At 41.4% G+C, this 55,624-nt stretch carries 69 protein-coding genes and 2 tRNA genes (2 of these 71 running past the window's edge); 66 read left to right on the plus strand and 5 right to left on the minus strand.

Annotated elements, in window-relative coordinates; translation table 11 throughout:
• The 41 genes from EKM82_RS05655 to EKM82_RS05845 all read left to right on the plus strand — a co-directional run.
• Positions 1 to 554, plus strand: the 3' portion of a protein-coding gene (locus tag EKM82_RS05655; RefSeq protein WP_125767345.1) for a DnaA ATPase domain-containing protein. 367 nt of this gene lie to the left of the window's left edge; 554 of the gene's 921 nt are visible here — the last part of the coding sequence; its start codon lies off the left edge, out of view; its stop codon occupies positions 552 to 554.
• A 16-nt stretch (positions 555 to 570) separates the two neighbouring features.
• Positions 571 to 1,044, plus strand: coding sequence for a DUF1064 domain-containing protein (locus EKM82_RS05660; RefSeq protein ID WP_404802889.1), 474 nt, complete (start codon positions 571 to 573; stop codon positions 1,042 to 1,044).
• Positions 1,045 to 1,057: 13 nt separating this feature from the next.
• On the plus strand, positions 1,058 to 1,618 hold the full coding sequence (locus EKM82_RS05665) for a DNA primase (RefSeq protein WP_125767346.1): 561 nt from the start codon (positions 1,058 to 1,060) through the stop codon (positions 1,616 to 1,618).
• Positions 1,618 to 1,782 (plus strand): hypothetical protein, encoded by a 165-nt coding sequence (locus tag EKM82_RS11385; RefSeq protein ID WP_164508132.1) that lies wholly within the window; start codon positions 1,618 to 1,620, stop codon positions 1,780 to 1,782. Before EKM82_RS05665 ends, EKM82_RS11385 begins: the two co-directional genes overlap by 1 nt.
• Before the next feature lie 75 nt (positions 1,783 to 1,857).
• A complete protein-coding gene (locus EKM82_RS05670) occupies positions 1,858 to 2,298 on the plus strand; it encodes a sigma-70 RNA polymerase sigma factor region 4 domain-containing protein (RefSeq protein WP_125767347.1) in 441 nt (146 codons plus the stop codon).
• A gap of 101 nt (positions 2,299 to 2,399) precedes the next feature.
• On the plus strand, positions 2,400 to 2,759 hold the full coding sequence (locus EKM82_RS05675; RefSeq protein WP_125767445.1) for an HNH endonuclease: 360 nt from the start codon (positions 2,400 to 2,402) through the stop codon (positions 2,757 to 2,759).
• 161 nt (positions 2,760 to 2,920) lie between these two features.
• Positions 2,921 to 4,180 carry a phage portal protein gene (locus EKM82_RS05680; protein ID WP_404802891.1) on the plus strand — a complete coding sequence of 420 codons (1,260 nt, stop codon included), beginning with the start codon at positions 2,921 to 2,923 and terminating at the stop codon, positions 4,178 to 4,180.
• On the plus strand, positions 4,170 to 5,387 hold the full coding sequence (locus EKM82_RS11750; protein ID WP_191988106.1) for a hypothetical protein: 1,218 nt from the start codon (positions 4,170 to 4,172) through the stop codon (positions 5,385 to 5,387). Before EKM82_RS05680 ends, EKM82_RS11750 begins: the two co-directional genes overlap by 11 nt.
• Positions 5,384 to 5,614, plus strand: a complete 231-nt coding sequence (locus tag EKM82_RS05690) for a hypothetical protein (RefSeq protein ID WP_125767349.1) — start codon at positions 5,384 to 5,386, stop codon at positions 5,612 to 5,614. Before EKM82_RS11750 ends, EKM82_RS05690 begins: the two co-directional genes overlap by 4 nt.
• Positions 5,615 to 5,789: 175 nt before the next feature.
• Positions 5,790 to 7,187: a terminase large subunit gene (locus EKM82_RS05695; protein ID WP_125767350.1), complete on the plus strand. Its 1,398-nt coding sequence runs from the start codon at positions 5,790 to 5,792 to the stop codon at positions 7,185 to 7,187.
• Between the two features lie 80 nt (positions 7,188 to 7,267).
• Positions 7,268 to 7,720: a capsid assembly scaffolding protein Gp46 family protein gene (locus EKM82_RS05700; RefSeq protein ID WP_125767351.1), complete on the plus strand. Its 453-nt coding sequence runs from the start codon at positions 7,268 to 7,270 to the stop codon at positions 7,718 to 7,720.
• Between the two features lie 5 nt (positions 7,721 to 7,725).
• Entirely contained in the window at positions 7,726 to 8,625 is a 900-nt protein-coding gene (locus EKM82_RS05705; protein ID WP_125767352.1) for a phage major capsid family protein, read from the plus strand.
• 2 nt (positions 8,626 to 8,627) lie between these two features.
• On the plus strand, positions 8,628 to 8,954 hold the full coding sequence (locus tag EKM82_RS05710; RefSeq protein WP_125767353.1) for a hypothetical protein: 327 nt from the start codon (positions 8,628 to 8,630) through the stop codon (positions 8,952 to 8,954).
• 4 nt (positions 8,955 to 8,958) lie between these two features.
• Positions 8,959 to 9,354, plus strand: coding sequence for a phage Gp19/Gp15/Gp42 family protein (locus tag EKM82_RS05715; protein ID WP_125767354.1), 396 nt, complete (start codon positions 8,959 to 8,961; stop codon positions 9,352 to 9,354).
• Positions 9,341 to 9,679, plus strand: coding sequence for a hypothetical protein (locus tag EKM82_RS05720; protein ID WP_125767355.1), 339 nt, complete (start codon positions 9,341 to 9,343; stop codon positions 9,677 to 9,679). The genes EKM82_RS05715 and EKM82_RS05720 overlap by 14 nt, the downstream gene beginning before the upstream one ends.
• Positions 9,672 to 9,905, plus strand: coding sequence for a hypothetical protein (locus EKM82_RS05725; RefSeq protein WP_125767356.1), 234 nt, complete (start codon positions 9,672 to 9,674; stop codon positions 9,903 to 9,905). Before EKM82_RS05720 ends, EKM82_RS05725 begins: the two co-directional genes overlap by 8 nt.
• Positions 9,906 to 10,241, plus strand: coding sequence for a hypothetical protein (locus EKM82_RS05730; protein WP_125767357.1), 336 nt, complete (start codon positions 9,906 to 9,908; stop codon positions 10,239 to 10,241).
• A gap of 14 nt (positions 10,242 to 10,255) precedes the next feature.
• The gene (locus EKM82_RS05735) at positions 10,256 to 10,831 is read left to right on the plus strand and encodes a phage tail tube protein (RefSeq protein ID WP_125767358.1); all 576 of its coding nucleotides are present in this window, start codon (positions 10,256 to 10,258) and stop codon (positions 10,829 to 10,831) included.
• A gap of 3 nt (positions 10,832 to 10,834) precedes the next feature.
• Positions 10,835 to 11,098, plus strand: a complete 264-nt coding sequence (locus EKM82_RS05740) for a hypothetical protein (protein ID WP_125767359.1) — start codon at positions 10,835 to 10,837, stop codon at positions 11,096 to 11,098.
• Positions 11,099 to 11,109: 11 nt separating this feature from the next.
• The gene (locus tag EKM82_RS05745) at positions 11,110 to 11,478 is read left to right on the plus strand and encodes a DUF5361 domain-containing protein (protein WP_125767360.1); all 369 of its coding nucleotides are present in this window, start codon (positions 11,110 to 11,112) and stop codon (positions 11,476 to 11,478) included.
• On the plus strand, positions 11,478 to 13,550 hold the full coding sequence (locus tag EKM82_RS05750; RefSeq protein WP_125767361.1) for a phage tail protein: 2,073 nt from the start codon (positions 11,478 to 11,480) through the stop codon (positions 13,548 to 13,550). Before EKM82_RS05745 ends, EKM82_RS05750 begins: the two co-directional genes overlap by 1 nt.
• Complete coding sequence (locus tag EKM82_RS05755; RefSeq protein WP_164508133.1) at positions 13,534 to 14,274, plus strand: phage tail domain-containing protein; 741 nt, start codon at positions 13,534 to 13,536, stop codon at positions 14,272 to 14,274. The genes EKM82_RS05750 and EKM82_RS05755 overlap by 17 nt, the downstream gene beginning before the upstream one ends.
• Positions 14,274 to 16,214: a GH25 family lysozyme gene (locus EKM82_RS05760; RefSeq protein WP_164508134.1), complete on the plus strand. Its 1,941-nt coding sequence runs from the start codon at positions 14,274 to 14,276 to the stop codon at positions 16,212 to 16,214. Before EKM82_RS05755 ends, EKM82_RS05760 begins: the two co-directional genes overlap by 1 nt.
• A gap of 11 nt (positions 16,215 to 16,225) precedes the next feature.
• Entirely contained in the window at positions 16,226 to 17,002 is a 777-nt protein-coding gene (locus EKM82_RS05765) for a hypothetical protein (RefSeq protein WP_125767364.1), read from the plus strand.
• Between the two features lie 66 nt (positions 17,003 to 17,068).
• Positions 17,069 to 17,557 carry an Ig-like domain-containing protein gene (locus EKM82_RS05770; RefSeq protein WP_125767365.1) on the plus strand — a complete coding sequence of 163 codons (489 nt, stop codon included), beginning with the start codon at positions 17,069 to 17,071 and terminating at the stop codon, positions 17,555 to 17,557.
• Positions 17,558 to 17,574: 17 nt separating this feature from the next.
• On the plus strand, positions 17,575 to 18,024 hold the full coding sequence (locus EKM82_RS05775; RefSeq protein WP_164508135.1) for a fibronectin type III domain-containing protein: 450 nt from the start codon (positions 17,575 to 17,577) through the stop codon (positions 18,022 to 18,024).
• 10 nt (positions 18,025 to 18,034) lie between these two features.
• Positions 18,035 to 18,187 (plus strand): hypothetical protein, encoded by a 153-nt coding sequence (locus EKM82_RS11390; protein ID WP_164508136.1) that lies wholly within the window; start codon positions 18,035 to 18,037, stop codon positions 18,185 to 18,187.
• Positions 18,159 to 18,860, plus strand: coding sequence for a hypothetical protein (locus EKM82_RS05780; protein WP_125767366.1), 702 nt, complete (start codon positions 18,159 to 18,161; stop codon positions 18,858 to 18,860). The genes EKM82_RS11390 and EKM82_RS05780 overlap by 29 nt, the downstream gene beginning before the upstream one ends.
• 57 nt (positions 18,861 to 18,917) lie before the next feature.
• On the plus strand, positions 18,918 to 19,310 hold the full coding sequence (locus EKM82_RS05785; protein ID WP_125767367.1) for a hypothetical protein: 393 nt from the start codon (positions 18,918 to 18,920) through the stop codon (positions 19,308 to 19,310).
• Position 19,311: 1 nt separating this feature from the next.
• Complete coding sequence (locus EKM82_RS05790; protein ID WP_125767368.1) at positions 19,312 to 19,584, plus strand: hypothetical protein; 273 nt, start codon at positions 19,312 to 19,314, stop codon at positions 19,582 to 19,584.
• 167 nt (positions 19,585 to 19,751) lie between these two features.
• Positions 19,752 to 20,210, plus strand: coding sequence for a hypothetical protein (locus tag EKM82_RS05795; protein WP_125767369.1), 459 nt, complete (start codon positions 19,752 to 19,754; stop codon positions 20,208 to 20,210).
• Positions 20,211 to 20,223: 13 nt separating this feature from the next.
• Complete coding sequence (locus tag EKM82_RS05800) at positions 20,224 to 20,511, plus strand: hypothetical protein (protein WP_125767370.1); 288 nt, start codon at positions 20,224 to 20,226, stop codon at positions 20,509 to 20,511.
• A 1-nt stretch (position 20,512) separates the two neighbouring features.
• On the plus strand, positions 20,513 to 20,638 hold the full coding sequence (locus tag EKM82_RS05805; RefSeq protein ID WP_125767371.1) for an XkdX family protein: 126 nt from the start codon (positions 20,513 to 20,515) through the stop codon (positions 20,636 to 20,638).
• A gap of 34 nt (positions 20,639 to 20,672) precedes the next feature.
• Positions 20,673 to 21,050 (plus strand): hypothetical protein, encoded by a 378-nt coding sequence (locus EKM82_RS05810; protein ID WP_404802890.1) that lies wholly within the window; start codon positions 20,673 to 20,675, stop codon positions 21,048 to 21,050.
• On the plus strand, positions 21,043 to 21,234 hold the full coding sequence (locus EKM82_RS05815; protein WP_125767372.1) for a hypothetical protein: 192 nt from the start codon (positions 21,043 to 21,045) through the stop codon (positions 21,232 to 21,234). The genes EKM82_RS05810 and EKM82_RS05815 overlap by 8 nt, the downstream gene beginning before the upstream one ends.
• The gene (locus EKM82_RS05820) at positions 21,227 to 21,505 is read left to right on the plus strand and encodes a lysis protein (protein ID WP_125767373.1); all 279 of its coding nucleotides are present in this window, start codon (positions 21,227 to 21,229) and stop codon (positions 21,503 to 21,505) included. The genes EKM82_RS05815 and EKM82_RS05820 overlap by 8 nt, the downstream gene beginning before the upstream one ends.
• Positions 21,506 to 21,781, plus strand: a complete 276-nt coding sequence (locus EKM82_RS05825) for a DUF6275 family protein (protein ID WP_125767374.1) — start codon at positions 21,506 to 21,508, stop codon at positions 21,779 to 21,781.
• A 1-nt stretch (position 21,782) separates the two neighbouring features.
• The gene (locus tag EKM82_RS05830) at positions 21,783 to 22,637 is read left to right on the plus strand and encodes an N-acetylmuramoyl-L-alanine amidase (protein WP_125767375.1); all 855 of its coding nucleotides are present in this window, start codon (positions 21,783 to 21,785) and stop codon (positions 22,635 to 22,637) included.
• 583 nt (positions 22,638 to 23,220) lie between these two features.
• A complete protein-coding gene (locus EKM82_RS05835; protein WP_125767376.1) occupies positions 23,221 to 23,574 on the plus strand; it encodes a hypothetical protein in 354 nt (117 codons plus the stop codon).
• A gap of 118 nt (positions 23,575 to 23,692) precedes the next feature.
• Complete coding sequence (locus EKM82_RS05840) at positions 23,693 to 24,427, plus strand: response regulator transcription factor (protein ID WP_125767377.1); 735 nt, start codon at positions 23,693 to 23,695, stop codon at positions 24,425 to 24,427.
• Positions 24,427 to 25,953, plus strand: coding sequence for a sensor histidine kinase (locus EKM82_RS05845; RefSeq protein ID WP_125767378.1), 1,527 nt, complete (start codon positions 24,427 to 24,429; stop codon positions 25,951 to 25,953). The genes EKM82_RS05840 and EKM82_RS05845 overlap by 1 nt, the downstream gene beginning before the upstream one ends.
• 139 nt (positions 25,954 to 26,092) lie before the next feature.
• Here the strand turns inward: EKM82_RS05845 and EKM82_RS05850 are convergent, their stop codons facing one another.
• A complete protein-coding gene (locus EKM82_RS05850) occupies positions 26,093 to 28,345 on the minus strand; it encodes an LTA synthase family protein (protein ID WP_191988107.1) in 2,253 nt (750 codons plus the stop codon).
• Positions 28,346 to 28,598: 253 nt separating this feature from the next.
• On the opposite strand from EKM82_RS05850, the gene EKM82_RS05855 reads away from it, so the two are divergent.
• From EKM82_RS05855 to EKM82_RS05865, 4 genes are all read left to right on the plus strand, one after another.
• Entirely contained in the window at positions 28,599 to 29,219 is a 621-nt protein-coding gene (locus EKM82_RS05855; RefSeq protein WP_125767380.1) for a VanZ family protein, read from the plus strand.
• A 567-nt stretch (positions 29,220 to 29,786) separates the two neighbouring features.
• Complete coding sequence (locus tag EKM82_RS11395; protein WP_164508137.1) at positions 29,787 to 29,930, plus strand: hypothetical protein; 144 nt, start codon at positions 29,787 to 29,789, stop codon at positions 29,928 to 29,930.
• Positions 29,931 to 30,191: 261 nt separating this feature from the next.
• Positions 30,192 to 31,073 carry a class II fructose-bisphosphate aldolase gene (locus tag EKM82_RS05860; RefSeq protein ID WP_125767381.1) on the plus strand — a complete coding sequence of 294 codons (882 nt, stop codon included), beginning with the start codon at positions 30,192 to 30,194 and terminating at the stop codon, positions 31,071 to 31,073.
• A gap of 220 nt (positions 31,074 to 31,293) precedes the next feature.
• On the plus strand, positions 31,294 to 32,634 hold the full coding sequence (locus EKM82_RS05865; protein ID WP_125767382.1) for a glucose-6-phosphate isomerase: 1,341 nt from the start codon (positions 31,294 to 31,296) through the stop codon (positions 32,632 to 32,634).
• A 55-nt stretch (positions 32,635 to 32,689) separates the two neighbouring features.
• Here EKM82_RS05865 and EKM82_RS05870 read toward each other — a convergent pair whose 3' ends face one another.
• The 3 genes from EKM82_RS05870 to EKM82_RS05880 all read right to left on the minus strand — a co-directional run bounded on the left by EKM82_RS05870 (position 32,690) and on the right by EKM82_RS05880 (position 35,390).
• Positions 32,690 to 33,649 carry a DNA/RNA non-specific endonuclease gene (locus tag EKM82_RS05870; RefSeq protein WP_125767383.1) on the minus strand — a complete coding sequence of 320 codons (960 nt, stop codon included), beginning with the start codon at positions 33,647 to 33,649 and terminating at the stop codon, positions 32,690 to 32,692.
• A 4-nt stretch (positions 33,650 to 33,653) separates the two neighbouring features.
• Positions 33,654 to 34,406: a sunset domain-containing protein gene (locus EKM82_RS11755; protein WP_125767384.1), complete on the minus strand. Its 753-nt coding sequence runs from the start codon at positions 34,404 to 34,406 to the stop codon at positions 33,654 to 33,656.
• Between the two features lie 309 nt (positions 34,407 to 34,715).
• Positions 34,716 to 35,390: a histidine phosphatase family protein gene (locus EKM82_RS05880; protein WP_125767385.1), complete on the minus strand. Its 675-nt coding sequence runs from the start codon at positions 35,388 to 35,390 to the stop codon at positions 34,716 to 34,718.
• Between the two features lie 78 nt (positions 35,391 to 35,468).
• On the opposite strand from EKM82_RS05880, the gene EKM82_RS05885 reads away from it, so the two are divergent.
• From EKM82_RS05885 to EKM82_RS05925, 9 genes are all read left to right on the plus strand, one after another.
• A complete protein-coding gene (locus EKM82_RS05885; protein WP_125767386.1) occupies positions 35,469 to 35,795 on the plus strand; it encodes a hypothetical protein in 327 nt (108 codons plus the stop codon).
• Positions 35,788 to 35,982 (plus strand): hypothetical protein, encoded by a 195-nt coding sequence (locus EKM82_RS05890; RefSeq protein ID WP_125767387.1) that lies wholly within the window; start codon positions 35,788 to 35,790, stop codon positions 35,980 to 35,982. Before EKM82_RS05885 ends, EKM82_RS05890 begins: the two co-directional genes overlap by 8 nt.
• A gap of 84 nt (positions 35,983 to 36,066) precedes the next feature.
• Positions 36,067 to 36,138 (plus strand) — tRNA-Glu (locus EKM82_RS05895).
• A 5-nt stretch (positions 36,139 to 36,143) separates the two neighbouring features.
• Positions 36,144 to 36,216, plus strand: a tRNA-Gln gene (locus tag EKM82_RS05900).
• Positions 36,217 to 36,481: 265 nt separating this feature from the next.
• On the plus strand, positions 36,482 to 37,132 hold the full coding sequence (locus tag EKM82_RS05905) for a TetR family transcriptional regulator (protein WP_164508138.1): 651 nt from the start codon (positions 36,482 to 36,484) through the stop codon (positions 37,130 to 37,132).
• Positions 37,129 to 38,865, plus strand: a complete 1,737-nt coding sequence (locus EKM82_RS05910; RefSeq protein ID WP_125767389.1) for an ABC transporter ATP-binding protein — start codon at positions 37,129 to 37,131, stop codon at positions 38,863 to 38,865. Before EKM82_RS05905 ends, EKM82_RS05910 begins: the two co-directional genes overlap by 4 nt.
• Entirely contained in the window at positions 38,858 to 40,750 is a 1,893-nt protein-coding gene (locus EKM82_RS05915; protein WP_125767390.1) for an ABC transporter ATP-binding protein, read from the plus strand. Before EKM82_RS05910 ends, EKM82_RS05915 begins: the two co-directional genes overlap by 8 nt.
• A gap of 18 nt (positions 40,751 to 40,768) precedes the next feature.
• Positions 40,769 to 41,509, plus strand: a complete 741-nt coding sequence (locus EKM82_RS05920; RefSeq protein WP_125767391.1) for a hypothetical protein — start codon at positions 40,769 to 40,771, stop codon at positions 41,507 to 41,509.
• 758 nt (positions 41,510 to 42,267) lie between these two features.
• Positions 42,268 to 43,269: a serine hydrolase domain-containing protein gene (locus tag EKM82_RS05925; RefSeq protein WP_125767392.1), complete on the plus strand. Its 1,002-nt coding sequence runs from the start codon at positions 42,268 to 42,270 to the stop codon at positions 43,267 to 43,269.
• On the opposite strand, the gene EKM82_RS05930 is transcribed toward EKM82_RS05925, so the two are convergent.
• Complete coding sequence (locus EKM82_RS05930; protein WP_125767393.1) at positions 43,266 to 44,612, minus strand: Mur ligase family protein; 1,347 nt, start codon at positions 44,610 to 44,612, stop codon at positions 43,266 to 43,268. The two genes, EKM82_RS05925 and EKM82_RS05930, sit on opposite strands and share 4 nt — an antisense overlap.
• Before the next feature lie 1,063 nt (positions 44,613 to 45,675).
• On the opposite strand from EKM82_RS05930, the gene EKM82_RS05935 reads away from it, so the two are divergent.
• The 12 genes from EKM82_RS05935 to EKM82_RS05990 all read left to right on the plus strand — a co-directional run.
• On the plus strand, positions 45,676 to 46,278 hold the full coding sequence (locus EKM82_RS05935) for a thymidine kinase (protein ID WP_125767394.1): 603 nt from the start codon (positions 45,676 to 45,678) through the stop codon (positions 46,276 to 46,278).
• Positions 46,278 to 47,375 carry a peptide chain release factor 1 gene (gene prfA, locus EKM82_RS05940; protein ID WP_125767395.1) on the plus strand — a complete coding sequence of 366 codons (1,098 nt, stop codon included), beginning with the start codon at positions 46,278 to 46,280 and terminating at the stop codon, positions 47,373 to 47,375. Before EKM82_RS05935 ends, prfA begins: the two co-directional genes overlap by 1 nt.
• Entirely contained in the window at positions 47,353 to 48,201 is an 849-nt protein-coding gene (gene prmC / locus EKM82_RS05945; protein ID WP_125767396.1) for a peptide chain release factor N(5)-glutamine methyltransferase, read from the plus strand. Before prfA ends, prmC begins: the two co-directional genes overlap by 23 nt.
• Before the next feature lie 71 nt (positions 48,202 to 48,272).
• Positions 48,273 to 49,298: an L-threonylcarbamoyladenylate synthase gene (locus EKM82_RS05950; protein ID WP_125767397.1), complete on the plus strand. Its 1,026-nt coding sequence runs from the start codon at positions 48,273 to 48,275 to the stop codon at positions 49,296 to 49,298.
• Between the two features lie 123 nt (positions 49,299 to 49,421).
• Positions 49,422 to 50,660: a serine hydroxymethyltransferase gene (gene glyA, locus EKM82_RS05955; protein WP_125767398.1), complete on the plus strand. Its 1,239-nt coding sequence runs from the start codon at positions 49,422 to 49,424 to the stop codon at positions 50,658 to 50,660.
• A gap of 68 nt (positions 50,661 to 50,728) precedes the next feature.
• Entirely contained in the window at positions 50,729 to 51,358 is a 630-nt protein-coding gene (gene upp / locus EKM82_RS05960) for a uracil phosphoribosyltransferase (protein ID WP_125767399.1), read from the plus strand.
• Positions 51,359 to 51,532: 174 nt separating this feature from the next.
• The gene (gene atpB / locus EKM82_RS05965; RefSeq protein ID WP_125767400.1) at positions 51,533 to 52,243 is read left to right on the plus strand and encodes a F0F1 ATP synthase subunit A; all 711 of its coding nucleotides are present in this window, start codon (positions 51,533 to 51,535) and stop codon (positions 52,241 to 52,243) included.
• 31 nt (positions 52,244 to 52,274) lie between these two features.
• A complete protein-coding gene (gene atpE, locus EKM82_RS05970; protein ID WP_164508141.1) occupies positions 52,275 to 52,487 on the plus strand; it encodes a F0F1 ATP synthase subunit C in 213 nt (70 codons plus the stop codon).
• A 47-nt stretch (positions 52,488 to 52,534) separates the two neighbouring features.
• Entirely contained in the window at positions 52,535 to 53,053 is a 519-nt protein-coding gene (gene atpF, locus EKM82_RS05975; RefSeq protein ID WP_164508139.1) for a F0F1 ATP synthase subunit B, read from the plus strand.
• Positions 53,034 to 53,591, plus strand: a complete 558-nt coding sequence (atpH, locus tag EKM82_RS05980; RefSeq protein ID WP_125767403.1) for an ATP synthase F1 subunit delta — start codon at positions 53,034 to 53,036, stop codon at positions 53,589 to 53,591. The genes atpF and atpH overlap by 20 nt, the downstream gene beginning before the upstream one ends.
• A 29-nt stretch (positions 53,592 to 53,620) precedes the next feature.
• Positions 53,621 to 55,135 (plus strand): F0F1 ATP synthase subunit alpha, encoded by a 1,515-nt coding sequence (gene atpA / locus EKM82_RS05985; RefSeq protein WP_125767404.1) that lies wholly within the window; start codon positions 53,621 to 53,623, stop codon positions 55,133 to 55,135.
• A 50-nt stretch (positions 55,136 to 55,185) separates the two neighbouring features.
• Positions 55,186 to 55,624, plus strand: partial view of a F0F1 ATP synthase subunit gamma gene (locus EKM82_RS05990; protein WP_125767405.1) — the start only. It continues 494 nt past the right edge of the window; 439 of the gene's 933 nt are visible here — the first part of the coding sequence; it begins with the start codon at positions 55,186 to 55,188; the stop codon falls past the right edge of the window.

Consider the following 55,624-nt stretch of genomic DNA (forward strand, 5'->3'; position numbering starts at 1 on the left):
AAACTGCCCGATTTACAAATTTTATTGTTAAAACCGATCAACAGCGGCGAGCTTTTAATCAGGCGCAAGCTGTCGCCAATAAGTTGATTCACGGCGAATTAATTCACAGTTTTATCGTCGGGACTACTGGAGCTGGTAAAACTCACTTGGCCAGTGCAATTGCTTGGCAAACCTTAATGGCAAAGCAGTACCGCTACAAGATGATATTCATTGACTGGCCAGGATGGATTGGCAAGGTAAAAAAGGCAATGAACGACCCGAAAACGCAAGTAGAAGTCGATAAGACACTCAGTGAAATCAGCCTTGCTGACCTAGTGATTATTGATGATATCGGCGCCGAAAGAAAGACCGATTACACCGTGGAACAAATCGAAAAGATTAGTCGTAAACGGGAAGATAAAAGATTGCTTTTAACGACAAATCTTGCTGCCAAAGAACTGAAAGAAAAATATGGCCAGAGAATTTGGTCGAGATTTAGAGTTTTTCTTGGTGATAACACTATTCTGATGAACGATATTCCTGATTATCGAGTACACCAGACGAAAATTATGTAGATTTGGGGTTGAGCAGATGATGAAAAATAGTTCGCCGACGGCCTTAAATAAACGAGGAATCAAGGTCAGCTTTGACGGATACAAGTTTGATTCCCAAAAGGAATACTTGTTTTACTCGAAGTTCGTTAAAGATTCAGGTTATAAATTCGACGTTCATCCAGCCTATGAGTTGGTCGCGACGACACCGATTGAGCAGGCTAAAATTGGCTCAGCAAGATATACGCCTGATTTCGTGATCTATGATAATGAGGGCAAAATTAAGCACGTTTACGATGTCAAAAACAGTTTGACTGTTTATGGTATCGATGCATCTGCTAAGCTCAGATTCCGATTGTTTGCTGCTAAGTACGGTATTCCCGTTGAGGCAGTTGTGGTCAGGGCTAATGATTTTAAGACAATTGCACAATGTGTGACTAAACCGCTCAACGAGAAACAACCATTAATCAAAAAAGATTTTAACTATAACTGGCTTGAGGCCACTAATTATTAGGAGGGAATAAATTATGTCATTAAACTTTTATTCAGATATCGACGCACTATCAATCGACGGCAAGGACAATCTTGCTATCAAGCTCAAGACACCAAGTGTTCGGTTGCAAGACAAACTGGACGAGTTAAACGCCTTAAAATCAGGCGGTTCAGTAAATATCTTAATTGAATCAGCAGTTGTCACATTCGAAGAAGAAACACTCGCTGGCTCAGATGATAAACGGTTTGAATATTACCAAAATGACGATGGCTTATGGGTACGCAAAGAGAATGCCCAGACCGACTTAGAACTTGAAGGCGTCGACCAATATGATACTCACAAAGTTGAAATAACGGCTGATGTTATTGATCAATTTATCCTATCTCAGAAGGTCGAATATCTTGAAGACAAGAAGTTTAATCCTAAAGAAATTCTTGCCAAAATCTCAGAAGGCGAAGAGATTGATGAAATCTCTCAAAGTATGAAACTTGCAACCATTGACTTAGTTAAGAAACTCAATAAGGCCCGCAACTACTTTGCACCATTTGCCGCTCAATGGATGAGCGACAAGGAAAGCAAAGAGGATAACGGCTAATGACATGGAAAGCGGTAGTTTTAATTATCTTTGGATTCTGTATGTTGGTTGCAGTTATTGCAGCTATTGCTGGAGTGATCATGGCTCATAAAGTGTCGAAGCGAATCAATGATGAAGTTGACGAGTTTGACTGGTCAGATCGGCACAACCGACTAGAAAAATAGGCAACAAAAAAGCCCACCTCGCAAGGCAGGCATTGGTTTAATCGCGTTAAATCAATTATAACACGGGGTGGCGTAATGAAGTATAGCGTTAAAAGGTTTAGTTGGTTGGAAAGTTACCTCGAAAATGAGGAAGAGATCGCCAGTCTGCAGATCAGTTTGAATCGTAGTCGAATTGAGTTAACTCGTTGGGTTGAGGGTGACTTGGCCAAAGTACGACTTGAAAAAGGATCCCGGGCTTCAAGACTCGAAGAGATTATCAGTGAGAACGAACGACTGCTGAGGGAAGACATATCGCTCCGTGAGCAAACACTCGATCTGATCAATCACTTTGATGGTATTGAGAATGAGATTCTCAAACGCAAATACGTTAAGGGTATGTCATTGATTGAAATTGCTGACTGTGATGATATCGGATATTCTTATTCGACGGTCAAGAAGATTCACGCCGAACTCAAGCGAACACTGAGATTCTTGGACAAATGGGACCTGCCGGAAAAAAGTTCCAAAAAAGAGTAACCAAAAAGGTGCCGACAGATTGAAATAGGCGTGTTATGGTTATAGCATGATAAATTTAAGTGAGAGCAACTGTTTCCGATTTGGAAATGGTTGCTCTTCTTATGTTGTTAAGGGAGGTGATAGCCATTGCAGAACTAAGAGCTGACAGACAAGGACCACACCGTGTTGCTTTCAATAAGAACAAGAAGATTATACTCAAGACTCAATCAGTCTGTGGCATCTGTGGTAGGCCAGTTGATAAGACGTTGAAGGCGCCTGACCCAATGAGTCCAGTCATTGATCACATCATACCGATTAATAAGGGCGGACATCCAAGTGACATTAACAATCTGCAGCTGGCTCACTGGAGTTGCAACCGACAGAAGTCTGACAAGTTGTTCAACGTCGTCAAGGAAGAGCCGAAAGTTCTTGGCAATCGAAACCTTCCACAAAGCTGTGATTGGTCGTCTTACAAGGGATAAAGAATAGTTAATATTATTTATCCAATTGTTTTTAGAACGTTTCTGACGATAGATTAGAGGGGGGATACCTCCACCTCCTCAGCGACACGCGACCTTCACGCTGTCACTGTACATATTTTCTCTTGAGTGAGAAAGGAGTTGGTAAATTGAGTTATCGAGGTATGAATTATTTAAGAAATAAGCTTAATAGCAGGCGTTCGCGTGTTAATATGCGCTATCGCCAATATGCAATGAAATATCAGGATGCGGAGGTTGGTGTCACGATTCCGACACAACTTCGCGGTCGCTATCGCTCAGTTTTAGGTTGGTGTGCGAAGGGCGTCGATTCACTTGCTGATCGTTTGGTTTTTCGAGAGTTTGATCATGATGATTTCGAAGTAAACGAAATTTTTCAGCAAAATAATCCGGATGTTTTCTTTGACAGTGCGGTATTATCCGCTTTGATTGCCTCATGCGCCTTTATTTATCTGTCAAAAGATGAAAATAACCAGGTTCGGCTGCAGGTTATCGAAGCTAGTAATGCGACTGGCATTATTGATCCAATTACTGGACTGCTGACCGAGGGTTACGCCGTTTTGAGTCGTGACGATTATGGCAATCCTACTTTGGAAGCTTATTTTATTCCTGGCATTACATGGTTTTATCCAAAAGATGCGAGTCCGTTCTCAGTTACAAATAATGTTAGCTCGCCACTGCTTGTTCCAATTATCCATCGACCTGACGCCGTTCGCCCCTTTGGCCGTTCGCGCATTACGCGTTCGGGGATGTATTATCAACGATATGCGAAGCGAACACTTGAACGTGCTGATATCACGGCCGAGTTTTATAGTTTTCCGCAAAAATATGTTACTGGTATTAGCAATGAAGCAGAGCCACTTGATGGTTGGAAGGCGACTGTTTCTAGTATGCTTCAATTTACTAAAGACGGTGATGGCGATAGACCGACGCTGGGACAGTTCACGACGCCGGCGATGACGCCGTTTACCGAACAATTGAAAACTGCAGCAGCTGGTTTTGCTGGTGAAACTGGATTGACAATGGACGACTTAGGATTTGTGTCAGAAAATCCGTCAAGTGTTGAGGCAATTAAGGCAAGTCATGAGAACTTGCGATTGGCCGGCCGTAAAGCGCAGCGCTCATTTGGTTCCGGATTACTTAACGTAGCGTACTTGGCAGCTTGTTTGCGAGATGATTATCCATATTTGCGGAATCAGTTCGCATTAACTTTACCAACTTGGGAGCCATTATTTGAAGCTGATGCTAGTATGCTGAGTCTAATCGGCGATGGTGTTGTTAAGCTAAACCAAGCAATTCCAGGATTCATTGATAAGAACGTAATTCGAGATTTAACCGGCGTGAATGGTTCAGCAGCTGCTGGACAGCCAGCAGCTAATTTAGGAGCTGATGCGAATGGACAATGATATTGTTCCTGGGCTATTAGCAGATATTCAGAAGCAATTTTACCTCGAGACAACTCAGTCAAAAAAGTTGAAGGCTGCATTATTAAAACTAGAAAAAAATAAGGCTACTTATCAGGATGTCAATGAATTTGCTATTGAGGTTGGAGAAACTTTATCAAAAGTTCTAAGCGACAATATTTATAGTGAGATCCTACCTGATCAAAAAATGTATTATAATATCGCTCAAAGAATTTTAGAGCCAACCTTGAAGAATAATTATGATCTGATTTCTGGCTATGCTGCAGACGTACAAAAAAGTCTGAATCAAGCAGCAAATCTCAATTTAAAAGCCCAGGTGCCAGAATATAATCAAGATCGTACGAATGGCATTATCAACAGAGTTTCATCAGAAGAAAATTTTGACGATATTAAATGGATTCTTGATGATCCTATTGTCAATTTCTCTCAGAGTGTGGTTGATGATTCGATTAGGGAGAATAGTGAATTTCAGGCGAAAGCAGGGTTAAGACCAAAATTAATTCGTAGGGTATCAGGACATGGTTGCGCATGGTGTCGTAATTTATCGGGATCATATGATTATGGAGATGCCCCTGAAGATATTTATCGACGCCATGATAATTGCAGGTGCACAGTTGATTTTCAACCTAGTAGTGGCCGCCGACAAAATGTTTGGTCGAAGAAGTGGTATAAATCACAAAATGATGCTAAAATCGAAGTAAGAAAGAATATTGGCGTCTTAGTTGAAAGCGGCGCTAAAAATTATGCGCGGGACGAGAGTACAGATTTTCTTTTTTCAAAAGAACATGTTCGAAGGCAAAAGTATGCCTTTACTCAATACGACGAAATTAAAAATAGTGATCAGAATTTAGAAAAGAGAAAAATCTATTCAAACATTAGGAAGTATAAGTCCATGAGTGATTTCTCTAAGCGTGATGTGGATATTGCGTTTGATCATGTTTTTAATGACATTCATGATTTAGAAAATGGTAAGGGGCTTTTTACTCCGGACCCTGATATGGCATATTCTTGGACCCGCTTAATAAATGATGAGTCAATACGAGAGCACGATTTAATTCTGTTAAGACATGAGCGCTGTGAGAGAGATTACATGAAAAAAGGCATGGACTATCATAAGGCGCATGTTGAAACGGATAGTAAGTTTGATTATGCTGGAGCATTGAAAAAATATAAAGAAGGGAGAAAATGATGCTTACCTATAAATTGATTGATATTGTTGACGGCTTTTATCATTATGAGATTTATCCTGAAGGTAAAGTTGCCGACAAGGGAACGCTTATTTTTAATCCCCTCACTAAAGTTGTAAAAACACTAATTGAACCTAATAGCCCATTTGATTGTTTGGGTCATTTTGCACAAGATTTTGTTGGCAAAAATGGTGAGTTTAAGGAATCAGGAATGGTAGCGTGGTATTGAATATCTATTAAGTAATTCAACAATGGAACGTGTTAAAGACACGTTGAAAGATATTAAGGAAATGATTCTTGAATGTAGCACTCGACAAAATATTGAGTGCTATTTTTGTACCATAAATTTTTGACCCAAGCATGTCATTAAACTGCGGTGGAAACATGATTGAAGGGGGATTTGTATGACTACTAAAGCAAGACTTGGTAATCAGCATCCTACTCAATCGGTGATTTTACCATTTACTAATTCTTTATATGAAACTGCAATTGAGACTTACGAGAAATCGGGTCGCAAAGCCCAGGAGTGGCAGGTTGAATTAACCAAAGATATTTTTGCGGTGAATGATGAAAATTTGTGGACGCACACAAAATTTGGTTACAGCTTGCCGCGGCGAAATGGGAAAAATGAAGTTGTGGCAATCCGTGAAATGCAAGGCTTACAAAATGGCGAACAAATGCTTCATACGGCACACCGAACGACTACTAGTCATTCGGCTTGGGAACGTCTACTGAGGTTACTTGATAAGGCAGGCATTTATTATGAGTCGTTACGCGCAACTGGACGAGAAAAAATTGAAATACCTGATACTGGTGGTCGAGTTGAATTTCGAACGAGAACTTCAACTGGCGGTTTAGGTGAAGGTTTTGATTTATTGGTAATTGATGAAGCTCAGGAGTATACAGCTGATCAAGAATCATCGTTAAAATACGTTGTAACCGACTCAGATAATCCTCAAACGATTTTTTGCGGGACACCGCCAACGCCTTTATCTTCTGGAACTGTTTTTGTAAACTTTCGGAATGAAGTGTTAAGCGGAAAATTGCAAAATGCGGGTTGGGCTGAATGGGGCGTTTCAAAGCAATCTGATGTGAGAGACCGTGCACTTTGGTATGAATGTAATCCTTCTTTAGGAACGGTTTTTACAGAACGTTCGATTCAAGACGAAATCGGCTCTGATGTGATTGATTTTAATATCCAGCGGCTTGGTCTTTGGATTAAATACAATCAAAAGTCAGCAATTTCTGAAAATGAATGGGATGAATTGCAAGTGAAGTCATTACCAATATTAAGAGGACCGTTGTTTGTTGGTATCAAGTATGGCAATGACAATGCAAATGTGGCCATGAGCGTGGCCGTTAAAACTTTATCCGGAAGAATTTTTGTTGAGGTCATTGATTGTCAGTCGATTAGAAACGGTAATCAATGGATCATCAACTTTTTGAAGAAAGCTAACGTTGCTAAAGTTGTTGTTGATGGTGCCAGTGGCCAAAATATTTTATCAGGCGAAATGAAGGACTTTGGAATAAAAGAACCTTTATTACCGACTGTTAAAGAAGTGATTATGGCCAATTCGTTGTGGGAGCAAGGTATTTACGGAGAAAGTATTTGTCACGCTGATCAACCGTCGTTAAAAACCGTTGTTACTAATTGCGCCAAGCGAAATATTGGCAGTAACGGCGGTTTTGGGTATAAGTCGCAGTTTGATGATATGGATATTAGTTTAATGGATAGTGCGCTGTTAGCGCATTGGGCTTGTGTAACGCTCAAACCCAAGAAGAAACAACAAATCAGGTATTAAACGACTCTTTAATTGGAGTCGTTTTTTAATACCAAAATTACCGAGACAGCCGGGTAAGCTGGAGAAAGGATTGACAAATTATGGCAGATTTTAAAGCAATTGAATCACAGGAAGAATTAGACAAGATTGTACAGGAGCGTTTAGCACGTCAAAAAGAAAGTCTTGAGAAGAAGTTTGGTGATTACGACAAAATTAAGGCTGAAAATGCGACATTACACCAATCTTTAGAGGAATCTAAGGTAAAGACTGCTGGCTTTGAGAAGAATATTGGCGAATTGAATAGTAAAGTTGCTGGCTTCGAAACGGCCAATTTACGAACCAAAGTTGCCTTGGAACACGGCCTACCTTACGATCTCGCCAGCCGTTTAGTCGGGGATGACGAAGAAAGTATTTCTGCTGACGCTGAACGTTTATCTGGTTTAATTGGGAAACAGCAACCGGTACCACCACTTAGAGATTCAGAAGGTACTGGCGATGATAAAAATGGCGCCTACGAATCATTAATTCAAGGGCTTAAATCAGAAGGAGAGTAATAAAAATGACAGTTCAAAGTAAAGCAAACTTATTTGATCCAACATTAGTTACAGATTTAATTAATAAAGTAAAAGGGAAGAGCTCATTAGCAATTCTTTCTCAGCAAGTACCAATTCCTTTTAATGGCCAAAAAGAATTTACATTTACGATGGATTCCGACATTGATGTTGTCGCTGAAAATGGCAAGAAATCGCATGGTGGGATTAGCGTTGAACCAAAAACAATTGTGCCAATCAAGGTAGAATATGGTGCGCGTATCAGTGATGAGTTTCTAATTGCAACGGATGAAGAAAAAATCGATATTATCAAAGGATTTAATGAAGGCTATGCGAAAAAGCTTGCCCGCGGTCTTGATATCATGGCTTTTCACGGCCTAAATCCACGTTCAGCTACTGCATCAACAGTAATTGGCGATAATCATTTCGATAGTAAAGTTGATCAGACGGTTGAATTTTCAAAGGATGATCCAGACGCTAACATTGAGGCAGCCGTTGCCATGATTCAAGCTAATAGCGAAACGGTCTCTGGCTTAGCAATGAACACGGCCTTTTCAGCTGCTTTAGCTGGGATGCGCACTGGTGGTACGACTAACATTCGCCTATTCCCAGAACTTGCTTGGGGTGCTAATCCTGGTAGTATTAATGGCTTGCCTGCCGATATCAATACAACCGTGGGTGTCGGTCAAAAAGATGAGGCAATTATCGGTGATTTCGTCAATAACTTTAAGTGGGGCTACGCTAAAGAGATTCCGATGGAAATCATCAAATATGGTGATCCGGACAACTCTGGCCAAGATTTACGCGGGTATAATCAGGTTTATTTACGGTCAGAAACTTATCTTGGCTGGGGAATTATGGACCCTAAAGCATTTGCTCGTGTCATTCAACCCGCAGCTGAGGCCTAACTATGGAATATCGTAATAAGCACACTGGCATCACTATCAATACGAATTGCAAAATTGCGGGAAATGATTGGGAGTTGGTCGATAAGCAAAATTCGGCTAATCAGCAGGTGACTGTGAAGCAAGAAAATGTTACTAAACCAGCTGATCAGCCAGATCAAACTGAAACCGATGAGATCCGTGATGAAGAACTGGATGCGGCTAATGCAGCTGGTATTGAGGATGTAACAGTTAAAGAAATCAAGGCGGAACTTGATGCCCTTGGTGTTGAATATGACCCTAAGGCTAAAAAGCCGGCCCTATATGCTTTGATGATGAAACACGGGAAGTGATCTGATGACAAGTTTTGCCACAACTGATGATGTAACCAAACTTTGGCGGTCTCTGACAGCTGATGAAATGGTTCGGGCCAAATCATTGCTTGAAGTGATCTCTGATTCATTGCGTGAAGAGGCCAAAAAAGTTGGTAAAGACATCGATACAATGGTTAAGGATAGCCCATCGTATGCTAATGTTGCCAAATCCGTCACGGTTGATGTTGTGGCCCGAACTTTAATGACATCAACCGACCAGGAACCAATGACCCAGACGACTGAGAGCGCCCTGGGTTATTCTTTTTCTGGATCCTATTTGATTCCTGGTGGCGGCTTATTTATCAAAAATTCTGAGTTAGAGCGTCTAGGCTTACGTCGGCAAAGATATGGGGCGATTGATTTCTATGACACGAATTAAAGGAATCACGGTTACGTTAGTCGACAAAGTGAAAACGGGAACTGATCCATTTGGCGCTTCCACATATGATGATGTAGAAGTTTCAATTGATAATGTTCTTGTCAGCCCAACATCATCTGCTGATGTGACTAATCAATTGAGCCTCACAGGTCGTAAAGCAGTTTATGACTTGGCGATTCCAAAAGGCGATAAGCATACCTGGGAAGGACGTAAAGTAAAGTTCTTTGGCCAGACTTGGCGCGTGATTGGCATACCGCTTGAAGGAATCGAAGCGATGATTCCATTAGACTGGAATAAGAAAGTTCAGGTGGAGCGCTATGAGTAAAGTCTTTAAATTAAATCGTCAAGGTATCGCTGATCTAATGAAGTCGCCATCGATGCAGCAGGTTTTACGAAACAAAGCAACTGAAATTCGTGGCCGTTGTGGTGATGGCTACGAACAAGATATCTTTGTTGGGAAGAACCGCGCCAATGCGATGGTGTCGGCTACTAGCTTTAAAGCCAAAAGAGATAACTTAAAAAATAACACGTTATTAAAGGCGGTGCGTTAGTTGATTGAAATAATTGTTCAAGAATATTTGGCTGAACAGCTATCGGTTCCAGTGGTTTTATCACACGAAACTGGTTTGCCGGATAGTTATGTTATTCTTGAGAAAACTAGTAGTACTAAGGTCGATCAGGTCAAATCAGCAACCTTTGCCTTTCAGTCATATGCGCCATCTTTATATGAAGCGGTTAAATTAAATGAACTCGTTAAGTCAGCTGTTGAGTCGTTGATCGAATTGAATGAAATATCTGGCGTGCATTTCAACAGTGATTATAACTATACAGATACAGAAACCAAACAATACCGATATCAAGCTGTTTTTGATATCGGTTTTTTTTAGGAGGATGAACAACAATGGCAGATGCAAAAAATGTTTCCACTGCTAAACCACGAGTTGGCGGGGCTGCGTTTACAGCACCTTTGGGGACCAAATTACCAATTGATGCAGTTGATACCTTGGACCCAGCTTTTAAGGAGCTGGGCTATATTTCAGAGGACGGTCTAGTTAACACGAATACGCCATCCAGTGAAACTATCAAAGCCTGGGGTGGCGATGTGGTGGATTCCGTTGAAACAGAAAAGGAAGATACCTTTAAATATACATTAATTGAAGCATTGAATATTGCGGTATTAAAGGAAATTTACGGTGAAGACAATGTCACAGGTGACTTGAAAACCGTCGTTAAAATCAAGGCTAATGCAATTCCGTTACAAGCACATGTTTTAGTTTTTGATATGATTTTGAAAGACGGTATTGTGAAGCGGATTGTCGTGCCAATGGGCAAGGTCTCAGAAGTAGGCGACATTACTTATGCCGATGGGGATGCACTTGGTTATGAAACTACTTTAACCGCCATACCAGATGATACTAAAAACACTCATTATGAATATATCCAAAAGCCTCAAGCTGATGCGGGAACGGAGGAATAATTGATGTTAAAAGGAAAAACAAAATCCGGATTTGTATATCAAATTGCCGACGCTAGATTGCAAAATTATGAATTGGTTGAAAAAATCAGTGCTTATGAGGATAACCCTTTGGAACTGCCAAAAGTGGTTAACCTTCTATTAGGCGAAGAGCAAACTAAAAAGTTAAAAGACCATCTGCGGACTAAAGATGGGTTAGTACCAGTTGATGCAATTGGTAAAGAAATTGCAGAAATTTTCCAGGAGCAAGCTAAGTTAAAAAAATCTTAAGCCTTGTTGAGATGATCAAGACTGATGAGGATGCCTTAGTTTGCGACTTAGCAGAAACATATCATATTTTTGATTACCGACAGCTACCTTTAGTAAAGGTGGCTGTTTTTGCATATGGCCTGCCAGATAAATCGAGAATTAAACTAAAACTAAATAATTTGAAAGTTGATCTAGATACTTTGTTACTTGCAACCGCGGTTGATCGTCTGAGCCTTTTGGTCTGGAGCAAAACCGTTGACGGTCAAAAGGGTCGCCGGCAGCCTAAATCATTGGCACAATTATTGCAGACGACAGAAGTTGATCGGCAAAAATTATCATTTGCGAGTGGTCAAGAATATGAGGCCGTTAGGGCACGGCTAATTCAAGGAGGTGGTAAGTAATGGCAACAGAGTTAGGACAAGCCTATGTTCAAATTATGCCTTCTGCTAAGGGAATTTCTGGTGCAATTTCGCGGCAACTTAATCCAGAAGCATCAGCTGCTGGCCAAAGTGCCGGCGGTTTATTAGGTGGTAAGCTAGTGACTGTCTTGAAAGGCGCGGTTGCAACAGCTGCAATTGGTAAAGCCATCGCCACTTCGATTTCTGCTGGCGCTGATTTACAACAATCCCTTGGTGGTATTGAGACCTTATTTAAGGGTAGTGCTGACAAGGTTAAGAAATATGCCAACGAGGCCTATAAAACTTCTGGACTATCCGCTAATGATTATATGGAAAATGTCACTAGTTTTAGTGCGTCATTGTTACAGTCGTTGGGCGGTAATACTGCCAAAGCTGCTGATCAAGCTAATACCGCGATGGTCGATATGGCCGATAACTCAAATAAAATGGGCACGTCCTTGGACTTGATTCAAAACGCTTATCAAGGCTTTGCAAAGCAAAATTACACCATGTTAGATAACTTAAAACTAGGTTACGGTGGTACTAAGACCGAAATGGAACGTCTGTTAAAAGATGCGACGAAACTAACTGGTGTGAAGTACGACATTAACAATCTTAGTGATGTCTACAGTGCAATTCACGCAGTTCAAGGGCAATTGGGAATTACTGGTACGACAGCCAAAGAAGCGGCCTCGACCCTGAGCGGATCCTTAGCTTCAATGAAATCTGCTGCATCAAATGTACTTGCTGGTCTTTCTTTGGGCCAGGATATTACACCGGCCTTACAGTCCTTAATTTCAACAACATCGACATTTCTGTTTGATAATTTGATACCAATGATTGGTAATATTATTAAAGGTTTACCAACGGTTATTTCCACGTTCCTAACTGAGGGTGTTCCACAGTTGTTGGAATCGGTGATGAATTTGATTACACAGGTTGGTGCCGGAATTTCTGAGAGCATACCAACTTTTATCAGTAAGTTTAGTCAGCTGATTCCAGCAATCACAACTTGGCTATCAACTAATCTACCGACTTTCCTAAATACTGGCGTGCAAATACTGACCAATATTGGAAATGGTATCATTCAGGGATTACCACAATTAATTGGTGTTGCTAGTTCCTTAATTGATACCTTCGTCAGTTTTTTGTTCGAGAATTGGCCTAAAATTCTAAATTCAGGGGCGACGCTATTAGTCAATTTGATTAGTGGCATTGTCCAGAATTTACCAGCCATTGGTACCAGCGCTATCCAAGCGGCAGGTAAGTTCATTGATACGATTGTCCAAAAAGCACCAACTTACGTGCAAACTGGTTTTAATATTTTGGCAAAGTTAGTTTCTGGTATTTTGAACAACTTGCCGTCGCTCATTTCAACAGCATTTTCCCTGGTAACAAAATTTGCTGGGATGATTATCCAAAAACTACCGAGTATCATTGCTGCCGGTGTTGAAATCTTGCTAAGTCTGATTGGCGGAATTTTAAAATCTTTACCTAGTCTGTTAAAGGCGGTCGGCAGAATTGGTAGTACGATCATCGACAATGTGACAAAAATTGATTTACTAGGTGCTGGCAAAGCCATCATGGAGTCCTTACTTGAAGGTTTACAAAAAGCTTGGGGTAAAGTGAAAGAGTTTGTCGGCGGAATCGCTGACTGGATCAAGAAACATAAAGGCCCAATCAGTTATGACCGTAAATTATTGGTACCTGCTGGTAATGCTATTATGTCAGGACTTAATAGTGGCTTGATCGATGAATTTAAAAATGTTAAGCGGACAGTTGCCGGTATGGGATCACAGCTTGGTGTTGAACTACAACCACAAATCGCAACAACTGCCGGCCAATTAACCGCCCAGTTAAATGCTGATACAACCAGATTTAACAATTTAGGGAGAGATGATTTTTCTGATACCAATAGTACTAAGGCTTTAGAATTACTGCAGGCGATTGCTGATAAGCGCACAGTAATTGATGGCTCAAGCGTTAGCAGTGGTTTATCTCCATATATTAGCCAGAAATCCGTATCACGGACACAAACAGTAGAAAGAGGTGGCGCGGTTGAGGTCAGATTCTAGGCAATACGGAGTAACTTTTTGTGGCCAGCATACTTGGAATGATTTAGGTTTGGTGGTTCTGGACAAAAAGATTACTTTTCCTAAAAGAGACAAGGCTCAAATAGCGCTACCTTATTCAAGTAAGATTATTGATTTGAGCACACTTTATGGATTACAGCCTTATGTAGAACGAACCATTGAATTAACTTTTTTGATCATCGACCAGGAAACTTTATCGAAGGATGCTTTGTATAACCGCTGGACTAAAGTAATTAATTTATTTGAATCGCCTGAAGGCAAGTCACCACTGATTGATGATATTATGCCGGAGTATTACTATCTGGCCGAACTGGTAGATCCGCCGACGTGGGATGAATACCGATATCATGGCAAGTTCACGTTAAAGTTTGACGCGTATCCATTTCGAATTCATGTCAAGCCTGAGGGCGATGATATTTGGGACACATTTAATTTTGAGAGCGACGTGGCACAAATAACCAAGTATGAAGTTAATGGTTCTAAGGATATCGAACTAATCAATATCGGTACAAATGAGGTGCAACCAACAATTGTTGCTAATGCGAATTTTGTTTTGATTACTTCTACTAAGACAATCAATATTTCAGCTGGCACTACGAACCCTGATCTAGTCCCTTATCCCTTTGTTTTGCCAGTCGGTGAAAGCAAGATTCAGATTCAGGGCACTGGGACAATTGAATTTCAATGGCAGAAGGAGTTGATCTAATGTACGAGGTGACACTCAGAAATGGGTGGAATGGCGAAGAGATATTAATTCATTCTGGTCACAGTGGCCGACGACTCCTTAAAGGTCAAATTGTTAAAGCAGTTGGATCATATGATTCTTTCAGTGGAGCCGTCGATCCTACAAACATTGGATACAATCTACTTCGTCCAATGCAAACTTTTATTAAAGTGACTCGCACTGACAAAGAGCGAGTTTTGTTTGAGGGACGGTTGCTTGATACTCAGCCAGCGATGAGTTCTGAGGGGATAGTTAACCAAGACTTTTCTTGTGAGGGTTTAGAGAGCTTTTTACATGATTCCGTTCAACCCTGGGCGGAGTTCCATAACATTTCACCGAAAGATTTCCTTCAGTCACTGATTACTGAGCATAACAAGCAAGTTGAATCATATAAGCAGATTAAGCTTGGTAATGTTACTGTCACCAATTCAACTGATAACGTTTATCGTTTTAGTGATGATACCAAGGATACGTACGATAACATCAAGGAAAAGCTACTTGACAAACTTGGCGGGGAAATCCGTATTAGACACGAATTAGATGGCCTATATCTGGACTATGAACCGGTGATTGGAGAGCAATCTAACCAGGTCATCAGGCTTCAGTCTAATTTGATTTCCATTACACAAAAATTAGACCCAACGCCAGTTATTACAGTATTGAAACCATTAGGAAAGGCCGAAGAACGAACCACAACCGATACCGACACGACTCAGGCCGTCTCAACGCCCAGATTAACTATTGCGACGGCTAATAGTGGCAGTGAATTTTTACGAGATGAAAACCTCATTAGTCAGTTTGGTATTCTGATCAGGAGCAAGACCTGGGACGATGTGACCAATGCGACAATTCTCAAGACTAAGGGTCTAGCGTTTATGAACAGTCAGGAGCCTGTTAAACAGCAAGTCCAAATTAAGGCCGTTGATTTATCGTTAATTGACAAACGGATTGATGATTTTATTTGTGGAAATTACTATCACATCATCAACCCAATTATGGCGTTTGATCAGGTACTACGAATTGTCAGTCAGACGATTGATATTTGCGACGCTAATAACTCAGTCATTGGTGCCGGCGACGTTCTAATGAGTCAGGAATCTTATAATTTGCAATTAAAACAGAATGCAGAGAACGCTGCTAGAATTGCTGAAAACTTAAGGCTGACAAATTCGTTGCAGGCTTCTGAGTTAGCTAAACTACAGGCCACGGCGAAGACGCAATCCGAAAAGATTGATTCGCTTGATAAGGCCGTTAAAGAACTGCAAACACCGGTCGATAAAGGCTATTACGAAGGCTCGATTATCGATGTTAGTTATTACCAGGGATCAATTAATTGGACATCGGTTAAAAGCGCAGGCCTTGCCCTGGGAATCGTTAGGGTTCAGGACGGCACGACAACGATCGATGCCAACTATAAAACGTATCTTGCTGATATTACTAATCTTGGCCTTAATTACGCCGTTTATGCGTTCTTCCGTGGCCAGTCTGTTAGTGATTCTGAGCAAGAGGCGGTGAACTTTTACAATCGAACTCAATTGGCAGTCGCTGGAAAAACGCAGCCAAGATTTTACGCTATCGACGTCGAAACAATTGAAATGGGCGGCAGCGCAAGCTTGATGCGTTCTGGAGTTGAGGCATACATGAATAAGCTCAACGAGTTAGGTATCCCAGATAGCAAGATTGTCCTGTATATCGCAAACAACCTATACGCTAGCCTGAATCTTAATGTCAGCCGCGCCGGATCAGTTTGGTTGCCAACTTATGGAGCAAATGATGGGTCGATTCCGACTGATTACAAGCCAAGTTATCCCTATGACCTGTGGCAATACACGAGTAAGGGAACTATTGCTGGTATATCAGGAAATGTCGATATGAGCACGAATCCAAGCAGTCGATTTAAAGAAGCATATCTTAAAAAGTAAGGGGTGAGATGATGGCAGAAGGTAAAGGTGAAGCAGAATATCGCGACCCTGAACACGTTCCGGAAAAACAACAATATGATCCAGACAATGTTAAGCCGCTAGCCCAACAGTTAGCGGCTTTTCTGCGAACTAAAATGTATGGCAAAGATGTTCGGGAAACACTAGCGCGTTGGATAGAAATAAACTTGGCAGCACTTGAATTTTTGCGAGATGATCAGCAAACGTTTAAAGTTGATTTAACTGGCAAACAAACGGCCGTAACCAATCGTCAAACGGAAGTTGAGAAGCGACAAACTAATCTCGAAGGACGTTTTACTAATGTTATTGCTAATGCCACTAAAGACAGCGAAGTAATTGATGCTAGAAGTTCCGCTATTTATGGCTCATTTGGTGTGCTAGATCAGCGGCTAGAAAATATCGAACAGGCACTAGCATTATTAGCACCGACTGGTTACACAGTAACGATTAACCACGGCCTAGGTCGCAATCCGACAGTAACGGTTGTCTATTATGAGTATGCGCTGGGCACTGAGCCAAACGGCCTGGGAACTGGCCCTGAAGGCACGTTCGGCGGCACACCAAGTAAGACGCTTGAATCGACAGTCAGCTATCCGGACGCCAATACAGCCAAGATTGATTTGCCAGTTGGTTTTAAATTGACAGGTGATCCGGTATTTCAGCCGGCGGATAATCGCTGGTATATCATTGACGGCTATCGAACGTTAAGATTTGACCTGGGAGTTACTGCAGACGACACGCCAAACACTGGTGACCAAAGCCAACTGTGACGGCGCCTAGCAATCTAGTGGTAAGCCCGGATGAAGACAGTGTCAAACTAGAATGGGAGTGATGGAATGATTTATTATATTTATCAGAATAATGAAAAAGTGAAAGAAGTCGAAAATGCTAAGACAGTAACCATTACCGGATTGGCGCCGAATACCAAGTATACTTTTGCAGTCAGCGCATGGAATGGTATTCGCGAAAGTGCTAAGTCTAACGTTGTCACTATTACGACTGCAGCTATCCCTGTAACAGCCATTACGTTAACCATTGACAAGACAATGGAAGTTGGCCAAACAGTTAAGGCTGCTATCACATTGACACCAACTAACGCAACTGATAAGACGGTCACTTATAAGACGAGTGATACATTAATTGCGACAGTTGGGACTGACGGGTCGGTTAAGGCAATTAAACCGGGAACTGTAACGCTGACAGCCACAGCTTCGAGCGGCAAAACGGCCACGGCGTCGATTACGATTTACGAAGCCTTAGTGACAGTTACTAATTTGGCCAGTTCGGCCGTTACTTCCAGCGGCGTAACATTAACTTGGTCGTAAAGTGAGGTGAGAGCCTCATGCAATATAAGGTTTATCAGGGCACGGTGCTGAAAACTACCGTCACTAGCAAGACTGCTAATATCACAGGACTGGCGCCACTGACCAGTTACACATTTGGCGTTGTGGCTAATAATGGGTTGAGAGATAGCGCTAAGGCTAGTCTGACCGTTAAGACACGTGGTGTTAGGTTTGTTATTCCAACAACGTTAACAGTCGGTGCTACTATTACATTGCGCTATCAGGAGTATTCACTGGGACTAGTTCCGCTGGGTAACGAACCAGCGGGGATGTTTGGTGGTGGCAATAATGCCAATCTATTGGCTAAAGTTATTTCGACCGCCAGTGGATCAAGTACGGTCGAGTTAACAGTATCAAATGCAAGTTTTGCGGACGGCACTAAATTAAATAAGTTAGAAGACGGTAGCTTTGGGGCCTTTAACGGTGCTAAAGCTATTTATTTTGGATAGAGGTGATCTTATGGATACCAGTGATTTAAATGTTATTGCCAAAAATCAAACGAAGTTAGCAAAAGCTACTTTAACAGCCATGCTGATTTGCTTACAGCCAACTGATACAATGTCAGTGAGGAGCGTGAGAAGAAATGAAAGCAAAAAGCGAAAAGAAAATTAGTCTGTTTTTAAGGATAATTGGAACTTCTATTTTGGCAGTTTTACCATTAGTAGCATTTTTACTAACTAAGGAATCGGCAGTTTTATGGCCGGTTACAGTTTTATCTGTGATTGGGATCATTGGAATTGATATTAATTGGTACTCGTTATCATTGCGATATGGTGATGCTGGTGTGGTTATTGTCAAACAATTGGCTGAAGCACAGAAAACTGCAGATCAGATTAATGTTTCTCTGGATAAATTCAACAAAACGGTATCTTTATTCTTAGATACTAATATGGCCGAGATTGAGGCAACGAATAGATTTGCCACTGGACCAAGACCTGATTATCTGATGAAATTTATTAAATCCGCAGAAGAAATGATGGTGGACTTTGGTGGTGGCGATTCAGAACAGCAAACCTTATTAGAGGGGGTTAAGGCAAACCTGATCAACTCATATGATGCTGAACTCAATGTCGCATTTCCAGAGATTGCCCAGGAAGCCAAACAGTACTTTTTTGATGGTTCCGTGAGAACAGATGATTTTTCAGAATACAATTCTAAAAGAGCGGTTGTTGATTTTGATAGATTACGCAAGATAGATTTAAGTTCGTTAACCTGGCAGAAACAGATTGCTTACAAAAAAATGTTAGATAAACTTGAAACATTCATGGAACATTATTTTAATTAATTATTTTTAAAGACGCCTAATCAGCGTCTTTTTTGATACAGAAAAGGAGAGGTAACTATGGCAGAGTTATCACCGATTTTTAACGGAATGGAAAACGGCCCGACAGCTATTGATACGAATTTTAAAAATATCAATACTGTTTTGGCCACGTTGAGCGCGACAAGTTCGATGCAAGAAATTAAAGGAGTTAACGGTGCGGCAAAGTCCGCTTGGCTAACGGTGGATAAGGTATCTCATATCTGTGTACTTGTTATCTGGTCTAAATTGCCCAAAAAAACTACTACCATGTATTGGATCCCAGCAGAATATGCGGCACACGCTGATAGAATTCCAGTGATTAAATGCGGGGATCAGGCGACGTTATCAATTAACGGTAATGGGAACGTTCAACTTTTAGGTAATACAAGCGATTCAGCAGATGCAATCGGTTTTGCGGTTTGGGGGTATTAGGATGGACAAATTAATTTATTTTTACAAAGATGATTTAAGTTTTGATCATGTTGGTGTGATTGTAAAAGGTGAAAAGGTTCCTGAAAATGCTACTTTAGCGGCACCACAAGGATATGAACCTTTTACTTATGATCAGGCAACAGATACTTGGTCAGGAATTGATGAAAAGACTTGGAATGCAAGTCATCCTGATATTAGTCCGGAACCAACCGAACAAGATAAAATCAACGCGATGGTTTTCGAACAAATCGCAGCACTTCAAACTGAAAAATAAGGAGAATATTAATATGAATATTTTAACCGTCCAAAAAGTCGGGGGGGGGTAAAAATACCCTAACCACGGGCTTTATAGCTTGTATAAAAAATAAATATCGTTCGGGATAGCACTGATTAACTGCCATAGTCAGTGCTATTTTTGAACTCAAAAAAGGAGAAAAAATAATGGCACTGATTAAAATTTTCAAGGGCATAGAAAATGGTCCTGAGGCAATTGATGATAATTTCAATTTTCTAGATCAAAACAAACCTAATAAGACCGACGTCGAGTCAAAGGTAGATATCAGTATTTGGCATAATGAGCCAATGCGTAATGGTTTTACAGGAAGCGTTCACTGGCGAGTAATGAAGTTTGCATCATCGGATGCAAAATTAGTTGAAATTATTGCAACTGTGGGTAATTTGGCTGGTAATTCGGGGAAATATTTGTGTGACTTTCCTGCAGAGTTAGTACCCGCCAGAGAGATTCCGTTGAATTGGGCGCAATCTCGTAACAATGACTTTGATAAGGTCGGAGTGAGTCTAGGGGGAGAAAAAACCAGTTTACGTTTAAATTTTACTGTTGGCGGCCCTAGCAATCTTTCTGTTGATATCCATCAGATGTATTGGACTGATCTTATTTAGGAGGAATCTAGAAATGAATAAATGGTATTTATTTGATAAAAGCACTGGAGCATATGAGTTTAATTATTTGGAAGCTACTAAACAGCCTGAAAATTCGACGGACGTTGATCCTGGTGATCTAACGAATCCTGTTTGGGATGGAAATCAATGGGTTGCTGGGCAAAGTGAAGTGCCAGAAGAACAGCCTACTCAGCAGGAACAGCTAAATGCTAGTGTGCTGGCTCAGATTGCCCAGAACAAGGCTGACCAGGATAAATTCAATGCTCAAATTCTACTGGCAATGGCCAAAGGAGGAAATTAATATGTATCAATACATTGTTAAGTATTACAAGATGGGTCTTTACGAAGACTCACAGTTAGATATTTTTGTATCAGCAGGGATGATGACTGCAGACCAAAAAGAAGAGTTAATTACTGAAAAATCATAAGTTTATTTTTGCAAACGAAAAGAGGTGAGGGACTTTGTTTGCAAAATGTAAAAAGAGTCCGATGCACGTTGCGCTTGGATTAGGAATGATTGCAATTGGGATTTGGCTGATCATGAATGACCGCTTCTTCATTTGGCCGCCTGAAGCAGTTGAAGTTGTAAATGATGATATCTGGGGATTCATGTTTGCTTTAGTTGGTGTTGGCCACCTTATCTGGGTGTATGACTCAGGCAAATCCGTAAAGTGGAACAGGGTTTTGCTCACATTGACTGGTGGTCTTATGGGCTTTCTGACTGTATATCAATTCTTAATATGGAACGCAACAGGGCATTACATGAGCTGGATTAGCAATGCCATAATCACAGCCTTTGTGCTGATCTTAGCGCGAAGGAGTGATTCGGGTAATGCATGAGTTATTGATTACTTACGCACCGTATATTAGTGGCATTATGGGTGCAGTATTAGCATTTTTAACCTATCGGGAATCAAAACGAAAATCGCAGCATGACGAACTTCATGAGTTATATGAGGAAATGAAGAAACAGCGTGATGATGCGCTAAAACAACTAGATGAAATGAGGAAAAAGAATGATTGAAATTATCCAAACAGCCAATGCCAGCGCAATTGTAATGATTGCGTTACTGGTAGTCCTGATCACTTGGGCAATTAAACAAACTCAGATTGATAATCGCTGGTTGCCATTGTTAGACATGGCAGTCGGCTTTTTAATTGGAGTCGTAGTTTACTTTGCTTGGCGAGCAGCCTTTGACAGTATGTTAGTTGCTGGCTTAGACGGAGCAATTGCTGGGCTGGTAGCCGCTGGTGGCTATGATGCTGTCAAATCACTTTTAGGAGGTAGTAAATAAATGAACGCAGATGAATTTTTCGAAAAAGGTAAAAAAATGGTGGCTGATTATGCCAACAAACATTTGGATAAATCAGATGAAAAGCAGATCACTACTGATGATGTTTACGTGGTTTGGTCATCTAAGGTGTTGCAAAATAGTAAAGCGTTACTCAGCACTACGTTGCCAGATGGGATGTATTACGAGCTCACTTACAACGGCGATAAAGATGAATTTTATCTTGACGCCTATAAAAAATTTGAAAATCAATTAATTAAAAATCAGGAGGTAAAATAATATGGCAAAGATTGCAAACTGGATGGGACACGCAGGTAGTGAGCCTGGTGCCGTTGGTATCGTGGTCGAAGATGATGTTACTCGCCAAGCGCGTGCTTGGTCAGTAGCGTATATGAGAGCATGTGGCCATACAGTGATCACAGACAACGATGATATGTCACTAGTTCAACGTATTAGTGCTTCCAATGCTGCTGATGCAATCATCGAATGGCATGGGAATTATTTAGGTACTGGTACCGCGTATGGGACAGAAGCCTGGTATTCTCAATTTGACAAAGGCCCAGGTATTCGTGCGGCACAGGCTATCACAGCAGCAGCCGCTAAATATGGTTTTGCTAATCGTGGGGCTAAAAACAGTTCTGCAAATCGCTATGGCCGTTTAGGAATTTTAGATGACCCTAATCCTGTGGCAGTATTGGTAGAATTATTCTTTATCGACAATGCTGGTGATGTAGCGCGTTGGCGTGCAAACGGTAAAGCCTTTGTTGAAGCAATGAGCGCAGCGTTCCTTGCTAGCTTAGGATTTAAATCTACTCCTGACGGTGCTGTTGCTACACCTAAGCCAGTGGCACCAAGTAAACCGGTAGCTAACAGCAATATTCCCGCCGGATTTACGCCACAGGATGCGACATTTGTTAATGGGGACACACCAATCATGAACCGCATTGGGTCACCATCTACAGCGGCAAAAGAAGGTGGGTATCTACCGGCGTATGGTACGTGGAAATATGACTCATATGCTAAAATTGGTAGTTATACTTGGATCCATCACGTTTACAATGGGGTGCACGTTTATTTACCAGTACGTCAATGGTACTGGAATGGGACATCGACACCTTGGGGAACATTTAAATAATACAAACTAATTAAGAGTTATATCAATTCCATTTAACGCAAAAGCCTATCTCTCAAATATGAGGGGTAGGCTTTTTTATTTGGATAAATAGTGGTTAGCAACTAATATTTGCAGACCATTAAAAATATTATTTAGATTTAGCGTAATTAAATATGAGCGTCACTCACCGCGCTCAAAGTATTGCTTTGAGGCCGTCGTGACTAAGACGGCCTTTTTGTATATAGGAACTAATCTTTTTGAATCATCTTTGGTAATGTGTACAAAAAGTGTACAAAAGACTATCTAGGGTCTATAAAACAATGATGTGTAAAGCCCCTCACCTCCATCAATAAATCAGCTGGATCCCGAAGAGGGGTTCAGCTGATTTTTTTAATAATCAGTAACGATTTTTGAGGTCACTTTATTTATAGCTTAGTGGTGCTATAATATTTACCATTCAGATTGCTTCAAGCTGATGAGCTGATTTGCATAAATATGCTTCAGACAAGGAAGTAAACGGTTTATTTTTTATAAATTACTGAGATTCAGTTAATAATTTAGCGGCCAAACATGATATACTAAGAATATCTAGGAGGAATTGCGTATGATCAATGCTCTTTTTGGTGGTGGCTTATTGCTATTCGGTCTGGTGTTCCTATTCCATCCGGCCAAGCAACCATCCAATGTGTTAAGTTATAAAACGGCTTTAGCAACGAGTACCTCCAGTGGCTTTTATTTGGCACAACGTTGGTGCCGCAATACTTTATTATTACTAGGGATGATCCAAATCAGCCTAGGCGTGATGATCAATCATTTTCAATTAAATAAATTTGTTTTATTATGGGTCTTGGCAATTGTTTTAGGGTCTTGGTTAAGTTTCCGTTATTTGGAACATAAATTACGTCAATATTTAATGCGGATTGGTCATTTGCCACAAAAGTATCAGTTTCGTAAATAAATCGTCAAATATTTTTCATATCAGGCTGGCTTTTTGAAAAAAACTGGGTATTTGCATGAATATCCCCAAATTGCCGGCTTTTTTATTTATAATGAACTAAACGGGGGCATGAAAAGTTATGAAGTTACTTATGGTGGAAGATAATACATCAGTTTCAGAAATGATGGGTATGTTTTTTCAAAAAGAAGGTTGGCAAGCTGAATTTGCTTATGATGGCAATGAGGCGATGGATAAATTTAAGGCCGATCCTGATGGTTGGGATATGATTACCCTAGATTTAAATTTACCTGGTAAAGATGGCATGCAAGTTGCCAAGGAAATTCGTGAAATTTCTAAAGCGGTGCCCATTATTATGTTGACGGCACGGGATAGTGAAAGTGATCAAGTACTTGGTTTAGAATTAGGTGCTGATGATTATGTCACCAAACCATTTAGTCCGATTACTTTGATCGCGCGGATCAAAGCGATTCATCGGCGGGCTGACTTGGCCAGTGACCAACATGAAACAAGCTCTGAAGAAGTTGATGTTAATCAAGGTCAGTTTGATGTAATGACTGATCACTTTAAATTAAGTTCTAACACACGGGAAGCCTTTTTAAATGGCAAAGAAATTCCGGGATTAACACCGAAGGAATTTGATTTGTTGAAGACTTTGGCGAAGAAGCCACGTCAGGTTTTCTCACGGGAACAATTATTAGAGTTAGTTTGGGATTATGAATATTATGGTGATGAGCGGACGGTTGATGCCCACATCAAGAAATTAAGACAGAAAATTGAAAAAGTTGGGCCACAAGTGATTCAGACCGTTTGGGGGGTCGGTTATAAATTCGATGATTCGGAAGTAGGTCGTTAATGAAACTAATTTATCAACAAATGATTGGCTTTTTTGTCGTCATTTTTACTACCCTGTTAATCGTTAGTGCCGCTATGATTAATTACAATAATCGTCAGGCTTATGAAACTAATTGGCGGCAATTAGAAGGTTATGCGCGAAACTTTGGTGAAATTTTCACTGAAAAGGATTCGCAAACTGGTAGCTACACGCCAATTTCAACGGAATTTCTAAATGAGGTTCAGGTTGTCTTGCAGGATGATCAAGTCGTTTACGTTGTTTATAATGCCAACAATGAAGTGATTTATCCTAATACGGTCATTAACAAAGCTTTGCCCAAAGCGGTCTGGAAAGAGTTGAAGGCCGGCAAAGTAATTCGCATGCAAACGAACCGTAGCACCAATCAAACGACCACTGAAAAGGGGCCAGCGATTGGTAATGGTGCAGAATTATCTTATGTGATTTATCCGTGGTTCGACAGCAATAAGAAATTTGTCGGGGCGATGTATATTGGCTCGCGCGTAACGCGAATCAAGTCAAGCATGCGGGAAATGGAACGTAATTTGTTGTTCGCGCTCGGCATTTCCTTGCTGGTAGCCCTAGCGTTAAGTTATTTATTGGCTCATTTCTATATTCGGCGTATTAATCGACTTCGTTCGGCAACGCGAGCGGTCGCTAATGGTAATTTCGACGTGGAACTGGTTTCGCGCGGTCGCGATGAAATTGATGATTTGGCCAGTGATTTCAATAAAATGGTTCATTCACTAGACGAGTCTAATCGCGAAATTGCCCGTCAAGAGGAACGGCGGAAAGAGTTCATGGCTAATGCCGCCCACGAAATGCGGACGCCACTGACGACTATTAATGGTTTGCTTGAAGGTTTGGCTTATGATGCGATTCCCGAAGAAGCTAAGGGTAAAAGTATTCAATTAATGCAGAATGAAACCAAGCGACTCATTCGATTAGTGAATGAGAACTTGGATTATGAAAAGATTCGCGCTAATCAAATCGTTTTGAATAAGCGAACGTTTAATGGCACCGAAGCTTTGAGTAACATTGTCAGTCAGCTCACTAAAAAGGCTGAAGCGGCTGGTGATGAAATTGTGTTGACGACGACTGAGCCGGTGAAAGTCTATGCGGATTATGATCGTTTTGTCCAAGTGATTTTTAACATTGCTCAAAACGCTGTCCAGTTTACTGAGAATGGCCGCGTAACCTTGACCATTAAAGCGTTGGCTACTGCTACTGAAGTGACAATCAGCGATAATGGTATGGGTATGAGCGATGATCAATTGCAAAACATTTGGGAACGGTACTATAAAGCCGATCCTTCGCGCAAGAACACTAAGTATGGTGAATCTGGTTTAGGTTTGGCGATTGTTCATTCATTAGTTGAACAACATCATGGTCAAATCACCGTGGCCAGTGAACTTAATCAGGGTTCAACATTTACGGTGACTTTCCCTAATGAAGTCGAGGCTAAACGACTTGATGACCATTCTCAGCGCATTAAACCAGCTGATAAACAAAAAGAAACCACTAAGTAGTATCTGATTTAAAAGTCGATATCAGCTTAAATAAAAAAAGCAGCGAACAATTCAATCGAATTGTTCGCTGCTTTTTTTGTAGCTAGGATGATGAGCCCGAGATCGTGCCTGCTTCTTAGGAGCAATCTGGTAGTCATCGTTATTTTTTCTGCGAGGTTGTTTTAGCCGTTTGGCTGTTTTCTTGAGCTTGGGAATTGCTGGTGTCGCCGAGGTCAGGGAATTCTTCAATATCCTTTTTAGCATCAGTAATTTCTGGTGCGTCAGTATGATACATTGACGTTGAGGAATGACCTAATTGACTGTATAGCGAGGTTGAGGCATTGCCTAATTGAGTACGTTTGTTTAAGAGTTCGTTGATTTGATCCAAATAATTATAATTTTCCGGATTAACTGGTACAAATTTATTTGGCGTATAGAAACGTAGTAAGTTCTTGTAGTTTAAGGAATCTGATAACGACAAGGCTTCTGTTACTTGGTCTTGTAATTTATCGATTTCGTCAACTTGGCTATCGGTGAGATCAGTTAATTGTTCACCAGTCTGATTATCATAGACAGCACTTTTAGCTCCTTTGCCGCCAAGGACGGTATATTTGTCCGACACAAAGTTGTTATTCCGAAAGGCGACTAGTTGTTGATGCTGCTTGGACAATAAATCTTGGCCGAACATCACATAGTTGCTGGTATCTTGGCCCAACAAATGCAACAAGGTTGGCAGAACATCAATTTCGCCACCGTATTGCTTTTGAATGCCACCTTTAAGACCAGGCATATGGAAAATCAAGGGAACGCGCTGCAATTGAGTGTTGTCAAAGGGGGTCCAATCATCGGTATCTTGAATATCCTCATCGCTAGCCGCCTTGTTGTCATCACTGTTAAGCAGTGGCGCCAAGGCAGTATTGTTCTTGCTCGAGAGACCGTAGTGATCACCATACAACATGATCAGTGAATTTTTCGCCAGGCCAGAACTGTCCAGGTAATTGAAAAATTCTTTTAATGATTCGTCGAGATAATGAGCGGTTTGGAAATAATTATTGACGGTTTTATCGGAGGTGTCACTAGTTTCAAAGGGATTATCTTCTTTCGAAAGCACGTAAGGCGTATGGTTCGAAACAGTAATGAATTTTGTGTAGAAAGGTTGTTGCAGCTGTTCGAGATACTTAATACTTTCCGCAAAAAATAATTTATCTTTGATACCATAGGTGGTCATTGCATCAGGGCTGGAATTGTAATAGCTTTGATCGAAGAAATAATCATAACCGATGTTTTTATAAACATGGTTCCGATTCCAAAAACTACCAACATTACCATGGAAAACTGCGCTGGTGTAACCAGCATTCTGTTCTAGGATTGCCGGTGCCGCCTGATAAGTATTGTCAGAACCTAATGTGGTAAAAGCCGTGCCTTCTGGCAAACCGAAAACACTATTTTCCAACATGTTTTCCGCATCGGCGGTACGACCTTGACCAACTTGGTGGAAGAAATTATTGAAGCTCAATGAATTTTGATCATGATAGAGACTATTTAAGAAAGGCGTCACTTCTTGACCATTGACTTTGAAATCAATTAAAAATTGTTGGAAACTTTCTAAATGAATGATAATTACATTCTTGCCTTTAGCTTTGCCAAAGTAGTTCACATTGGCTGGGACTTGATGGGCATTGGTGTAATTGAGAATTTTGTTAATATCAGTGCCATCAGCTGAAGCGCGAATCTGATTATTCTGGGCGGTTTTAACACCGTCGTAAACCAGAAAAGTATCAATGCCCAGATATTTAACGATATAATTACGGTCAAAAGTTCGGGTCAAAAGTTGGGGCCGGTTCGCTTCACTCAAAGTCAAATTCAGGAGGAAGACGAAAACACCGACTGTGGTGACTGTGAAAGCATGCTTAATTGCAAAAACACGCTGGTCGATTTTCAACCAACCGCGGACTAGCGCAAAAATCAAAATCACGATGTCGCCGATGAGAAAGACGTCATGCCATTGCAACAGTGAGGCGGTACTTTTGCCTAAACCCTTGGCCACTTTACCGGCACTTAAGATCGTGTTGAAAGTAAGAAAGTCAGTGGCTGAACGATAATAAACAATATTACTGAAAAGCAAGATAGTACTAAGAATATAAATGGTCAGCATTGCCGCATAACTAACTTTTGGTCGCTTGAAATACAAGCCAAAGGAAATCAATAACACGGAAGTTCCCACGGGATTAAAAATCATCAGCAGATGTTGGAGAATATCCGCGGCGCCCAGAGAGAAATCGACGTAATAAGCAAATGCTGTTTTGAGCCACAGTAAGAGGACTAACAGACTAAAGAAACCGAGGCGCGTTTGGAGCCAGCGAATAACTGGATTATTTTTCAAAATTAAAACCTCACACTTGTATTGGTACATATTAATAGCTAGATACTAATAGTCCTATTTTACAATTTTTAGGGACTGCTTAGCAATTTTTCCGAAAAAACTGTTTGTTTCTTAATGATTTTACAAATAATTTTACCTAGCGCAGCTGATTAGTTAGTCATTGCTGGTGTGAAATGTTTGTCTAAAATCAGAAAAATCTTTATTTTTTCTAAAATAAGTGAAATCTAGCTGCTTTTTAAGTTAAGTTTGGTAAACTTAGGCATGACAAAAGGGATGGGTTGCCATGTATTTATTAGGTCCGCTTTATCGCGTAGTGGCTGAGAACTATCAAGAACGAATTAATCATTTTCCGTTAATTCGGCTTATTTTTTATAGCTTGGATAAGGCTTTGCTTTATTTTATCTTATTTTTAGGGTTAAGGATTATTTATTTACGACTAAAAGGGCGACCATGGCGCTGGGGTCCAGAAATTCTGCGCGGAATTTTTACTTTCTATTTATTATTGCTGCTGGCGCTAACCGTTTTTCGCGGAATTTATTTTCCCTGGCAAGTTAAAATTTATTGGCAGCGATCTTTGAGCGTGATCAATTTACAACCGCTGACAGAGACGATTAAACTGCAGTATGGTCAATCGATTATTGATTTTATTTATAACTTCTATGGCAATATTCTCTGGTTTATTCCCTTTGGCCTCCTCCAGCCACTCCTTCAAAAAAGGCGACCGCATTTTATCAGCACTGTCTTGCTGGGGATGCTACTTTCGTTCTCAATTGAAACGATGCAGTTTTTCTTGGCAACTGGGGTGGCTGATATTGATGATTTGATTTTTAATACATGTGGCGCGGTAATTGGTTATTGGTTGTATTGGCTTTTTATCAGGCCATTTTGCCGTCGAAACAAGTAGGTTCTAAAGCGGTTTTCTTCTTGGAAACTTGTTTTAAGTCGCTCCTTAGGTTAGTAACGGCAGTGGCCCAGTGATTAGGAGGGCGTGGAACGCGGCCGGCGTTGATCTGAGCCAATTACAAACCAAATTGTCTCAGATACAAGTCTTATTGTAAGTGCTAAAGCACCAACAATAATTTCACAGCTGACGCCAATCGCTGGGCCCCTGCCTGTGTAAACTAACACAATTGAGCACCACTATTTAGAAAAACAGATTGTAGAAACTAACTAAGCTTGTTTGACAATATTTCTGGATTAATCCAGAGACTGTCAGATAGGCTTTTTTAGTACTACTATTCAATTATGAAGGCAATTCGAATTAGTCCACTCAGTTCCACTAAAATTGACTTAAACACTAACAAATGTACAATACACTAACTCAACTCCAGACGGAATGGAGGGATCTTGGCGTCAGCCGCCAAATTGTTCTTAGTGGCTTGGCCACTTAGAACAAGGCTTGTATTTGAGATTGTTGCGAAGCAATAAGCTCAAATCAACGCCGGCCGCGTTCCACGCCAAGCAGCTCGGAATGCAGTCAGACGCAGTTCTGTTTCCACTATCAGCATCTGTATTTAATAGTTTTGAACTTTGGTCTGTGATCAATTCAAATCGATGCCGGCCGCGTTCCACAACCAGCAAGCCCCGAATGCAGTCAGAATCAGTTCTGTTTTAAATGCTCATCAGGTTTTAATGGTTTTGAATTTTTTTCAACTGGCTTGTTCAGATCATGCCGTCAGAACCCATTTCTGTGCCAACAGCAGCGAGAAATTCTGTTTTCATTGATAATAACTGGTTTTGACCGCTGAAATGCAGGCGTATTTTCAGAAACGAAGCATTAAATCAAAAAAGTTTTTCAAAATATTACCATTTTGGCTCAAAAAATGATAAAGTAACATTGTAGGTAAAATTAGATTTACTAGGAGGATTTTTTTCAATGACATTAGTACATGGTACAGAAATCTTCGCCGCTGCACGTAAGGGCCATTATGCAGTTGGTGCGTTCAATACAAACAACTTGGAATGGACTCGCGCAATTTTGAGTGCTGCTCAAGAAAAGAATGTTCCCGTTTTGATCCAAACATCAATGGGTGCTGCTAAATATATGGGTGGCTACGAACTTTGCCAACAATTAATTGCTGCTGAAATGAAGAGCATGGCAATTACTGTTCCTGTTATTATTCACTTGGATCATGGTAACTACGAAGCTGCTAAAGAAGCTATTGCTGCTGGTTACAACTCAGTTATGTTTGATGGTCATGACTTACCATTCGAAGAAAACTTAGCTAAAACTAAGGAAATCGTTGAATTGGCTCATGCTAAAGGCATTTCTGTCGAAGCAGAAGTTGGTTCTATTGGTGGTGAAGAAGACGGTATTATCGGCGAAGGCGAATTAGCTGACGTTAACGAAGCTAAGCAATTAGCTGCAACTGGTATCGACTTCTTAGCTGCCGGTATTGGTAACATTCATGGTCAATACCCAGCTAACTGGAAAGGCTTGCACTTCGATCGTTTACAAGAATTAGCTGACGCAATTTCTATTCCATTAGTATTGCACGGCGGTTCAGGTATCCCTCAAGACCAAGTTGAAAAGGCTATTTCAATGGGTGTTGCTAAATTGAACATCAACACTGAATGCCAATTAGCATTTGCTAAAGCAACTCGTGAATATATCTTGGCTAACAAAGACCAAGAAGGCAAAGGTTACGATCCTCGTAAGTTATTGGCTCCTGGTACACAAGCTATCAAAGATACTGTTGAAGAAATCATTGGCTGGATGGGTACTCGTCCAATCAAATTGGTTCCTGAAGAATTATAATTCTTTGATGTTAAATTAAAAAAGTCTAGGACTGGTCCTAGGCTTTTTTTGTTTGGTTGAGGAGTTCAATTGCACACAATCTTTGTAAACTTTCACGCAAAAAATGAAAGCGATAAAATGTTCCCGGTAACTTTTTGCAAGTATCTTGCATTTAGGCGAAAAAACGGCTAAAGTTAGTTACTGAAAGAGAGTTTACTTTTCATTAGGAGGATAATTAATAATGGCTCATATTTCTTTTGATAGTAGTAAATTACGCCCATTTGTTCATGAAAACGAATTGGCAGAAATGCAAGCATTAGTCACAGCTGCTGACACTGAATTACGTGAAGGTACTGGTGCTGGTAATGATTTCCGTGGCTTCATCGACTTACCAGTTGACTATGATAAGGATGAATTTGCTCGGATCAAAGCCGCTGCTAAGAAAGTTCAAAGTGACTCTGATGTTTTTGTTGCCATTGGTATTGGTGGCTCATATTTAGGTGCTCGTGCTGCTGTTGATTTCTTAAACAGCACATTCTATAACATGGCACCAGATCGTAAAGTTCCACAAGTTTTGTTTGCTGGTAACTCAATCAGCCCTAACTATCTTTATGATCTATTAGAATTAATTGGTGATCGTGATTTCAGTATCAACGTTATTTCTAAGTCTGGTACAACAACTGAACCTTCAATCGCATTCCGTGTTTTGAAGGAAAAATTAGTTGCTAAGTATGGTGTCGAAGGTGCTCGTGGCCGAATTTATGCCACAACTGACCGGGCTAAAGGCGCTTTAAAGACCGAAGCTGATGCTGAAGGTTACGAAGAATTCGTTGTGCCTGATGACATTGGTGGTCGTTTCTCAGTCTTATCTGCTGTTGGTTTATTACCAATTGCTGTTGCTGGCTGTGATATTGACCAATTAATGACTGGTGCTGCTGATGCTCGTTCTGAATACTCAAGCGCTGACTTGAATAAGAACGAAGCTTATCAATATGCTGCTTTACGGAACATTTTGTATCGTAAAGGTTACACCACTGAATTGTTGGAAAACTACGAACCAAACTTACAATACTTTGGCGAATGGTGGAAGCAATTAATGGGCGAATCAGAAGGTAAGGATCAGAAGGGTATCTACCCATCATCTGCTAACTTCTCAACTGACTTGCACTCATTAGGCCAATACATTCAAGAAGGCCGTCGTAACTTAATGGAAACAGTTGTTAAGATCGACGCTCCTCGTCATGATGTTGCCATTCCTAAGGAAGAGTCTGACTTAGATGGTTTAGGCTATCTTGAAGGCAAGACAATGGACTTCGTTAACAGCAAAGCTTACCAAGGTGTTGTTTTAGCACATACCGATGGTGGCGTGCCAGTGATGACAGTTCGGATTCCTAAGCAAGATGCTTATACTTTAGGCTACTTGATGTACTTCTTCGAAATCGCTGTTGGCATTTCTGGTTACTTGAATGGGATTAACCCATTCAACCAACCAGGTGTTGAAGCTTACAAAAAGAACATGTTCGCCTTATTAGGCAAACCTGGCTTCGAAAAGCTTGGCGACGAATTGAACCAACGCCTATAATATTGTGTTAATAAAAACGACCTCTGAATTGAGAGGTCGTTTTTTATTTTGGTTTTTATTGAGCAGAACTGGTGCCGTCTGCGTAATTAATATTGTAGCCAGTTTCAATATTGAAAATATAGGCGTTGAAATGAATATCATTATCGCCAATTGATTGGGCTTGTAATTGGACGCCACGAGCAACCAATTCATCGCCACGATAAATTGGCGTGACGCGATAACGGACATAGTGATCAGCACTTTGCTTCAAGTAATAGGCTAAATCCATTTCATAATGCAACATGCCAGGATTATTTAAAGATTGGGTGCCAGTGATGAGATTCTTGGGATTATTATTCTCACCAGCCAATTGGAAGCCAATTAAATGACTGCGGTTATATAACCAGCCATGACTAGTTTTTTTGTTATGCCAACCTGTCGGATCCCAAGTTAAGGCCGTACGTTTACTAGTTGGCATGAGTGATTGGTTGAGTAGGGCATCGGCTTGCACGGCTCGATTATGATCATCCAGATTGGCATAATTCTCCCAAGCGCCTTTATCCTTACTTAAATCTGCCGCACTAAAAGTCGGATTGTTATTGTTAACGGTGATTTCTTGATCGGTTTGGTAATTGAGCTCGGCTAGTTTGTTGGCGTCACTATTTGGTTGTGCCGGTTCTGCTGTAGCCGCACTAGTAGCTTGTTTAGCTGCCGCCGATTTAGCTTGCAAATCAGTTAGCTCTTTTTTCAAATCAGTAATTTGGCCTTTGGTTACCTCATTATCGGCTTGTAAGTCACTAATTTTTTCAGCTAACTGTTTATTTTTCTTAGCTTGTTTTGCGACGACCTTTTGTTCTTTCGTGTAAGTGGTTTTGTGTTTTGAAGCTAGACGGTACGAAGATGACGAGCGGGATTGAGCTAAGGCCTGTTTTTGCTGGGCCTCGGAATTACCACAAGCGGCTAACAAACCGGCCAGTAGCAAAATCGTGGTTATCTTTGTTATTTTAGCTAAATGACTGAATTTTTTAATTTGCATATGTTTACCTCAACGCCTTTCGATAACCCCTTGCCTGGGCTTCCTGTTCACTATTAAAATAAACAGTATTTGCAGAACTCATATGATAGCCAGCTTGGCCCGGCACATGGTAAATTTTAGAGCGTGAGTTTCCAATAATTTGTCCGGCTTGACCAGTGGTGACATCACCTTGAGCACCACCGCCACCACCAGTACCAGCAGTGGTGGTAGCTGCAGCATTCGCAGCTGCTTGAGCCGCGGCTTGGTCGGCTGCGGCCTTGCTACTTGCTGCGGCACGACTGGCTTCAGCAGCTGCTGCTTGTTTACTGGCTTCTTCAGCGGCCACTTTGCTGGAACTAATGCTGCTGGCCTCACTACTTGCAGCCGCAGTGGCAGTTTCTTTATTGCTACTCAATTGATCAGCTTCAGCACTTAATGATTTAGAAGTTGATTTAGCTAAAGCATATTCTTTGCTTAAATCGCTTGATTCATTTTTTAAACCAGCGGCCCGTTTCGATAATTTATTATGTTGTGCTGGCGTTATTTCGGCGATGATGGGGTAATGCTTTTGATCAGCTTGGCTAGTCTGACTGCCAGACATGCCGGCCCCAAAAACTGAAATAATCGTCACAGCTGATAGCCCAATCAGCCATTTACTTGTGCTTAAGCCAACGAAGGCCGTTGCTTGATGTCGATGACGCTTGACTAGTGCTCGTGCTGGTACGAAAATTAGCATGATGATTGCTAATAAAAATAGAACTACAAAAAAGTTACTCATTTGACTCCTCCAAATTTTTCTACGCTAGTGTGATAAAGTGCTTGTTGCAGCGCTTACAACTTTACTAATGCTACTCTAAATTAAATCTTGTGTAAATATTGTTTTGAGATTTATTTACTAAAAAGTTTTTTTAAAAAATGTTTTAATTTAAATCAATCGGCTTTTAATCGAACCAGGTCAGATGGTATTCCAGTTGAAATTGCGAGGATCGCCTTAAAATTGACGTTCAGGGGAAAACAAAAACACATTGATTTCAAAATTAATCAATGTGTAATCAGTAGTAATCCCGACTTATTTTTAAAATTTAGGTTAGGGTTGACTCAGATGTTGGCGAATTTCAGCAGCATTGCTCAGATTGATCCCATTAGTGCGAAATCCCTGGGCTGTCGGCGTTAAAATAGAAACGCTGGCATTGCGAAGTAGGTTTTTCGGTAGGTCGTCGGGCGCAACTAGATAGATAATCATACTTAATAGCACGCTATGGGCAACTAACAACACATTGCCTTGATGCTGATCGTCATGCATGAGTTGTAAAATCTTTTCGGCACGGTTTTTGAGTGCGGCAAAACTTTCCGCTTGTTTCGTCGGGTCAGCCGCCGCAAAACTTTCAACCATTAATGGAAATCCTTGATGACGTCGCCAGTAACTAATGGTATTTTTAAGGCCATAAGTGGTCACGGCATGATCGAAAATTTGCAGGCCAGGCTGACCTTCAAGGCCACCGAAATAATATTCTCTTAATAAGGGTAACTTCTGTAATGGCACCACTGGCTGGCGGTTGTCCAAAATAATTTCTGCGGTTTCAACGGCACGGCTGAGATCGCTGGTGTAAGCTGCCGTTAGAGAAATGGGGGCGAGAATTTCCTGAACTCGCTGGGCACTTTGGCGGCCCTTTTTGTTTAGGGGAACATCCATTAAACCTTGTAAGCGACTCTTGGCGTTCATTTCGGTTTGGCCATGCCGGACTAAAATTAAATTTTTCATGCGAACCCGTCCTTTTTAAAGTAGATATTAACGTTGAGTATGCTACAATTTAATAGTAATGAAAGGAGTTGAATTGAAATGACTCGTTTAGAAATTGTTCAAGCAATTATGTCGTTTATTTTAACTAATCCAGATGTTGTTCGCGAACCACGTGTTTATACGAATCAAGTGACTTTTGCTTTTGATGATCGTTTACCTGTTGCTGGTAAAGGGGTTTTGTTCCCAGAAATGCGGCTACATGTTTTTCGTTTAGATCCTAGCTTCGTGAAAGAAAACCGTGAGCTGGTGAATCAAGTGTTTGCTCAAACTGAAGAAGGACCAACCGCCAGCTATGATCAGGTTTGGTTTACGAGCTCTCATTTAAGTGATCGTAAGTTAAACTTAGTGGAGTTCTCTTTTGAATAAGTGGCATTTATTTGGTGATAGTACCAGCTCAGCAGTTTCCTTAGCAGTCCTGACCATTGTCCTTTGGCTGATGGAACAAATGTTGGGCTGGTCTTGGTTACGTTTCTTTGTTTTGGCTGGGGCAATTGCAACAATTCTGATGACCCTATGGTTAATTCTACAACAATGGTTACGGCATCGCGATTAATTTAAGTTTTTAGCGGTGAATAGGCAATTTGCCCTTGACGTGTCATTTTAGATACGCTAAAATATTTCTTGTGCCTTGATCAATTGCCCGTTGGTCAAATGGTTAAGACGCCACCCTCTCAAGGTGGAGTTACGGGTTCAATTCCCGTACGGGTGATTTCTTGGGATATAGCCAAATTGGTAAGGCGGTGGACTCTGAATCCATAATTTCTAGGTTCGAACCCTAGTATCCCAATTAATATAATTCAGTTAGCAGTCGTTTTAGTTGACGACTGTTTTTTTATGCTTTAAATTAGTATAACATATTAAGGCTGTTGCTTGATTGGCTAATAGTCGGATTCGTTATGCGAATGGCTTGTCACTTTTATTAATGGAAATTAAAAGAAAAATGGAAATAGTTCTTGCAAACGAAAAGCAGCGTGCTATAATGACACAGTGTCATGCGACACGGTGTCATTTTTTATTATTTACAGAACTTAATTGAGAAAGGAGTCGCTGTTATGCCGAGTAGTACCTTTTATGGACTCCCTGAAGCTAAGCAAGCTAAAATTATTGCTGCTGCTAGGGAAGCTTTCACAAGAGTGCCAGCATCGCAAGTTACGGTAGCGGATGTGGTTCAGTTAGCGCAGATCCCCCGTGGTAGTTTTTATCAATATTTTAAGGATAAAGATGATCTTTATTTCTATTTAGTGTCAACATTTAAACACCATTTCCAAGAACGATTTGTGGAAATTCTTGATCAATTACACGGTGATCTGTTTGCTGCGTTGAAAGTGATGTTTCATCAAGAAATACTGACATTTGTTAGTGGTCCCGATAAGCAATTGTTGCAGAACTTATTTATGGATTTGGATTATCGCAACTACCAACGGCTATCGCCAATGCATACTCGGCCACATCATCATTTCTCAGAATGGACCGAAGAAATTAAGGCGCATACGGATCTGAGTTTGCTAAAAGTTGATGATGATCAATTTGATTTATTGATTCATATTCTCTTGGCTTTCTTAGGCCATTCAACCGCGCGTTATTTTGTGCTTCAGAAACAAGAAGCGCCGACGACTGCTGATGATTTTGATCAGCAATACGACTTGGTGTTAAGTTGGTTTGCCAACGGTGTTTTAAATTCGAAAAGGGGGAATCAGGCATGATAAAAATTGCCAAGAATCGTGTGTCCGTTTGGGCAGTTATTGGTGCGATTCTCTTTATGGTTGGTCAAGTTGTGACTAACCTGTATTTACCAAATTTAACTTCTGATTTGGTTAACTATGGTGTCGCTAAAGGCGATGTCAGTTACATTTGGGGTGTTGGTGGCAAGATGCTGTTAGTCTCCTTGCTCGCGGTTATTTTCGCTTTTGGGAATGTTTTCCTAGCCGCCCGCACTTCACAAACTTTAGGTAAAAATTTACGCCGTGATATTTATCAGAAAGTTCTAAATATGTCTGACGATGAATTTGATCAAGTCGGTACGTCATCATTGATTACTCGGACGACCAACGACGTTATCCAGATTCAAAACGTGGCGATGATGGCTTTACGAATGATGATCATGGCCCCAATTACTTTGATTGGTGCTAGTTTCATGGCCTATCAAAAAGATGCCCAATTAACCAGCATTTTCATTGTTGTGATTCCAATCATTGTTGTGTTTATTGGGATCGTAATGTACTTCGCAGTGCCGTTATTCAAAGCGATGCAGACCAAGACCGATAATTTAAACTTGGTTTTCCGTGAAGGTTTAACTGGTGTGCGCGTTATTCGGGCTTTCGTTCGCGATAACTTCGAACAAAATCGCTTTGATGGTGTTAACCGTGATTATACCAACAATGCGCGCAGGGTCTTCTCAATTATGGCCGTCATGTTCCCAGTAATGACTTTAGTCATGAGTGGGACTAATATTGCGATTACTTGGTTTGGTGGTCATTTAATTGCCAATCAAGCGATGCCAATTGGGAATATGATTGCCTTCATGACTTATGCAATGCAAATTTTAATGAGTTTCATGATGTTAGCGATGGTCTTTGTCTTTATTCCTCGGGCTCAAGCGTCAGCCGATCGGATTCAGAAAGTCTTTGATTTAAAGACTCGGATTTTAGAACCGAAAGATCCACAGAAGTTTGCTGCTGATCAGCCTGCTCAATTAGACTTTGATGATATTGTCTTCCGTTATCATGGTGCTGAAAAGCCTGCCTTAACTGGCGTCCATGCCCATATGCAAGCTGGTCAGACTTTGGCGGTGATTGGTGGGACAGGTTCAGGTAAGTCAACCTTGATCAATTTGATCCCACGTTTCTATGATGTGGAAAAGGGTGCAGTTCGTGTTAACGGCTTAAACGTTGAAGCTGTCAGCAAGCATGATCTGCAGGATCAAATTGCATTAGTGCCACAGAAAGCCGTTTTATTTAAGGGTAGTTTGCGTGACAACCTATTATATGGGAACGCCAAGGCAACCGATGATGAATTATGGCATGCGTTGGAAATTGCTCAGGCAGCTGACTTCATTCGCGAAAGTGATGGTCTTGATACTTTTGTTGAACAAGGCGGGGATAACTTCTCAGGTGGTCAGAAGCAACGATTAGCCATTGCCCGGGCTTTGGTTAAACATGCCGCTGTTTATATCTTTGATGATTCCTTCTCAGCCCTTGACTTCAAGACTGATGCCATGTTGCGTCAAGCTTTACGTGAAGATGAAACCGTTAAGCAAGCTGTAATTGTGATTGTTGGTCAACGAGTTTCCACTGTTGCTGATGCTGATCAAATTATTGTGCTCGAAGATGGCAAGATGGTTGGTTTAGGTACACATCAAGAATTAAAAGCTAATAACGAAGTTTATCGTGAAATTGTTGATTCACAAATTAAGGAAGGGAGTGCTTCTAATGAGTGAGCAAAATAGTCGTAATAATTCGCGGCCAGCACGACCAATGGGTGGTCATGGTCCTGGCGGCGGCATGGCCCTTCCTGGTGACAAAGCTAAACATTTCTGGAGTACAGTTGGCCGTTTATTCAATTACATGGCCAAATATCGGATTGCTTTAATTATTGTCATGATTTTTGCCATTGGTTCGCAGATTTTACAAGTTCAAACACCGAAGATCTTAGGGAAGGCCACCACGGAACTGTTTAAAGGTGTCATGAGTGGTACCGCCATGCAAAAAGCGGGGATTGGGATGAAGGAATACCCAATCAACTTTACCAAGATTGAATCGATCATTATCACGGTGATCGTGATGTATGTGGCTTCTGCTTTGTTGAACTTCATCATGCAATTTATGATGACCCGGATTTCTCAGGAAACTGTTTATCGGTTACGTCGAGAAATGAAAGCTAAAATGAAGACTTTACCAATTAATTATTATGATACCCATTCAAATGGTGATATTATGTCACGGGCCATCAACGATATGGATAATATTGCCGGGACCTTGCAACAAAGTTTGACCCAGTTGATTCAAAGTACCGTGATGTTCATTGGGACTTTGTGGATGATGTTAACTATTAGTTGGCAACTGACTTTAGTGGCGATTGCGACGATTCCATTAAGTTTAGTTGTGGTTGGGGTTGTTGCTCCACGTTCGCAACGTTTCTTCGCCGCTCAACAGAAGAGTTTAGGATTATTAAATAACCAAATCGAAGAAAATTACGCTGGTCACATTATTAATCGGAGCTTCAATCATGAAGCGCAATCAATCAGTGAATTTAATGAAGAAAACGAACGTCTTTATGCGGCTTCTTGGAAAGCGCAGATGATTTCTGGCTTGATCATGCCGCTGATGACTTTCATTAATAACTTAGGTTACGTTTTTGTCGGCGTGCTTGGTGGGATTCAAGTGGCCAATGGGAATATGTCCTTAGGTAATGTTCAAGCCTTCTTGCAATATACCCAACAGTTCTCGCAACCAATTACGCAGTTGGCTAACTTAACCAATACCATTCAAGCCACGGTTGCTTCAGCGGAACGTGTCTTCGAGGTCTTAGATGAAGATGATATGACGGACGAAGGTGTTGATGTGCCTGCATTAACAAATTCTGAAGACATTTTGGCAATGGAGCATGTTCAATTTGGTTATCAAGGGAAAGACTTATTGATGACGGATTATAATTTGGCTGTTAAACCAGGCCAAATGATTGCCATTGTCGGTCCAACTGGTGCTGGTAAAACAACGATTATCAATTTACTTGAACGTTTCTACGACGTTTCCGGTGGTTCGATTCGGCTTAAGGGCGTCGATACTCGCAATATGAAGCGTGAAGATTTACGGCACCATTTTGCCATGGTTTTACAAGATACTTGGTTGTTCACTGGTACAATTTACGACAACTTGAAGTATGGTCGGGAAGATGCCACTCATGATGAAATTATCGAGGCGGCTAAGGCAGCCCATGTTGATGAATTCGTACGGCAATTACCAGATGGTTATGACACGGTGCTGAATGAGGAAGCGTCAAATATTTCTCAAGGACAACGTCAATTGTTGACGATTGCTCGGGCGTTTGTGGCTGATCCTGAAATTCTGATTCTTGATGAAGCAACGTCTTCAGTTGATACGCGGACAGAATTACACATTCAACATGCCATGGGTCGTTTACTCAAGGGCCGGACGAGTTTCGTTGTCGCCCATCGATTATCAACGATTCGCGATGCCGATAATATTCTGGTTATGAATCATGGCTCGATTGTTGAAACTGGGAATCATGATCAGTTAATGGCCAAAAACGGTTTTTACGCTGACCTGTATAATTCACAGTTCACTGGTAGTGTCCAAATTTAACTGAAAGGGAGTTTGATCATGAAAATGAAAAAAATTGTTGCTAGCCTTGCCCTTTTAGTATTGGGAGTTGTTGGTCTGGCTGGTTGTCAAAGTCGTCAACCTAGTCTGAAACCAAGCGCCCAGACTTTCAAGCCAGACGGGATTGTGACGGTCGTTAAGGGAACTGCTTCTAAAAATGCTGATTTAACTTATCAAATCGGTAATGAAAATGCTAAAAAAGTGACCAATCAAGGTGGTACTTTTGTCATTCAAGTGCCGAGTCAACTGAAAGCCACTAAAGTGAAGCTGACAGCCAAGCATAATGGCGCGACTACCACTAAAACTGTTACCGTTGCCAAAGCAAAAGCACTAGCCAGTTATCCGAAGTTTGCGATGACCTATAATGTCATCAACCAACAAATGAAGACTGGTGCTGAAGTGCTGCCAATGCAACTCAAAGATGGCTTAACTGATTTGGTCAACGCTGACGGCATGCGGATTCGCGTCAATGTTCAAAATCAACAATTAGTTGGCGTCGCTTATGTTTTCTCAGTCAATAAAATGAAGTCGAAAACAGAAGTTAAGAAATTTGCCATGCAGTTGGTGGTCTTATCAAATAGTGTTGGTGCTGATGGTAAGCAAGTTCTGAAAGATTATCAGAAGTTAGCCAAGAAGGCCGAAAATGGTCAGACGACTGTGGACAATATTCATAGTAAGGGCGTTACTTTTGAAACTAATTTCTCGACTAAAGCACTTTATATGTATTTAGTGAAGAAGTAATTGATAAAATTAAAAAATCTCGTTGACGGTAAAAGTCGGCGAGATTTTTTTGATGCCTCTTTTCAAAAATAGAGGCTGTTGGTTTAGGTTGCTCCTTAGAAAAAAAGCAGGGGCCCAGCGATTTTTCGTGCGTCAAGTCCAAGTCTTCCCAAATTTGGAGAGGTGGTGGCGGCGCAATTTGAGCTTATTGCTGACGCAACAATCTCAAATACAAGCCTTATTCTAACCGCTAAAGCGGCAAGAATAATTTCATGGCTGACGCCAATTGCGCCGCCACCACCAGATGAAACTAACAGAACTCAGCACCACTATTTGACTGAACCAGATTGTGGTGGCACAAAATCGGTGTGACAATCTTTACTGAAATAGAGTTGTCACACCCTTTTTTACTGTTCAACTATTGTTACTAATTGGATTGGATTATTGAATCCCACTAACACTGCCTTAATAACTAACAAAGATGAAGTGCACCACCTCAACTCCAGACGGAATGGAGGGATCGGGTTGTCAGCCGCGAAATTATTGTTGGTGCTTTAGCACTTACAATAAGCCTCGAATTGAAGACTTTTGAAAAAAGGCTTCAATCGACGGCCGCCGCGTTCCACAACCCGCAGCCCGAAATGGAGTCAGAACTAATTCTGTTTTAGAATTGCTGTGCCCTTACTGTTACCAACTAAATAATCATTTTGTATGCAGGTTAGGCGTGAATTTAAGGCATAGTTGAAAAATGCTATACTAAACAGCAAAGGGTGATGTTGATGTATCCACGAACGCAAGCATTATTAAGTAGTTTATTGCAACAAAAAATTATACCTGGACTGAGTTATGCCATCATTGACGGCCAAACTGTGCTTACAAAAGTTCAAGGAGACAAACAGTGGCTGCCTGATCCTGAACCTTTACGACCAGGGTTGCTTTATGATTTGGCTAGTTTAACGAAAGTTGTGGGCACGGCTACGGTGATTTTTGAATTGTTGGCGGCTGGCAAATGTCAGTTGGATGATCCGGTCCAACGTTATTTGCCGTCATTTCAGGATCAACGCGTCACTTTGCGTCATTTATTGACTCATACTTCGGGCATTGCTGGGTATATTCCCAATCGTAACCAGCTAAGTGCGCCTGAGTTGAAAAAAGCTTTACTGGCCTTGCCAGTGACTGCTACTTTTGAACAAAAAATGGTTTATACCGATGTGGGCTTCTTATATTTAGGTTGGATTGTTGCGGCGATTTGTCAGCAGCCGATTCAACAAGTGATTACTGAGCGGGTCTTGCAGCCGTTACGGCTAACCAATAGTAGCTTTACACCGACAGCAGCTCGTTGTGTACCGACAACTTATCAAGCGGGCCACTTACGTCAAGGCCAAGTTCATGATCCGAAAGCACAAATATTAGGAGCTGATTGTGGCTCGGCCGGACTTTTTGCTGACTTAGCAGACTTAATTACTTTCAGTCAATGGTATTTGGGGCAACGTCCAGATTTACCAACGTTAGTCAGTGAACAGTTTCGGCAAAATTTAGCCCAGGATTGGACTGGTCATCAGCTAGGACGTTCGTTAGCTTGGGACTTACGTACAGCCAGTGATGGTCATCAGCTATTATTTCATACTGGCTTTACGGGTACCTTCCTACTATTAGACTTGCAGCGCCAGCAAGCGTTAATTGTGCTGAGTAATCGGGTTCATCCTCAACAAAAAAACGACCGCTTTCTCGTAGCTCGAGAAGCAATCGTTCAATCGTTTATTCAAGAATTAACTGATTAGTAACCAGCGGCAATAATGCCTTGTTCGGCTAATTTTTTCCGCAGGGCTAACATGGCGGTGTACGTTGTTAAGATGTAAATGTGTTGATTAGGAATAATTCCCGCTTGGTCAATGAAGGCTTCTAAGGAATCGCTAGTAATCAATTGGTCGTCACTGGCACCAGCCACTTGGAAGCGTAAATGAATATCAGGTTCCCGCTCACCACTTAAGATGATTTGCGGGATTTTTTGATAGGGCAGATTTTCGAACTCGCCATCCCAGATCCAACTGGTGTCGCGACCGTCAGCTGGGTTCGCGTTTAATAAGAAACCTAATGAGAACGGTTCTGGATCAGTTTTAATTAAATCGAAGACCTGATTTAGGCCTACCGGATTTTTAACTAAAATAATCGTCGCGTGTTTGCCATTTAATTTAATCACTTCTTGGCGACCAAAGACTTGTTCGTCGTGATCAAAAGCGGCCACAATTTTTTCAGTCGGAACATTGAGAAAATGAGCGGCACTGAAAGCGGCTAGCGCGTTGTAGATATTGTACATGCCACCAACATGAATTGTGACGGCGGTGTTATTGATCAGAAACTTAGAAAAAGTTGGCCGTAATTCTTCAACAGCCGTGACTTGATCAGTTAAGGCAGGCCGTTTGAAGCCACAATTAGGGCAGAAGTAGTCGCCTAAATTGGCATAAGTGATACTGTGATAGTGGAGAATATGCTGGCAGACGGGGCACAACACACCATCGGAATTAAAACTGGCGCGCAAATCTTCGTTAGAGCCATTTTTATCAGCAAAACCGTAATAAATAACCGGGTTCTTTAATTTGGCATCGTTAAAAATTGGCGCATCGCCATTGACAATCAAGGTTGCCTCAGGGGCTAATTTGACACCATCAATAATTTTTTGATAAGTGGTGTAAATTTCGCCATAACGATCCATTTGATCACGAAAGATATTGGTTAGCACGAAAGCTTTTGGGGTGATTTGGGCGCAAACGGGCGCCACATTGGCCTCGTCGACTTCCAAAATAGCTAGCGGTTTGGCGCCTGGTTTAGGCGCTGCTAGAAATGACGTCACAATTCCTTGGAACATATTGGAACCACTGGGATTAGTGAGCACTTCTGGCTGAACTTGTTTCATGATTTTGGTCAGTAGTGAGGTAGTCATTGTTTTGCCATTAGTACCAGTGACAATGATGACATCATATTTGGCGCCCAAATGTTTCAGAACTTGGGGATCAAGTTTCGTCGCTAATTTACCAGGTAACGAACTCCCGCCACTGCGAAAAGTGTGGAGAAACCAGTAACTACTTTTACCTAAGGCTTTAGCTAGTGCAGAATTTAAAGACATGAGATTTTCCTCGTTTATTAGAATTTCTTGGTGATGACTTGTTTCAATTATGGGGCAACGTCGATTAAGTCAGCAGTGTTGTCCCAAACTAATCGCTCTTCATTTTACCATATTGACTCAAATTTTTTTACTGTTAGCTCGTTGGTGAAGGTGGAAATGTGATTATTAGACGCTGTTTAAGAATAGAAATGAGACATTTAAAAACATTCCGCGTTGAGATTATACTAGCATGAATATGATGAGTTTTTCGAGGTGAAGTCTGGCGCATCAATCAAATCTGACTGACAATTTCTCTAAATAAATTGTCAATTAAGATATTTTTGCCGACTATTCTGATATGTTTGCAATTGAAATTTTTGTCAGCTGCTCCCACTACGGTTACCTCAGACACTAACGATGATGAAGTGCACAACTTAACCCCAGACGGAATGGAGGGATCTTGTCGTCAGCCGCCAAATTATTGTTAGTGCTTTAGCACTTACAATAAGACCTGTATCTGAGACAATTTTGGTCTGTAATTGGCTCAAGATCAGTGTCGGCCGCGTTCCAAGACAAGCAGACCGGAATGCAGTCAGACGCTATTCTGTTTAATGGCCGCACTTGGTTTTAATTTTTATGGTGTCGAAACGTGTTCGGGGTGACAAATGGCTAGGCTTAATTTGATAAATTGCTCGGTCGATTGGCATCGCCCAATCAATTTATCGAAATTACGCTACGCCAAAAGTGCGTCGCTCCTCACAACTTGTCGAAACGTGTTCGGGTCGGTAAATGGCTAGGTACAATTTAAATATTCACACGATCGGTTGGCACCGCTCATGCAAATATTTGAAATTGTACGACGCCAAAAACCCACCGACCCCCACAACTTGTTGAAACGTGTTCGGGGGTGATAGATAGCTAGGCCTAATTTAAATAATTGCTCGATCGGTTGCACCGCTCAATCAATTATTTGAAATTATGCTACGCTATCTGACCATCACCCCTCACACTCTGTAATTTTAGTTAGGCAATTTGCTGAAAATCGTTTATACTTAAAAACGAATGAACTTCAGGAGGCAAACTAATGGCACAGTTATTTTATCGCTATGGGGCGATGAACTCTGGTAAAACGATTGAGATTTTAAAGGTCGCCCATAACTACGAAGAAGAACACAAACCAGTTTTATTAATGACCAGCAGTGTTGATTCACGCGATGGTGTCGGTTATGTGGCCAGTCGAATTGGCTTGCGTCGTAAAGCTGAACCAATTTTTTCTACAACGAATATTTTTGAAGTTGTCGCTCAGATAACGCCGAAACCGGCATGCGTTTTAATTGATGAAGCCCAATTTTTGGAAAAGCATCATGTTTATGAAGCCGCACGTGTGGTTGATGAACTTGGGATTCCCGTGATGACTTTTGGCTTGAAAAATGATTTCCGCAATGAATTATTTGATGGTTCTCGTTACCTACTACTTTATGCTGATAAAATTGAGGAAATTAAAACAATTTGTTGGTTCTGTCAACGCAAAGCGACCATGAATTTACGAGTTAACAATGGCCGGCCAGTTTATGAAGGTGCCCAAGTCCAAATTGGTGGCAATGAATCTTATTACCCAGTTTGTCGTGAGCATTATTATCATCCTGATCTGCACGAGTTTGAGGAAAGTGAGGCTGATCAAGCCTAATGGACAAGATTTTAGCACAATTAGATGGGTTAGTTGATCGTTACGATGAGTTAACGGAAATGATGGCTGACCCCGAGGTTATTGGCAATACCAAGCGCTATTTGGAAGTTTCTAAGGAAGCTGCCGGGATGCTTGACGTTGTGAACAAATACAAACGTTATCGCGAAGTGATTCAAGAAATTAAAGACAACGATGAAATCATGCGCGAAAGCAATGATAAAGAACTAGCTGATTTGGCGAAGGCTGAAATTGATGATTTGACTAGCGAACGTGATCAATTGGAACACGAAATCATGTTGTTAATGATTCCCACTGATCCCAATGATGACAAGAATATTATTATGGAAATTCGTGGCGCTGCTGGTGGCGATGAAGCCTCATTATTTGCTGGGGATTTATTGAATATGTATCATCACTACGCTGAACGGCAAAATTGGCAATTTGAAATTGTTGATGAAAACCGGACTGAAGTCGGTGGCTTTAAAGAAGTTGCTGTGATGATCACTGGTGAGAATGTCTACTCGAAATTAAAGTATGAAAATGGCGCTCATCGGGTTCAGCGAGTACCAGAAACCGAATCTGCCGGTCGGGTCCATACCTCGACAGCAACTGTTGCGGTCATGCCTGAATATGATGCCGTTGATTTGGATATCGATCCTAAAGATATTCGGGTCGATGTTTATCGTTCATCTGGTGCTGGTGGCCAGCATATTAACAAAACGAGTTCTGCCGTGCGGATGACCCATTTACCTACTGGGATTGTCGTTGCCATGCAGGATCAACGTTCACAGCAACAAAACCGTGAAAAAGCGATGCAGATTTTGCGGTCACGGGTTTATGATTATTATGAAAGTCAGAATCAGAATGAGTATGATGCCAATCGTAAGTCAGCGGTTGGGACTGGTGACCGTTCTGAGCGGATTCGGACTTACAATTATCCCCAAAACCGGGTAACTGATCATCGGATCGGTTTAACTTTGAATAAACTTGATCGGATTATGAGTGGTGGCCTTGGTGAAGTGATCGATGCTTTGATTGTTTGGGATCAAACCAAGAAGTTGGAGCAAATTACTGATGACGCGACCGACGTATTATAAGGCCCTTAATTGGGCTTTTTTGTTGCTAAAAGAAAAGAATTTGGATGAGCAAGCCGCCGAATACTTGCTGTTAGAACGACAAAAGTGGACCAAGACCGATTTGATTTTCCATGAGCGAGAAATAATGGTACCAGCTGTTTGGCAACAGTTTCAGACAGATGTTCAGGAACTATTAACTGGCCGGCCAGCGCAATATATTTTAGGCCAGGCTTGGTTTTACGATTTGCAATTGCAAGTGACGCCAGCAACTTTGATTCCACGGCCGGAAACTGAATTTCTCGTGGCTTGGTTATTAGAAAATGTGCCAACGTCAACAACGCCTAAGATTCTTGATCTTGGTACTGGCTCCGGTGCAATTGCTTTAGCAATTAAACATGAATTGCCTAATAGTGAAGTTTGGGCAACTGATCTTAGTGAGGCTGCCTTGCAGGTGGCTCAGGCCAATGCTCAGCGTTTGGCACTGCCCATTCATTTTGCCCAAGGTGACTTGTTGCAGGCAGTGGCTGGGGAGAAATTCGACTTGATTATTTCTAATCCACCTTATATTAGTCATGATGAAGAAGCTGTTATGGATTATTCCGTGAAACATTTCGAACCTCAGTTGGCACTTTATGCCGACAATCGGGGGCTAGCGTTGTATCAACAATTGGCACAAACAGTTGCGGCCCATTTAAAAACTGGTGGGCAATTGTTCTTGGAGTTTGGTTATCAGCAGGCTCCAGCTATTCGTGAAATTTATCAGCAGGCCTTACCAACAGCCACCATTACCATCAAGAAAGACTTGGCTGGTTGGCCGCGAATGGCGCGCATCCAATTACCCGATTAGGCAATCGTTAATTGTCGTTAATTATTGTTAATCGATGAAATTCATGCTCAAGAAAGTTGTGAGGTATTTTTATGGAAACAAAAATTTTTAAACCACAGGAGATTTCACAGGCGGCGGCTTTATTACGTCAGGGCGAACTCGTTAGTTTTCCCACAGAAACTGTTTATGGTTTAGGCGCAGTCGTGAATAATGAAGCTTCAGTTAAAGCTGTCTATCAAGCCAAGGGCCGTCCCAGCGACAACCCTTTGATTGTTCATGTTGATTCACCAGACATGGTTTGGCACTATGCCGCTAAAAACGCGGACGCTTTAGCCTTAATGAAGGCATTTTGGCCAGGTCCTTTAACGATTATTTTGCCAATTTTACCAGGGAGTTTATTACCTTGTGTGACTGGTGGTCTACAAACGGCGGCCTTTCGCATGCCGAATAGCCCCGCAACTTTGGCCTTGATTCGCGAGACAGGCATTCCAATTGTGGGGCCTTCTGCAAATACGTCAGGTAAGCCCAGTCCCACCACTGCTCAACACGTTTATCACGACTTAGGTGGTAAAATTGCCGGTATTTTAGATGATGGTCCCACCAAAGTTGGCTTGGAATCAACAGTGATTGATTTAAGCGTTAAGCCAGCAGCTATTTTACGGCCTGGTTATATTAATGCTGATGATTTAGCCCCAATTATTGGCGCCGTTGAAACTGAACAACACCACGTTAAGGCTAACGAAGTTCCTAAGGCACCAGGCATGAAATACAAGCATTATGCACCTAGCGCCCAAGTTCTAATTGTCCGTCAGCAACAGGATTTCACTGCGGCAGTTCAAAACGAACTGACCAAGGCTGATCGTCCGTTAGGCGTGCTGGCCTTCGATCAACAATTGGCTCAATTGAATTCATCAGCAAACTCTCATCAAATCTTAACTTATTCATTAGGCGAAAATATTACCACGGCAGCTCAAGATTTATTTGCTGGTTTACGCTTCTTTGATGATCATCCGCAAGTGAAAGTGATTTTAGCAGCCGGGGTCACTGAAGAAAAGTTAGGCTTAGCTTATATGAATCGGTTACGCAAGGCCGCTGGTGGTCAATTCTATCAGAAATAGCGCAATTATTTAGTTGCGCAAGTCAGCAATTAGCGCGTTTGTGATTGCTGGTTTTTTTAAGTAGGCAATAACGTTTAGAATTGGTTAAAATATCAGTATAATGTGAATCAAGGAGGCTATTGAATGGAATTTAACAACCACGATCAAGCTGTCTGGACAGCAATTCATCATGAAGAGGCACGTCAACGGCAGAATATTGAATTAATTGCATCAGAGAATGTTGTTTCTAATGCAGTTAGAGCCGCGCAGGGAAGTGTTCTCACCAATAAATATGCTGAAGGGTATCCTGGTCATCGTTTCTACGGTGGCTGTGAGTATATCGATCAAATTGAACAATTAGCGATTGATCGGGCGAAGACACTTTTTGGCGCTGAATATGCTAATGTCCAACCTCATTCTGGTTCCCAGGCTAATGAAGCAGTTTATCGGGCGTTATTACAACCAGGGGATGCTGTTTTAGGCATGGATTTAACTGCTGGCGGTCACTTAACTCATGGGTCACAAGTGAACTTCAGTGGTGAAACTTATGACTTCCATAGTTATGGTGTTAATCCCGAAACTGAGCAATTGGATTATGAAGAAATTCTGAGAATTGCTCAAGAAGTGCAACCGAAATTAATTGTTGCTGGTGCGTCAGCATATAGTCGGACGATCGATTTTCCTAGATTGCGGGCAATTGCTGATCAAGTCGGCGCCTTATTAATGGTCGACATGGCTCATATTGCCGGGTTAGTGGCAGCAGGGGTTCATCCTAGTCCCGTCCCATACTGTGATGTGGTGACCACGACAACCCACAAAACATTGCGTGGTCCCCGTGGTGGGATGATTTTGGCCAAGGCGCAGTATGGCAAGGCAATTAATTCGGCGGTTTTCCCAGGGACACAAGGTGGGCCATTGGAACACGTCATTGCTGCTAAAGCCATTGCCCTAGGCGAAGCAATGACACCAGAATTCAAAGTTTACGCCCAACAAATTGTGGCCAATGCCCAAGCAATGGCGAATGTGTTTAACGAAGACCCAACTTTCCGCGTGGTTTCTGGCGGCACCGATAATCATTTAATGTTGCTTGATGTGACTGGCACTGGTCTTTATGGCCGGGATGTGCAGGAATTACTGGATTCATTGCAGATTACCTTAAACAAAAATACGATTCCCTTTGAACAAAATGGTCCTTTTAAGACCAGTGGGATTCGAATTGGTACACCAGCGATCACTACTCGCGGTTTCAAGGAGGCTGATGCCGTCCAAGTTGCCCATTTCATTATCACGGCGATTCAAAATCGTGATGATTCCGAGAAGTTGAAGCGGTTACATCAAAAAATCAATGATTTTGCCGAAAGTTTTCCAATAAATTGGGGCTAATCAGGTAGATATTTGAGGTCAACTAGCTTATCATTGATATGATTTGGAAAATGAAAGGTGGCAAAGGTATGGGGAAATTTACCGTTTTGAATCATCCATTGATTCAGCACAAGTTAACGATCATTCGTGATAAGTCAACGGGGACAAAAGTATTTCGTGAGGTTGCGAATGAAATTGCTGAGTTGATGGTTTACGAAATTACCCGCGATTTACCTTTACAGGATGTCGAAATTGAGACACCAATGGGTAAAACTGTGCAAAAGCAATTAGCAGGTAAGAAATTGGCGGTGGTGCCAATTTTGCGTGCTGGTTTAGGGATGGTCGATGGTGTTTTAGAGTTAATTCCAGCGGCGAAAGTTGGTCACATTGGGATGTATCGTGATGAGAAGACTTTGGAACCGCACGAATATTTTGTCAAGATGCCACCTGATATTGATCAACGGATTTTGTTCATTGTTGATCCAATGTTAGCAACTGGTGGTTCAGCCAATATGGCCATTGACGCGTTGAAGAAGCGTGGCGCTAAAAACATGCGTTTAGTTGTTTTAGTTGCTGCTCCTGAAGGTGTTAAGGCTGTTCAGAAGGCTCATCCAGATGTTGACATCTATGCAGCAGCCTTAGATGATCGGTTAACTGAAACTGGTTACATTACACCAGGCCTTGGTGATGCCGGTGATCGGTTGTTCGGCACAAAATAAAACACTGTGCGATAAAGCCTTTTCACGCGAACTTTCCTTTGAATTTTAGTTTTGTTGGTGTTAAGATTTAGTCTGTGTTTTCTGAACTTGTTTAGAGACTGAAACACCAGTTTTACTGATTAAACGTTAGTTGATCGGCAAAACTTTTAGATTGTTTTGGGAAGGAGGCGCGCTTTGGACGAGAAATATCAATACCTAACTATCATGGGGCTCAAGTTTAACACGGCTAACTGCATCTCGACCCTATTGACGGCACTGCTGGTATTCTTGTTTGTTTTCTTCACATCAAGGAAATTAGCAATGAAACCGGGAAAAGGTCAAAACTTGTTAGAGTATTTGATTGATTTCACTAATGGGATTGTCAAAGGTATCATGCCTGGTGATGAAGGTAAGCCATTTTACTTCTATATCTTCGTGTTGTTTACATTTATTTTGTTCTCGAACACGTTAGGATTGTTCTTAGAAGTTAAAATTAATGGTGTCACTTTCACGAAGTCACCAACGGCTGATCCAATGGTCACAATGCCATTAGCCATGGTTACCCTGTTAATGTCACATTACTACTCTGTTGAGAAGTGGGGCTTTAAGGGGTATCTCAGTAATTATATTCGTCCGGTAGGATTCCTGTTGCCAATTAACTTGATTGAAGAGTTTACGAACTTTTTGACCTTGTCATTACGGCTTTATGGTAATATCTTTGCCGGCGAGGTTTTGATCGGTTTATTGTTAAACGTTGCTAGCAGTTTTGGTATTTTGACTGCAGTAGTGGCGGCACCAATGACCATGATTTGGCAAGGCTTTTCAGTCTTTATCGGTGCCATTCAGGCTTATGTTTTTGCAATTTTATCTTGTGTTTATTTTTCACGTAAATTAGAACGTGAGTAGGATTTCAATTTTAGGAGGAATTTCGAAAATGATTAAATATGTTGCCGCAGCCATCGCTGCAGGTTTAGCTGCCTTAGCTACTTCTTATGGTAATGCGAAAGTTATTTCTAAGACTGTTGAAAGTATGGCTCGCCAACCAGAATTATCTGGTCAATTGCGTAGTACAATGTTCATCGGTGTTGGTTTGATTGAAGCCGTTCCTATTTTGGCTATCGTTGTTGCCTTCCTGATTCTCTTTGTTTAATCTTGGCAATTTTGCTTGTTAATTTTAAATAGAAGGGAGCGTTGTTCATGGCGAATGGATTAGTTATTGCTGCTAATGCCAGTTTAGGCGATTCGATTTTCTTAATTGTGACTTTCATTCTGTTAATGTGGTTAGTTAAACACTTTGCATGGGGTCCAGTTACGAAAATGATGGATAAGCGAGCCCAGAAGATTTCCGATGATCTCGATGGTGCCGCTAAATCTCGGTCCCAAGCTGAACAAATGGCAGCTCAACGGCAATCTGAATTAAAGAATTCCAAAACGGAAGCTATTCAAATTGTCAATACAGCCAAAGAAAACGGTGAGAAGAGTCGTCAAGAAATTGTCACCGGTGCGCAAACTGAAGCTGCCCAACTGAAGTCGAAAGCGAAAGCCGAAGCGGAACAAGCTAAGACTGATGCACTGAATAGTGCTCGCGAAGATGTTGGACAAATTGCGGTCAATATCGCCGAAGCGCTCATTAAAAAGGATCTCAACGCAGATGATCAGAAAGAGTTGATCGATGCCTATATAAAGGGGTTGACGAATGCCGATGAAACTCGATAATACGACAGTTAGCAAACGTTACGCCAGGGCATTGTTCGAACTTGCTAATGAGCAGCACGAGATTGAACCACTATTTCAAGAGTTATTAGTTTTGCGGCAAGTGTTACAAGATAATCCTGATTTTGATGCGGTCATGGCTAGTTCTAGTGTGACAGCAGCGGAGCAGGCCCAACTCGTTAACACATTGAAAAAGCCGTTTTCACAGACAATTCAGAATTTTCTACAAATGCTTTTCGATTACAGACGGATGGAAGACTTAGGGTTGATCATCGATGAATTCGAAAAACGTTACGACGCTGCTAATGGTCGCATTCTGATCAAGGCAACGACGGCAACACCAATGACTACGGCCCAATCAGAAGCATTAGGCCAAGCCTTTATCAAACGGTTTGATGGGAAGACGGCTAATGTCGCCAATACTGTTGATCCTGAGATTATTGGTGGTGTGATTGTTCAAGTTCAAGATCGTCGAATTGATGGCAGTATCCGCACTAGATTAGATCAAATGCGGACGTTATTAGCTCAGCCATTAAGTTAGTATTTTAAGAGTAAAGCGAGGTGAATCGGTTGAGCATCAAAGCTGAAGAGATTAGTGCATTAATTAAACAACAATTAGCAAATTATCAAGACCAGCTAAAGGTCGATGAAGTTGGGACTGTTACCTACGTAGGTGATGGGATCGCTCGGGCCCATGGTTTGGATAACGTGATGTCCAGTGAGCTGTTACAATTCTCTAATGGTTCATACGGGATCGCTCAAAACTTGGAAGTCAACGATGTTGGTATCATTGTTTTGGGTAAGTTTGATGATATTCGCGAAGGCGATACAGTTAAGCGGACAGGACGAATCATGGAAGTTCCTGTTGGTGACGAATTAATTGGTCGTGTCGTTAATCCTTTGGGCCAACCGGTTGACGGTGCCGGTCCAATTAAGACAACTAAGACACGTCCAATCGAATCACCTGCGCCTGGTGTTATGCAACGTCAATCTGTTGATGAACCATTACAAACTGGTTTGAAGGCTATTGATGCCTTAGTACCAATTGGTCGTGGTCAGCGTGAGTTGATCATTGGTGACCGGAAGACTGGTAAGACTTCGATTGCCATTGATACCATTTTGAACCAAAAGGGCCAAAACATGATTTGTGTTTACGTCGCTATTGGTCAGAAGGAATCAACTGTTCGTGCTCAGGTTGAAACGTTACGTAAATTTGGTGCGTTAGACTATACAATCGTTGTGGAAGCCGGTCCTAGTGAACCAGCACCACTATTGTATATTGCCCCATATGCTGGTTCAGCAATGGGTGAAGACTTTATGTATCGTGGCAAGCATGTGTTGATCATCTTTGATGATTTAAGTAAACAAGCTTCCGCTTATCGTGAAATATCATTGCTGCTTCGTCGTCCGCCTGGTCGTGAAGCTTATCCTGGTGATATTTTCTACTTGCATTCACGTTTGTTGGAACGGTCTGCAAAGTTGAGTGACGCCTTGGGTGGTGGTTCAATGAGTGCTTTGCCAATCATTGAAACTCAAGCCGGAGATATTTCTGCTTATATCCCAACTAACGTTATTTCAATTACCGATGGTCAGATTTTCTTGGAAAGTGATTTATTCTATTCAGGAACTCGTCCAGCCATTGATGCCGGTGCTTCCGTCTCTCGGGTCGGTGGTGCAGCACAGATCAAAGCAATGAAGAAAGTTGCCGGGACCTTGCGGGTTGACTTGGCTTCTTATCGTGAATTGGAATCATTCGCTCAGTTTGGTTCTGATTTGGATGAAGCTACTCAAGCTAAATTAAATCGTGGTCGACGGACTGTCGAAGTATTGAAACAGCCTTTGCATCAGCCACTACCGGTTGAAAAACAAGTTATTATTCTATACGCCTTAACTCATGGTTTCTTGGATAGTGTCCCAGTCGACGATATCCAACGTTTCCAAGACGAGTTGTTCGCTAACTTTGATAGTAATCATGCTGATTTGTTGAAGCAGATTCGTGAGACTGGTAATTTACCAGCAGATGATGATATGCAAGCAGCTCTTAAATCATTTAGTGAAGGCTTCAGCGCTAGTGCTGCTAAATAGTTAGTTTGATACTAGTTGCCATATAAGTTAGCAAAGGAGTGGTGAGATCATTGGCTGAATCATTAATTGATATTAAACGGCGAATTGCTTCCACCAAGAAAACTGGTCAAATCACCAGTGCCATGCAAATGGTTTCTGGTTCTAAACTAGTTCGGTTGGAAGATAAGTCTACTAATTACCAAGTTTATGCCAAGAAAATTCGCGAAATCGTCACCCATCTTGCTGCTAATAAAGTTTTGGAGCTTGCTCTCATGCGCCAACATGCGAAAAGCAAAACTGGGACCACCGAAGAGGATGTTTTATCGTTAAACAACCTCTTAGTTGAACGCCCAGTTAAGAAGACTGGTTACTTGGTGATTACCAGTGATCGTGGTCTAGTTGGCGGTTATAACAGTAATGTACTCCGCTCAGTAATGGATATTTTGTCCGATCATAAAGATCCTAGTGAATATGCCGTCATGGTTGTTGGTGGTATGGGCGCTGAGTTCT

It is taken from the genome of Lapidilactobacillus wuchangensis, from assembly GCF_003946645.1.
GTDB classification, from domain to species: domain Bacteria; phylum Bacillota; class Bacilli; order Lactobacillales; family Lactobacillaceae; genus Lapidilactobacillus; species Lapidilactobacillus wuchangensis.

What these genes read in the sequence shown, in the direction of transcription:
- EKM82_RS11755 (WP_125767384.1), bottom strand. Translation starts at nt 34,406, where the DNA reads ATGAGTAACTTTTTTGTAGTTCTATTTTTATTAGCAATCATCATGCTA.
- EKM82_RS05820 (WP_125767373.1), top strand. Translation starts at nt 21,227, where the DNA reads ATGATTGAAATTATCCAAACAGCCAATGCCAGCGCAATTGTAATGATT.
- EKM82_RS05925 (WP_125767392.1), top strand. Translation starts at nt 42,268, where the DNA reads ATGTATCCACGAACGCAAGCATTATTAAGTAGTTTATTGCAACAAAAA.
- EKM82_RS05805 (WP_125767371.1), top strand. Translation starts at nt 20,513, where the DNA reads ATGTATCAATACATTGTTAAGTATTACAAGATGGGTCTTTACGAAGAC.
- EKM82_RS05800 (WP_125767370.1), top strand. Translation starts at nt 20,224, where the DNA reads ATGAATAAATGGTATTTATTTGATAAAAGCACTGGAGCATATGAGTTT.
- EKM82_RS05700 (WP_125767351.1), top strand. Translation starts at nt 7,268, where the DNA reads ATGGCAGATTTTAAAGCAATTGAATCACAGGAAGAATTAGACAAGATT.
- EKM82_RS05720 (WP_125767355.1), top strand. Translation starts at nt 9,341, where the DNA reads ATGACACGAATTAAAGGAATCACGGTTACGTTAGTCGACAAAGTGAAA.
- EKM82_RS05855 (WP_125767380.1), top strand. Translation starts at nt 28,599, where the DNA reads ATGTATTTATTAGGTCCGCTTTATCGCGTAGTGGCTGAGAACTATCAA.
- EKM82_RS05740 (WP_125767359.1), top strand. Translation starts at nt 10,835, where the DNA reads ATGTTAAAAGGAAAAACAAAATCCGGATTTGTATATCAAATTGCCGAC.
- EKM82_RS05735 (WP_125767358.1), top strand. Translation starts at nt 10,256, where the DNA reads ATGGCAGATGCAAAAAATGTTTCCACTGCTAAACCACGAGTTGGCGGG.
- EKM82_RS05780 (WP_125767366.1), top strand. Translation starts at nt 18,159, where the DNA reads ATGAAAGCAAAAAGCGAAAAGAAAATTAGTCTGTTTTTAAGGATAATT.
- prmC (WP_125767396.1), top strand. Translation starts at nt 47,353, where the DNA reads ATGACGCGACCGACGTATTATAAGGCCCTTAATTGGGCTTTTTTGTTG.
- EKM82_RS05745 (WP_125767360.1), top strand. Translation starts at nt 11,110, where the DNA reads ATGATCAAGACTGATGAGGATGCCTTAGTTTGCGACTTAGCAGAAACA.
- EKM82_RS05670 (WP_125767347.1), top strand. Translation starts at nt 1,858, where the DNA reads ATGAAGTATAGCGTTAAAAGGTTTAGTTGGTTGGAAAGTTACCTCGAA.
- EKM82_RS05860 (WP_125767381.1), top strand. Translation starts at nt 30,192, where the DNA reads ATGACATTAGTACATGGTACAGAAATCTTCGCCGCTGCACGTAAGGGC.
- EKM82_RS05715 (WP_125767354.1), top strand. Translation starts at nt 8,959, where the DNA reads ATGACAAGTTTTGCCACAACTGATGATGTAACCAAACTTTGGCGGTCT.
- EKM82_RS05770 (WP_125767365.1), top strand. Translation starts at nt 17,069, where the DNA reads ATGATTTATTATATTTATCAGAATAATGAAAAAGTGAAAGAAGTCGAA.
- EKM82_RS05870 (WP_125767383.1), bottom strand. Translation starts at nt 33,649, where the DNA reads ATGCAAATTAAAAAATTCAGTCATTTAGCTAAAATAACAAAGATAACC.
- EKM82_RS05905 (WP_164508138.1), top strand. Translation starts at nt 36,482, where the DNA reads ATGCCGAGTAGTACCTTTTATGGACTCCCTGAAGCTAAGCAAGCTAAA.
- EKM82_RS05850 (WP_191988107.1), bottom strand. Translation starts at nt 28,345, where the DNA reads ATGTACCAATACAAGTGTGAGGTTTTAATTTTGAAAAATAATCCAGTT.
- atpH (WP_125767403.1), top strand. Translation starts at nt 53,034, where the DNA reads ATGCCGATGAAACTCGATAATACGACAGTTAGCAAACGTTACGCCAGG.
- EKM82_RS11395 (WP_164508137.1), top strand. Translation starts at nt 29,787, where the DNA reads ATGCAGTCAGACGCAGTTCTGTTTCCACTATCAGCATCTGTATTTAAT.
- EKM82_RS11385 (WP_164508132.1), top strand. Translation starts at nt 1,618, where the DNA reads ATGACATGGAAAGCGGTAGTTTTAATTATCTTTGGATTCTGTATGTTG.
- EKM82_RS05750 (WP_125767361.1), top strand. Translation starts at nt 11,478, where the DNA reads ATGGCAACAGAGTTAGGACAAGCCTATGTTCAAATTATGCCTTCTGCT.
- EKM82_RS05680 (WP_404802891.1), top strand. Translation starts at nt 2,921, where the DNA reads ATGAATTATTTAAGAAATAAGCTTAATAGCAGGCGTTCGCGTGTTAAT.
- upp (WP_125767399.1), top strand. Translation starts at nt 50,729, where the DNA reads ATGGGGAAATTTACCGTTTTGAATCATCCATTGATTCAGCACAAGTTA.
- EKM82_RS05930 (WP_125767393.1), bottom strand. Translation starts at nt 44,612, where the DNA reads ATGTCTTTAAATTCTGCACTAGCTAAAGCCTTAGGTAAAAGTAGTTAC.
- EKM82_RS05880 (WP_125767385.1), bottom strand. Translation starts at nt 35,390, where the DNA reads ATGAAAAATTTAATTTTAGTCCGGCATGGCCAAACCGAAATGAACGCC.
- EKM82_RS05840 (WP_125767377.1), top strand. Translation starts at nt 23,693, where the DNA reads ATGAAGTTACTTATGGTGGAAGATAATACATCAGTTTCAGAAATGATG.
- EKM82_RS05765 (WP_125767364.1), top strand. Translation starts at nt 16,226, where the DNA reads ATGGCAGAAGGTAAAGGTGAAGCAGAATATCGCGACCCTGAACACGTT.
- prfA (WP_125767395.1), top strand. Translation starts at nt 46,278, where the DNA reads ATGGACAAGATTTTAGCACAATTAGATGGGTTAGTTGATCGTTACGAT.
- EKM82_RS05815 (WP_125767372.1), top strand. Translation starts at nt 21,043, where the DNA reads ATGCATGAGTTATTGATTACTTACGCACCGTATATTAGTGGCATTATG.
- EKM82_RS05695 (WP_125767350.1), top strand. Translation starts at nt 5,790, where the DNA reads ATGACTACTAAAGCAAGACTTGGTAATCAGCATCCTACTCAATCGGTG.
- atpF (WP_164508139.1), top strand. Translation starts at nt 52,535, where the DNA reads ATGGCGAATGGATTAGTTATTGCTGCTAATGCCAGTTTAGGCGATTCG.
- EKM82_RS05910 (WP_125767389.1), top strand. Translation starts at nt 37,129, where the DNA reads ATGATAAAAATTGCCAAGAATCGTGTGTCCGTTTGGGCAGTTATTGGT.
- EKM82_RS05760 (WP_164508134.1), top strand. Translation starts at nt 14,274, where the DNA reads ATGTACGAGGTGACACTCAGAAATGGGTGGAATGGCGAAGAGATATTA.
- EKM82_RS05920 (WP_125767391.1), top strand. Translation starts at nt 40,769, where the DNA reads ATGAAAATGAAAAAAATTGTTGCTAGCCTTGCCCTTTTAGTATTGGGA.
- EKM82_RS05785 (WP_125767367.1), top strand. Translation starts at nt 18,918, where the DNA reads ATGGCAGAGTTATCACCGATTTTTAACGGAATGGAAAACGGCCCGACA.
- EKM82_RS05675 (WP_125767445.1), top strand. Translation starts at nt 2,400, where the DNA reads ATGTTGTTAAGGGAGGTGATAGCCATTGCAGAACTAAGAGCTGACAGA.
- glyA (WP_125767398.1), top strand. Translation starts at nt 49,422, where the DNA reads ATGGAATTTAACAACCACGATCAAGCTGTCTGGACAGCAATTCATCAT.
- EKM82_RS05795 (WP_125767369.1), top strand. Translation starts at nt 19,752, where the DNA reads ATGGCACTGATTAAAATTTTCAAGGGCATAGAAAATGGTCCTGAGGCA.
- EKM82_RS05710 (WP_125767353.1), top strand. Translation starts at nt 8,628, where the DNA reads ATGGAATATCGTAATAAGCACACTGGCATCACTATCAATACGAATTGC.
- EKM82_RS11750 (WP_191988106.1), top strand. Translation starts at nt 4,170, where the DNA reads ATGGACAATGATATTGTTCCTGGGCTATTAGCAGATATTCAGAAGCAA.
- EKM82_RS05935 (WP_125767394.1), top strand. Translation starts at nt 45,676, where the DNA reads ATGGCACAGTTATTTTATCGCTATGGGGCGATGAACTCTGGTAAAACG.
- EKM82_RS05660 (WP_404802889.1), top strand. Translation starts at nt 571, where the DNA reads ATGATGAAAAATAGTTCGCCGACGGCCTTAAATAAACGAGGAATCAAG.
- EKM82_RS05690 (WP_125767349.1), top strand. Translation starts at nt 5,384, where the DNA reads ATGATGCTTACCTATAAATTGATTGATATTGTTGACGGCTTTTATCAT.
- EKM82_RS05885 (WP_125767386.1), top strand. Translation starts at nt 35,469, where the DNA reads ATGACTCGTTTAGAAATTGTTCAAGCAATTATGTCGTTTATTTTAACT.
- EKM82_RS05845 (WP_125767378.1), top strand. Translation starts at nt 24,427, where the DNA reads ATGAAACTAATTTATCAACAAATGATTGGCTTTTTTGTCGTCATTTTT.
- EKM82_RS05835 (WP_125767376.1), top strand. Translation starts at nt 23,221, where the DNA reads ATGATCAATGCTCTTTTTGGTGGTGGCTTATTGCTATTCGGTCTGGTG.
- EKM82_RS05830 (WP_125767375.1), top strand. Translation starts at nt 21,783, where the DNA reads ATGGCAAAGATTGCAAACTGGATGGGACACGCAGGTAGTGAGCCTGGT.
- EKM82_RS05775 (WP_164508135.1), top strand. Translation starts at nt 17,575, where the DNA reads ATGCAATATAAGGTTTATCAGGGCACGGTGCTGAAAACTACCGTCACT.
- EKM82_RS05915 (WP_125767390.1), top strand. Translation starts at nt 38,858, where the DNA reads ATGAGTGAGCAAAATAGTCGTAATAATTCGCGGCCAGCACGACCAATG.
- EKM82_RS05705 (WP_125767352.1), top strand. Translation starts at nt 7,726, where the DNA reads ATGACAGTTCAAAGTAAAGCAAACTTATTTGATCCAACATTAGTTACA.
- EKM82_RS05665 (WP_125767346.1), top strand. Translation starts at nt 1,058, where the DNA reads ATGTCATTAAACTTTTATTCAGATATCGACGCACTATCAATCGACGGC.
- EKM82_RS11390 (WP_164508136.1), top strand. Translation starts at nt 18,035, where the DNA reads ATGGATACCAGTGATTTAAATGTTATTGCCAAAAATCAAACGAAGTTA.
- EKM82_RS05790 (WP_125767368.1), top strand. Translation starts at nt 19,312, where the DNA reads ATGGACAAATTAATTTATTTTTACAAAGATGATTTAAGTTTTGATCAT.
- EKM82_RS05865 (WP_125767382.1), top strand. Translation starts at nt 31,294, where the DNA reads ATGGCTCATATTTCTTTTGATAGTAGTAAATTACGCCCATTTGTTCAT.
- EKM82_RS05825 (WP_125767374.1), top strand. Translation starts at nt 21,506, where the DNA reads ATGAACGCAGATGAATTTTTCGAAAAAGGTAAAAAAATGGTGGCTGAT.
- EKM82_RS05950 (WP_125767397.1), top strand. Translation starts at nt 48,273, where the DNA reads ATGGAAACAAAAATTTTTAAACCACAGGAGATTTCACAGGCGGCGGCT.
- EKM82_RS05725 (WP_125767356.1), top strand. Translation starts at nt 9,672, where the DNA reads ATGAGTAAAGTCTTTAAATTAAATCGTCAAGGTATCGCTGATCTAATG.